This is a genomic window from Nocardia halotolerans (genome assembly GCF_042650145.1).
Classification (GTDB): domain Bacteria; phylum Actinomycetota; class Actinomycetes; order Mycobacteriales; family Mycobacteriaceae; genus Nocardia; species Nocardia halotolerans.
In genome coordinates this window covers 629403-686201 of sequence record NZ_JBHSDL010000025.1, presented here as the reverse complement: position 1 = coordinate 686201, position 56799 = coordinate 629403, and the positions used below count along the sequence as shown (strand labels likewise).

Sequence of the window (56799 nt, the reverse complement as noted above, 5' to 3'; positions counted from 1 at the left end):
ATCGAGCAGGGTCTTCTCGACTTCGGTGTCGGTGGCGCCGGGCGCGAGCTCGGTCGAGAGCAGCGCCACTCCGAGTACTTCGATGGCCGCGGCCGCGCGCAGCATCGACTCCAGGGTCGGGTCCGGCCCGGCCAGCCACTGCCGCAGCTCGCGGGTGGGTTCCATCAGGTCCGGATAGCGGTCGGCGATGGCGTTGACGATGGCAGCGGTGTCGCGCACGCACAGCGCCCCGGCGTCGCGGTGGCGGATCATGCCGCGCAGGTAGGTGCGCAGGACGGCGCGGATGCCCTCGTCGTCGTAGGGCACGGCGTCGATGTCTTCGACGATGTCGCGCATGTGATCGATGATCGGATCGATGATCGCGAGCAGCAGGTCGAGCTTGGAAGCATAGTGGTAATAGAGCGACGCCTTTGTGATTCCCACCATATCGGCGACTTCGCGCAAGCTGGTCTGTTCGAAGCCTTTGGCGGCGAAAAGCTGTACCGCGGCGTCGCGAATCGCCTGCTTGGTGCCTCTACCTGCGGTGACGGTGTCGGCGGTGTCCCGGGGAGCCATTCGGCAATCCTCCCATGATTCGGCGTGACGTTGACGCGGCCTCCGAAAATAGAGGTTGCCTCTCCACTTACTGCGTCGGTAGTCTACCTACCGCACGGTAGGCAGATGAATCGAGATGTGGAGGCGGGGCACGTTGTCCGTATACCTGTACCGATGGGGGAAGTTCGCCTTCCGCCGTAAATGGATAGTCTTGCCCGTCTGGCTACTGCTGCTGGTGCTGCTCGGCACCCTGGGCGGCATGCTCAGCAAGCCGATGAGCAACGACTTCAGCATGCCCGAGCTGCCCTCGGCGCGTGCCAACGAAATCCTCGACAAACACTTCCCCGGCATGTCCGAACAGTTCAAGTTCGACGCCGTCGCCGGGACGTACGTGATCGCCGCGCCGGATGGTCAGCTCCTCACCGACCCGCCCAATCGCGCCGCGGTCGAGGCGTTCATCGCCAAGGTCAGCGAGCTGGACATCGTCGCGGCCGACGAAGCGAACCCGCTGGTCAACCCCATCGCGCTCACCGACAAGATGGGCTGCCTGGACGACCCGGACCCGTTGGTGTGCTCGAGCGCACCGCTCAACGTGCTCAACGAGACCGCGCCGAAGACGGTCGCGACGGTCAATGTGCCGTTCACCATCGCAAACGTCACCGACGTGACCGACGCCGAACGTGACACCGCCTTCGACGTCGGCGCCGAGGCCCGCAACGCGGGGCTGACCGTGGAACTCAGCGGTTCCATCGCGATGAAGCAGGAGCAGCCGAGCGGCAAGTCCGAGCTGATCGGCATGGGCGTGGCGCTGATCGTGATGGTGATCGCCTTCGGTGCGATCGTCGCCGCGGTCGTGCCGATCGTCACCGCCGTCGTCGGCCTCGGCGCCGCGACCTCGCTGATCATGCTCGGCACCTCGGTGATGGAAGTGCCCGGCTTCACCACCTTCCTGGCCTCGATGATCGGTATCGCGCTCTCGATCGACTACGCGCTGTTCATCGTCTCCCGGTACAAACACGAATTGGCCGTGCGCGACTCGGCCGAGGAGGCCGCCGGTACCGCCCTCGGCACCGCCGGATCGGCCGTGGTGTTCGCCGGTCTCACCGTGATCATCGCCCTCGGCGCGCTCGGCATCGTCGGCGTGGAGTTCCTGACCTTCATGGGCCTCGGTGGCGCCATCGCCGCCGCGTTCGCGGTGCTCACCGCCGTCACCCTGATGCCGGCTCTGATGGGCGCCTTCGGCAAGGCGCTGTTCAAGCCGAAGCTGCCGCTGGTGGCCAAGCACGACCCCGAGGACGAGTCCTCGGTCACCAACGGTCAGCGTTTCGCCAAGTTGATCGGCAAGGCGCCGTGGGTGGCGCTGGTCCTGTCGGTGGTCGTGCTCGGTGCGCTGGCCGCGCCCGCCGCCGGCCTGAACCTGGGCCTGCCCGGCGAGGACAGCCTGCCGACGACCTCGACCGTGCGTAAGGCCTACGACCTGCGCACCGAGGGCTTCGGCGAGGGCAGCAACGGTGTACTCATCGTCGTCGCCGACCTGAGCGAGACCCCCGAAGGCGAGCGCGAAGCCGCCGTCGACGCGCTGCGCGCCAAGCTGGACTCCTACGAAGGCATGGACTACGTCACCGCCGCACAGTGGAGCGAAGACAATCAGGGCGTCATGCTCAAGGGCGTGCCGAAGTCGGGCCCGAACAACCAGGCCACCAAGGACCTGGTCGTCGACGCCCGCGGCGCCGAAGCCGAGCTCAACCAGCAGTACGGCATGCAGTACGGCATCACCGGCACCACCGCCATCTACGCCGATGTCGACCACGCGCTGCTCAGCAAGATCGTGCCGTACCTGGCCATCGTGGCCGGTGCCGCGTTCATCCTGCTGATCCTGGTGTTCCGCTCGATCCTGGTGCCGCTCACCGCGGCCCTGGGCTTCCTGCTGTCGATGGCGGCCACCTTCGGTGCGACCGTGCTGATCTTCCAGGAGGGCGCCTTCGGCCTGATCGCGGATCCGCAACCGCTGGTGAGCTTCCTGCCGATCATGTTGATCGGCTTGGTGTTCGGTCTCGCGATGGACTACCAGGTGTTCCTGGTGACCCGGATGCGCGAGGAATTCGTACACGGCCGCTCGCCCAAGGACGCCATGGTCGCCGGTTACCACCACGGTGCCCGCGTGGTCACCTCGGCGGCGATCATCATGATCTCGGTGTTCGGTTCCTTCATCATGGAAACCGACGTCACCGCGAAGTCGTTCGGCTTCGCGCTGGCCGCCGGTGTCGCGATCGACGCGTTCATCGTCCGCATGGTGATCGTGCCCGCGCTGCTGGTGATCATGGGCAAGTGGGCCTGGTGGATGCCCAAGTGGCTCGAGCGCATCGTGCCCGATATCGATGTCGAGGGTGCCAAGCTCGAGCAGCTGCGCACCCAGTCCGCCGAGACGGTGAAACAGCCGGTCCCGGTCGGCTGACCGCACTCGACCCGCGACCCCGCACTCCACCGTGGAGTGCGGGGTCGCTTCGTGTCCGGTGCTTGATATCGCGGTGGCCGGGCGCCAGACTCAGGGACTAGTTCGACCGGCTCTACCTCCGATCCGCGCTCCGCACCGATCACCGAGGAGTAATCCGTGTCCGTCTATCTGTACCGGTGGGGCAAGCTGGCCTTTCGCCGCAAATGGATCGTGCTGCCCATCTGGTTGCTGTGCTTCATGGTGCTCGGCGGCCTCGGCGCCCAGCTGCAGAAACCGATGACCGACGACTTCAGCATGCCGAACCTGCCGTCGGAGCGGGCCACCGAGATCCTCGACAAACACTTCCCCGGCATGTCGGAAGCCTTCGAGTTCGACGCGGTGACCGGCACCTATGTGGTCGGCGCGCCGGCCGGGACGAAGCTCACCGACCCGGCCAACCGCGAAGCGATGGCCGGCCTGCTCAGCAGCCTCGAGCAACTCGACATCGTCGACCACACCGAACCGATCGTGAACCCGATCACGGCGACCGAGGAAATGGGTTGCCTCACCGCGCAACCCGACCCCTCGACCTGCAGCGGCGCACCATTGAACGTGCTCAACGAGACCGCCCCCGAGACCGTCGCCTTCTTCAGTGTGCCGTTCACCATCACCGAATTCGCCGACATCACCGCCGAAGACCGCGAGGCCGCCTACAACGTCGGCGATTCCGCCCGTGAAGCCGGGCTCACGGTGGAGATCAGCGGCACCATCGCGATGGAACAGGAAATGCCGAGCGGCAAATCCGAGCTGATCGGTATGGCCGTGGCGCTGGTGGTGATGGTGGTGGCCTTCGGCGCGATCGTGGCCGCGTTCGTGCCGATCATCACCGCGATCGTCGGTCTGGGCGCGGCGACCTCGCTGATCTTCCTTTCCACCTCGGTGGTCGAGGTACCCAGCTTCACCACCTTCCTGGCCTCGATGATCGGCATCGCGCTCTCGATCGACTACGCGCTGTTCATCGTCTCCCGCTACAAACACGAACTGTCGGTACAGGACTCGGCCGAGGAAGCCGCCGGTACCGCCCTCGGCACCGCCGGATCGGCCGTGGTGTTCGCCGGCCTCACCGTGATCATCGCGCTGGTCGGACTCAGCATCGTCGGGGTCCGGTTCCTGACCTTCATGGGCCTCGGTGGCGCCATCGCCGCCGCGTTCGCCGTGCTCACCGCGATCACGCTGATGCCCGCGCTGCTCGCCGCGTTCGGCAAGGTGCTGTTCAAACCGAAACTGCCACTGGTGGCCAAGCACGACCCCGAAGACGACAGCGTCGTCACCAACGGCACCCGCGTCGCCCGGGTGATCGCCAAGTTCCCCGCGGTGACGATGATCCTGGCCATCGTGGTCCTCGGCCTGCTCGCCGCACCGGCACTGAACCTGAACCTCGGCCTGCCCGGTGAGGACAGCCTGCCCGAGACCACCACGGTCCGTAAGGCATACGACCTGCGCACCGAGGGCTTCGGCGAGGGCAGCAACGGTGTGCTGCAGGTGGCCGTCGACCTGAGCGACACCCCCACCGACCAGCGTCCCGAAGCGCTGAACGCCTTGCGCGACAAGCTCATGTCCTACCCCGACATGGACCTGGTCACCGAAGCGCAGATGAGCCGGGACGGGGCGGGCGCGCTGATCAACGGCATCCCTTCGGCCGGCCCGAACGCCCAGTCGACCAAGGACCTGGTGCAGTCGGCGCGCGATGCCGAGGCCGCGCTGCACGAGCAGTATCAGATGTCCTACGGCATCACCGGCACCACCGCCATCTACGCCGACATCGACCACGTGCTGCTCAGCAAGATCGTTCCCTACATGGCGATCGTGGCAGGCGCGGCGTTCATCCTGCTGATCCTGGTGTTCCGCTCGATCCTGGTCCCGCTCACCGCAGCGCTCGGCTTCCTGCTGTCGATGGCGGCCACCTTCGGTGCGACCGTGCTGATCTTCCAGGAGGGCAAGCTCGGCCTGATCTCCGATCCCCATCCGTTGGTGAGCTTCCTGCCGATCATGTTGATCGGCTTGGTGTTCGGTCTCGCGATGGACTACCAGGTGTTCCTGGTGACCCGCATGCGCGAGGAATACGTGCACGGCGCCGATCCCACCACCGCGGTGGTCAAGGGTTATCACCACGGTGCGCGCGTGGTCACCTCCGCGGCGATCATCATGATCTCGGTGTTCGGTTCGTTCCTGCTCGAAACCGACGTCACCGCCAAGTCGATGGGGTTCGCGCTGGCAGCCGGCGTGGCCTTGGACGCGTTCGTGGTGCGGATGGTGCTCATCCCCGCGCTACTGGTGTTGCTCGGTAAGTGGGCGTGGTGGATGCCGAAGTGGCTCGACAAGATCGTGCCCGACATCGATGTGGAGGGCACCAAGCTGCGCGACATCCAGCAACGTGCGCGCGACGTCGCGGCAGTGAAAGCCTAGGTACGGCAACGACGGCCGGGGACCCGCGGGTTCCCGGCCGTCGCCGTGTTCACTGGCTGGGTTGGGGCACCTGGCACTGGGTGACCCGTGGATTCAACCCGACATAGTTCGTCGGCCCGGCGGCCGCGGTGACCGCGATGGTCGCCCAGTCGGCGCACTCCCTCGGCAGCTTCGCGAAATAGTGTCGCTGACCTGCGGCGAGCAGTCCGACAGCCACCCAGCCCAGCACCACGAGAACCAGAAGCTTGCCCCCGAGCCCGATCCCGGACTTCGCGGGTGGCGGCACTCGCCCGCGCATAATCATCGTTCCTTCCCGGATTCGGTGTAACCCAGTCTATTACGCGACGGAGACACCGCAGGTCGGACGCGGATGAATACCCGACGACAGTTATTTCCGTTCGCCCACGCATTGTGGCTGCCGGTCCGGTGGGTGGGCACCGGCAGGTGGGCGAACGCCGTGCCGGATCGCGTGCGCGGCATGGATTCCGAGGGCGAAGTCCTTGATCTGCTTCCACATGTGTCCATGGTCGGAGTTTCGCCGCGTCAGCAGAAGTGGCGTAGATGACGACTATCGCTAAGATTTGGACATGGGTTCCACAGTCTCGGTCCTCGCCTACGACGGAATGACGGCGTTCGAAACCGGCATCGTCATCGAAGTGTTCGGCCTGGTCTGGCCCGACATCGACCAACCCTGGTACGAGCTGAAGATCTGCACGGAAACACCCGACCCGATCCGCGTGATCGGCGGCGCCACCCTCACCAGCCCTTATGGGCTCACGGAATTCGCGGCGGCCGACACGGTCGTGGTCCCCAGCGTCGCCGACCCCCGCGCGCCCACCTCACCGGAATTGATCGACGCGCTACGCCACGCCCGCGACAACGGCGCCAGAATCGTCTCGATCTGCTCGGGCGCCTTCGCTCTCGCCGCAGCCGGTCTCCTCGACGGCCGCCGCGCCACCACCCACTGGCGTTACGCCGACCTCCTACGCGAGCGCTACCCCTTGATCGAAGTCGACCCCGAACCCCTCTACACCGACGAGGGCGACATCCTCACCAGCGCCGGCTGCGCCGCCGGCCTCGACCTGGCACTGCACCTGGTCCGCACCGACCTGGGCGCCGCCGTCGCCAACGCCATCGCCCGGCGGCTCGTCATCCAGCCCCATCGCACCGGCGGCCAAGCGCAATACATCGAATCCCCCATGCCACCCGAACCCCTCGACGCCCCGGTCGCCCGCAGCCTGTCGTGGGCCATCGAACACCTCGCCGAACCGATCGGAATACCTGATCTGGCCCGCGTGGCCGGGCTGTCCCAGCGCACCTACCTGCGCCACTTCGTCCGATCAACGGGCACCACCCCGAGCAAATGGCTCACCGGCCAGCGCATCCAGGCCGCACTCACCATGCTCGAATCCGGCAACGCCCCCATCGAAGAAATCGCCGTCGCCGCCGGCTTCGCCACCCCGGTCACCTTCCGCCACCACTTCGCCAGAACAATGCACACCTCCCCCTCGGCCTACCGCAGCACGTTCCAGGCCCGACATAGCAAAAACCCCTCACCTGTCGGAACAGGCGAGGGGCTCGCTGGCGGTGGCGGAGGGATTTGAACCCTCGGAGGGGGGTTACCCCTCACACGCTTTCGAGGCGTGCTCCTTAGGCCGCTCGGACACGCCACCGCCGACTACGGTACCGGATGGGGTGCCCGATCGCTAAATCGGCAGGTCAACGCTGGTTTTTGAAGAAATCGTCGAGCAGGGCGACGCAGTCGGGTTCGAGGATGCCGCCGCGGACCTCGGGGCGATGGTTGAGGCGGCGGTCGCGGACCACGTCCCAGAGGGAACCGACAGCGCCGGTCTTGGGCTCCCAGGCGCCGAAGATCACCTTGCCGACCCGGGCCAGCACCAGCGCGCCCGCGCACATGGTGCACGGCTCGAGGGTGACGGCCAAGGTCGCGCCCTCGAGCCGCCAGCCGTCACCGTGCACGGCGGCCGCGCGGCGCAGGGCGAGGACCTCGGCGTGTGCGGTGGGATCGCCGAGCGCCTCCCTGGCGTTGGTGGCCCGCGAGAGTTCACGGCCCTGTGCGTCGAAGACGACGGCGCCGACCGGCACATCGCGCGGGTCGGCGTCGGCAGCGGCCGCTATCGCGGCCCGCAACATGTCTTCATCGGACACAGTTCTGTCGATCACCTGGGCAATTTGTCCAGGACCGCCGCGAATTCGTCGGCGAAGCCGAGCCGCTGGGCGATCATGCCCAGCTGCTCGTCGGGATAGAGGTCGGTTTCGGCGAGGATCACACTGAGAACCGGTTCGGGCAGGCCGAGATCGGCGAGCACGCCGAGGTCGCCCTCCTCCCACGGTTCGATGTCGTCGAGTTCGTCGGGGTCGATGTCGGGGATCTCGACATTGAGCGCGTCGAGGATGTCGGCGGCGATGTCGTAGTCGATCGCGGCGGTCGCGTCGGAGACGAGCAGCCGCGTGCCGCTCGGCGCCGGACGCAGCACCACGAAGAACTCGTCGTCGATGTCGAGCAGCCCGAACACCGCACCCGAGCTGCGCAATGCTTTCAATTCGGTCTCGGCGGCGGAGAGGTCGACGAGGGCTTCGTTGCTGAGCGGACTGCACCGCCACGTGCCTTCTTCGCGGACCACCGCCACGGCGAACCCCTCGACGTCGAAGTCGTCATCCGACGTCGCCCTGTTCGTGCCCGAGCGCTGTGCTGCCATAAACCAAACGGTAGTCTGTCCCGCCCGTATTGATGAACTCGTGTGCCAATCTGTTCCGATGAGCATCGACGAGCGTGGCGCCGTGTGCGTCCTCGGAACCGGCCTGATCGGCGGCTCACTGCTGCGCGCGGCGGTCGCGGCGGGATATCCGGCCTTCGGTTACAACCGTTCCGAAAACGGCGCCGAAGCGGCGAGTCGTGCCGGATTCGACGTCTCCGTCGACCTGAGCGCGGTACTTCGCCGGGCCGCATCGAACGATGCGCTGGTCGTGATCGCGGTGCCGATGCCCGCGGTCGAACCCATCCTGGCCGACATCGCCGCGCTCGCGCCGCAGTGTTGGCTGACCGATGTGGTGAGCGTGAAGGGCCCGGTAGCCGAAGCGGTCGGCAAACACGGTCTCACGGCGAACTACGTGGGCGGGCACCCGATGGCGGGCACCTCGGAATCAGGCTGGGCGGCAACAGATCCCGAACTGTTCCGCGGTGCGGTGTGGGCGGTCGGGGTTGACGAGGGCACTCGGGTCGAGCCGTGGTCGCGCGTGGTCCGGCTGGCACTGGACTGCGGTTCGGTGGTGGTTCCGGTACTGGCCGCCGAGCACGATCAGGCCGTCGCGCGGATCTCGCACCTGCCGCACGTGCTGGCCGAAGCGCTGGCCGCGGCCGGTGCCGGCGGCGGCGAACTGGCGCTCGGTCTGGCCGCGGGCTCGTTCCGCGACGGCACGCGGGTGGCCGGGACCGCGCCCGATCTGGTGCGGGCGATCTGTGAACCGAACGCGGGCGCGCTGGAACGCGTGCTCGACGAGACGATCGACGCTCTGGTCGCCGCGCGGGACTCGCTGCGCGCGGATGGCGGGCTGGGAAAACTTGTCGAGCAGGGTTACCGCGGTCGAGTCGCCTACGACGAACGGGTGGCATGGGAGATCACCGGGGTCACTCCCGGTGCACCCGGATGGCTGGACGAACTTCGACAGGCCGGTCGGCGCGGAGGGGTGTTACGCACGGTGTGATCCTCGCGCCGGGGTTCTGGCTGAGGTGAGGCGACGCGAGGACGCGGCCGTGAGGATCGCGAGGCCACCCACACGTTGGCTGCCCCGCAGGCGTGGCCCGGGAACCAGGCAGGCATGCCAACATGAGCCGGAGAACATGAACCCGGCGACCTCGATGCCTGCGCGTTGCGACCGCTACATCAGGCCCGCTCGGCCAGCCCAGGGTAGTCGAGGACGAATCCCTCCGGATCGACCTTCAGCGTGGCGCTCGAGACCGGGGAGAGCACATTGATGCCGTCGGCCGCGCTCGAGTAGGTGAGCTCGGCTTCCTGCACCAGCAGATCCGGCAACCGCACGTACACAACCGGGACCTGTACGTCGCCCACGGCGTTCTGCAGGCAGAACCGGCGAATCGGCAGCGTGTTGAAGAACGGGCTCAGCACCACGTCGACGTCGAGGGCACCGGCGAAGGTGGAGCGCACGTGGTTGCCGCCCGCGTCGACGAGCCAGTAGTTCTCCTCGTCACGGGAGATGGAGGCGTGGCGTTCACCGGCGGCGGTGGTGGTGCGCAGCGACAACCGCCGCGTCGCGCCCGCCTCGTCGGTGACCAGGTCATAGGAGGCACTGAACGCCGGATGTTCCTCGCTGGCGCTGCCGATCATCCGGCCCGCGGCCCTGATCCGGTTGCCGTTCACCGTCACCCGCACCGATTCCATGCGGCTGTCGTCGTGGGCACGCCAGGTGAGCACCGCGGGCCACCGGGAGGCCGGTCTGTTCTCGGTGGGGCCTGCGGCCGGGCCCGGGGCTGGGATCGTCACCTCTCTACGGTAAGCGACATCGGCGCCGCCGCCCCACAACACGGGCATCACGCCAGCGAATCCCGGCCCGCCGTACCGCCGGGACGCCCGGCTCCGCTCGCACGCTCGTTCGCGGTCGGTTCGTCGGTGTGGGGCCCGATAGAATGCACGACGGGCGAGTCGTGTCCTCGACCCGTGGGTCGATCGGTGGCCGCGAACTCGAGTGCGCCAGCGCTGCAACCAACACAGCATCCGAGTGCGCCAGCGCTCCACGAACACAGGAGGGGTCGTTGACGCGGATGGTCGGGCTGTTCGCCGGGATCGGCGGGCTCGAACTCGGCCTCGGCAAGCACGGCTGGTCCTCGGAGTTGCTGTGCGAGATCGACCCCGGCGCCCAGGGTGTGCTCGCCGCCCGCTTCCCCGACACCGCCCTGCACGGCGACATCACCCGCCTGCGCTCCCTGCCCGCGCGCACCGAACTCGTCGCCGCCGGCTTCCCCTGCCAGGACCTCTCGCAGGCCGGTCGGACCGCGGGCATCACCGGTCGCCGTTCGGGCCTGGTCGATGAGGTGTTCCGGTTGGTGCGCCGTCAGCGCGGGCCGCGCTGGTTGTTGATGGAGAACGTTCCGTTCATGCTCCAGCTGGGCCGCGGAGCGGCGATGCGGCACGTCACCAACGCCTTGGAAGAGCTCGGCTATCTGTGGGCGTACCGGGTGGTCGACGGCCGCGCGTTCGGCCTACCGCAACGCCGCCAGCGCGTCCTGTTGCTGGCTTCGCGCACCGAGGACCCCCGCCAGGTGCTCTTCGGCGACGATGCCGGCCCCCTCGACTACGGCGACCCGGATCGCGATCCCTGCGGTTTCTACTGGACCGAGGGCGTGCGCGGTCTCGGTTGGGTGGTGAACGCGGTGCCCACGCTCAAAGGGGGTTCGGGGTTGGGCATCGCGAGCCCGCCGGCGGTGCGGCTACCGGCCGGTGAGATCGTGACCCCGGGCATCATCGATGGGGAACGATTACAGGGGTTCGACGCGGAGTGGACGGCGCCGGCACTGGACGTGCCCGGTGTGCGGCACGGCCACCGGTGGAAGTTGGTGGGTAACGCGGTGAGTGTGCGAATGGCGGACTGGGTGGGTGCTCGCCTCGCTGCCCCGCTGGCGCCACTCAGCCTGGGTGCGCCGTTGCAGCCGGGTCAGCCGTGGCCGACCGCGGCCTGGGGGCATGCGGGCGTGGTCCACCGCGTCCCGCTCTCGACGTGGCCGGTGCACGAGCCCTACGAGGACTTGAAGAACTTCCTCACCGAGCCCCGGTTGCTGTCCCCCCGCGCCACCGCCGGCTTCCTGCGCCGAACGTCGATGGGTAACTTGCGGTTTCCGCCCGGCTTCCTCGATGACGTGCGCGAGCACCTCGATCGGATGGGCGGCTGGGCGGCATGAGCGCGCGGCGGGCCACCGACCGGGACGAGATCCCCGGCCGCGCACCCGCTCGGGTACCGGCTGCCCGAAAGCTCGTCACCGACCCCGCCACGAGCGCACGCATGTCCAAGCAACGCCGCGCGGGCACCGCGCCGGAACTGGCCCTGCGCCGCGAATTGCACCGCGCCGGACTGCGCTATTTCGTCGATCGTGCCCCGATCAAAGGTCAGCGCCGACGAGCCGACGTGGTTTTCCCCCGCCGCCGCATCGCCGTCTATGTCGACGGCTGCTTCTGGCATCGCTGCCCGGTACACGCGACCGCCCCCAAGAACAACGCCGAGTGGTGGGCCGAGAAATTGGCGGGCAATGTCGCGCGCGACCGCGCGACCGACGCCGCGCTGCGGGAAGCGGGTTGGCAGGTCGTGCGAATCTGGGAACACGAGGATCCCGGTGCCGCCGCCCAGCAGATCGTCGCCTTGTTGCGCGAGTCCTAGTGGCGACGAACCGGATCGCGGACGCAACTGCCGATCACGCGGATGGCCCCGTCCCGTCAGACGCGGGTCGTCCAGGATCGCCATTACCGCAGCGCTGTTGATTCGGTTTTGCGGCGGTCGGAGGGCTGCCAGAACGCCGAGGTCGGCCGACTCCAACGGGGTTGTCGACGTCCCGACCAGACGTCGGCCGCAGACCGCGAACTCAGAATTCGACTCACGAGGCGCGGCCGACCTGACGGGCTCAGCGACCGACGGGGCGCCTGGGTCCGCACGGAACCAGCGGCGCGATGAGCAACTCCGCCAGCTCAGTAGCGGCGCGGCGAACGGTCGGCGCGAACGCGCACCAGTGAACGAGGCGCGTTGGCGGCGGCGAAGCCGGACACCGCCATCGCCAGAATCGTGGCGAAACTTGCCATTGCGATCACGTAGCTCATCTATGACCTTCCGGTTGGATACCTTCTCCACCCTGCCCCGCCAACCTGACAACAACCTGTGCGGGCTGTGATGAAACCGGGTGCGCGCCGATCGACGCGCCCGGACCGACCAGTGCGCGGCCCGGCCGGAACCCGCACACGCCGCACAATGTCCGCTGTGACCCCGTGCGCTCGTCGCTGCGCTGTACCGATCGCCCTCGCGATCGCGGTGGCCGCCCTGTGCTATTCGGCCTGGGTGCTGGAATTCGTGCTCCCGATCGACACCGACCCCGTCGACGGCTTCCTCAGCGAACTCGACGCCGAGGGCAAGCCCTACCGCGCGGTGTTCGCGACCGCCGACAAGCTCACGGGCCTGCTGCTGCTCCCCGCGGCCGTCGCCGGCCTGCTCGTGTTCCCCCGTCGCGGCTTGACCACCCTCGGTTGGTCGGCCCTGTTCTGCTTCGGCGCGGCCACCATCGCCGACACTCTGTTCCCCCTGCGGAAGTGCGCGACCGACTGCGCCGAGGGCGGCCTGTTCCCGCAACTGCACCAACCGCACGCCCTCACCAGCACCCTGGCGGTCACCTCGATCGCCGTTGCAGCCTTCGCCTTCAGCGCCGCCGCCTACCGCTACCGCCGCTGGCGGATCCTGCGTGAACTCGGGCTGGGCGTGCTCGCGATCGGCACCGCGGCGACGATCTGGATGTTGGTCGCCGACAACCTCCCCGGCTCCCACGCCCTCGGCATCGCCCAGCGCATCCAGGTCGGCGCGATGTCGTTGTGGTTGCTGGCCCTGGCTGCCGCGGTGCTGATCGAGTCGCGCGAGCACGCGGCGGCGGATTGCCCCGGCTAGCGCGGCCACCAATTTTGTGAACATTTCTTCCCCCTCCGATTGCGAAGACGTTGTCGGCCGATCGTCGCACCAGTCCGCTCGCCGGCCGCCGCCTCGACCACGAAAATCGCCTAGTTGTCCACAGCCTGAAAGTTATCCACAGGCCAGTTCACACAGCGTCGTCAACGCCCTCGACGGGCAAGACGAGCCGCTACGCTCGACCTCGTGACCACCAGCGATACCGCTACCCCCATCGACCTGCTGACTCAGGTCGCCGCTTCGACCGCGCGCCTTGATGCGTCGATCGGCGCCCTCACCGACACGGCGCTGGCCGAACCGTCCCTGTTACCCGGCTGGACTCGCGGTCATGTCGTCACCCACCTGTCCCGCAATGCCGACAGCATGCTGAACCTGTTGCTGTGGGCCCGCACCGGTATCGAGATCCCGCAGTACGCCAGCGCAGCCGTGCGCGACGCCGACATCGAAGCCGGTGCGCCGCGCCCACTGGATGTCCAGCACGCCGACTTCACCGCCGCGGCCCACCGCATGCGGGCGGTCGCCGATACCATGCCACCCGTCGACTGGCTCGCCGAAGTCCGCAACCGCCAGGGCGGCACCCTGCTCGCCGATCAGATCCCCTGGATGCGCTTGCGCGAGACCGAAATCCATCACGTGGACCTCGACGTCGGCTACACCCCCGTCGACTGGCCGGCCGAATTCGTCGCCCGCCTGCTCCCCGACGCCATCGCCGACCTGTCGGCGAAACTGCTCCCCGAAGCCACCCCCACCTTCGACATCCAATCCACCGACACCGACCTCATCGCCACCGTCGGCCCCGGCCGCCCCCACCACACCGTCCTCGGCCCCTCCCACGCCCTGCTGGCCTGGCTCCTCGGCCGCACCCCCGGTGCCGACCTCACCGGCCCACTCCCCCCACTCCCGGCTTGGAAGTAGGCAAAAGACCCGCTCCGTACCGACTGGTGCGAAGCGGATTGCCATGCGCCCGAGGGGATTCGAATCCCTAATATCTTGGCTGTTCCGTTGCTCTGCGATTGTCCGCTGACGTATTCCCAAACCTGCTGCTACCAGCATGTTTTGCGATCGTCGCTACGTGGCTGCCTGCCGTTGTCTGCCCGAATCGGCGGGGGTTGGTAGTGGTTGAGTCATGTCCGCCGACCCCGGGAGACCGCTCCCGTCATAAGCCGCAGGTTGAACGACTGCGGCTGGGATACGACAGTGAAGTCGCCAGTCGCCTGCAAGTGAAGGTCCACGGAGCAGCGCCAGATCAATCGGATGCAGCCGCCCACCAACCCGGTGGGCGGGTTGCTCACATGACGATCAGCGCAACGTACGCCGCGATAACGATGACGGCGAACACCATGGCGACGTAGCTGAGCACCGCACCGGGCGCGGGCTGACGCTCGGCGGCCAGCGCGCCCTTCATGAAGATCTGCGCCGGCGCGGTGTAGTGCACCTCGGTGGTGTGCCCGGGAAAGACCTGAACTTGGGCGAAGTTGCCGCCGTAGGCCATCCCCCACTGCATCGCGTCGACTGCCACCGTGTGCACACCGGGCGGTCCGGGAACGAAGTTGGCACCCCACTTGGTGTTCGGGATCGGATAGCCGTTGACCGCGACCTTCGTGCCGATACCGAAGGCGATCGGCAGCTTCCAGGTGTGGACGACGATGCCGGTCTCCCCCGGTACCACACGGAACTGTTGCTGCGCCGGAACGGCGGGCCCGGGTACGACACCGGTCACGAGATTCCCCCTCGAGCTGAGCGCCGGGCCTCGGGCCCGGCATTTGCGGAGACGGAAGGGTTTGAACCCCCGATGGTTTTACCCATACTCGCTTTCAAGACGAATAGTGACCGTCCGCGCGGAGTCTACTGACATCCGTACCCGTCTGCCGAGCGCGTGCTCGTCGCCGACGCGCCCGCAAACAACCACTCCGTGAAAGTACCTGGCGTTGGCCAACTCGGGGTGTTCCACGGCTGCGCCAGGACGTGGTCGACGTCGAGCTCCGACCGCACATTCCTCGATGGAGCGATGAAATCAGGGTGCGGTCCGATAGCGCGCCCTGGCAGCATGGCCGGATGTCAGATCTGCGGTGGAACGAGGCCAAGAACTTCTTCGACCCGAATCTGATGGGTACGCTGCCGGATCTCTGGGTGCCCGGCGTCACGGTCGCGGACTGGCAGGTGGTGTTCGACCTGGTCCAGTCCAGCGGGTGGCCATGGGAATACTTGGAAGGTGGCAACGTGCGACCGTTGCCGCCTGCTGCGGATGTGCTGCCGCCCGCTGCGGATGCGGAATACATCAGGCTGCCGGTTTGGCCCGTCCCGGGTGTGCAGGTGACTTTTTGGCCGATGTCGGCCGCAGAGATCGATTTCGACGTCGATCTTCGTGAGCTGCAAGGCCAGGCGGGTGTGGACACCCTGTGCGACTTCGTATGCGCGATCGGTCGTCGACTGGGCAAGCCGGTGTTCATGAGCGCCGAAGGTCAGTACGGTTACCCACTGCTCGGGTTCGATCCGGAAACCGACCGGGTGGTGCTGCTGGCAGATCCGATAGATCACGGATAGGTCAGCTCTCGGTCCGGCTCGAGCACAAGCCCAGTTGTCGCACGCGAAGCTGGATACAACCGAGCGGCACTACCTCGAACGGCGGACTGTCGGCCGGACGCGAGAATGGCCCTCGACCAGTTCGCACAGGGAAAGTAGTGGATCTGGCGAGACTTCCCCAAAACGTAGAACCGCCCCTCACCAGTAGGTCCTGGTGAGGGGCGGTTCTTTGTGCGCCCGAAGGGATTCGAACCCCTAACCTCTTGATCCGTAGTCAAGTGCTCTATCCGTTGAGCTACGGGCGCATGGTCTTGCTTGTTCAGTTGTTAACCCAGCGAGCTGGGTATGGCGGAGGCGAGAGGATTTGAACCTCCGGTCCCCGTGAAGGGACAACTCATTAGCAGTGAGTCCCATTCGGCCGCTCTGGCACGCCTCCTGGAGCCTTCTCTTTCGAGGGCACCGGTCCTTGTCGAACCGCCGGGAATGAAGATTACACGAGCTGTCGTAGTAGTCCAAAACGCCTGGTCAATCAGCGTAAGTTGCTGTCGAACCAGTCGTAGATGCGAGTCTGGGAATCGATCCGAATGGCGGTGGCCGCGTCGTCGTCGGGGTCGGGGCGGTCGGCGCGGTGTGTCAGGCCCGGATAGGTGATGGTGAGACTGGCCACATTGGCTCGTGCGGTCGCCTCGCGGAGCTGGTCGACGGCCGCCGGCGGGGTGGCCGGGTCGTCGGCGCCGAACAGGCCGAGCCACGGCGCCTGCAAGCTGGGTGCGATGTCCACGAGGGGGGCGTCCTGGGCTGCCAGCGGCTCGGTGATGCCCGCGGCCGCCACGCTCACCGCGGCGCCGATGGGCCGGTTGGTGGCCACCAGGAAGGCGGCGGTGCCTGCCGTGTCGAAGCCGAGCACGCCGATGGTGTCGGGGTAGACGCCACGGTTGGTGAGCCAGTCGAAGCCGGCGTCGAAGTCGGCGAACAGCTCCTCGCCGAACACTTCGGTGACGCGATCGTCGGCGATCCGGTCGAACAGGTGGGGCGCGACGACGATCCAGCCTTCGATCGACAACGACCGCATCAATTCCAGCAACTCGGGTGGGAGATCGCGGGACTCGTGCAACACGACGATGCCGCCGCGCGCGGCTCGTTCGGGTTCCACGACGGTGATCGGTACCGCCGTGCGTGGCGCGGACCCGGCCGTATCGGCGCCGCGCGACTCGCCGGTGGGCTCCACCGGCCGGAGTGGGGCGACATCGTTGTAAGTGCCCGGCATAAACCCAGCGTAGGCGGCAGAACTGGTCTTGGGTAGGGCTGTGCGCACGCGCCGCGCATCGGCCGGGTCGATGACCGTAGGCTGGGGGCGTGAGAGCGCACATCCGGCCCGACCTCGCCACCATCCCGGCCTATGTTCCCGGCCGCAACCACCCCGACGCGGTGAAGCTGGCATCGAACGAGACCACTTTCGGTCCGCTGCCCAGCGCCGCCAAGGCGATCGCGGAGGCGGCCGAACAGGCCAACCGGTATCCGGACAATCAGGTCACCGGGCTGCGGATCGCGCTCGCCGGGTTCCTCGGGGTCACCGTGGCGAATGTCGCTGTCGGCTGCGGCAGTGTGGCGCTGTGCCAGGAACTGGTGCAGATCACCTGCGACGCGTCCACCGACGAGGTCGTGTTCGCGTGGCGCTCCTTCGAGGCGTATCCGATCGTCACGCAGGTGGGCAATGCCACCGCCGTGCCGGTGCCGCTGACCGCGGACCAGCTGCACGACCTGGACGCGATGGCCGACGCGGTCACCGAGCGCACCAAGTTGATCTTCGTCTGCAATCCCAACAACCCCACCGGCACCGCGCACGGGCGCGCCGAGCTCGAGCGGTTCCTGGATCGGGTGCCCGCGCACGTGCTCGTGGTGCTCGACGAGGCGTATTACGAGTACATGCGGGTGAGCCCGGCGACCGACGGTGTCGAGATCGCCCGCTCCCGCCCGAATGTGGTGGTACTGCGCACCTTCTCCAAGGCGTACGGCCTGGCCGGGTTGCGGGTCGGCTACGCGGTGGGCGATCCCGAGGTGATCACCGCGCTGCTGAAGGTGCACATCCCGTTCAGCGTGAACCGGGTGGCGCAGGCGGCGGCGATCGCCTCGCTGGAGGCTCGCGGTGAACTCCTCGACCGCACTGAGGTGCTGGTGGAGCAGCGGCACAGGGTCGTCGACGCCCTGGTGACGGCGGGGTACGAGGTGCCGGCGAGCGAGGCCAACTTCGTATGGCTGCCGCTGGGTGCGGGCAGCGTCGAATTCGCCGAAGCCAGTGCCGCCGCGGGCGTGCTGGTCCGTCCGTTCGCGGGCGACGGCGTGCGGGTGACGATCGGCGACCCGCACGAGAACGAGCAGTTCCTCGCCTTCGCGACTGCACCGGAGACCGCCGCGCGCTTCCGCTAGACCCGGACGCGCGTCCGAGTCCAGTACGCCGCGCGCAGATCATCCCCGCGACGTCGGGTTGTTTGGTGAAAAGTCGACCGGGTATTTGCTGCCACGTAGCTGATCCGGCCATCCCCGATCACTGCACCCCGACTAGTCACCCACAACCAAGCGGAGCCGTCATCTCGGACCCGGCGCAGGTCGGGTCGACAGCCTCCGTACCCGGTAGGAGGGATGAACAATGAGCAAGGCAACCTTGGATTCACTGATCGGCGCCACCGCCTATGACGAGCGGGGCGAGAAGATCGGCAAGGTCAAGCAGATCTACATCGACAACAACACCGGTTCGCCCACCTGGGCAGCTGTGTCCACCGGCCTGTTCAGCCAGGATTCGCTGGTGCCGCTGGCCGGCGCCGAGCACCAGGCCGACGAGGACACGTTGCGCCTGCACGTGGACAAGGAACAGGTGAAGTCCGCACCGCATCTCGATGACGGCGGCCGGATCAGCTCGCAGTCCGAGCAGGAACTGTTCCACCACTACCACGTGGACCCGCGGGCAGCGGGCTGGAACACCTATGGCCGCCAGCAGATCCGCCCCGGTGGTGACGAGCCCATGACCCACGGCCACCGCGACACCGGCTCCGATCCGTCGATGGTGCGCTCGGAAGAGCAGCTGCGGGTGGACACCGAGAGCGAAGAGGTGGGCCGGGCCCGGCTGCGCAAGTACGTGGTGAACGAGGAGCAGACCATCACGGTCCCCACGACCCACGAGGAAGTGCACGTGGAACGCGAGCCGATCACCGATCGCACCGGCACCAGGCCCGACATGGGCGACGAGGAGCGCGAGGTGACCCTGCACGCCGATCAGGTACACGTGCAGAAGGAAGCCGTCCCGGTGGAACGGGTCCGCCTGGAAGTCGACGAAGTCCCCGAGGAGCAGACCGTCTCCGACACCGTCCGCAAGGAACGGGTCGACACCGAAGGGATCGACGACGATCGGCGCCGTAACCGCCCGTGACCCGAGCTGATTCGACTCAGGCCCCAGCCACCCGGCTGGGGCCTGATCATGTTGCGGAGACGGAGGGATTTGAACCCCCGGTGGTTTTACCCACGCTCGCTTTCAAGGCGAGTGCATTCGGCCGCTCTGCCACGTCTCCCTGGACTCAGATGGTAGCCGACGCCGATCTCGACGGGACATGGGTGACGATGGAGCCGACACTGACCGCCGAGCGTATCGGCTCGGCCCGATTACGCGGGGAGCGCACATGCACGCGATCGAACTGAACGGCTTCGGCGGGCCCGAGGTGCTGGAGTGGACCGTGACGGTGGACCCGGAGCCCGGTCCCGGTGAGGTGCTGATCGAGGTCGTCGCGGCGGGGGTGAACCGGGCCGATGTGATGCAGCGGCGCGGGCTGTATCCGCCGCCCGCCGACGCCAGTTCGGTGCTCGGACTGGAATGTTCGGGCACCATCGTCGGGTTGGGTCCGGGCGTGGCGGACTGGCAGGTCGGCGACCAGGTGTGCGCGCTGCTCGCCGGGGGCGGGTACGCGCAGTTCGTCGCGGTGCCGGCCACCCAGCTGCTGCCGATTCCGCAGGGGATGGATCCCGTGGCGGCCGCCGGGCTGCCGGAGGTGGCGGCGACGGTGTGGTCGAACCTGGTGATGACCGCCGGCTTGCGATCAGGGCAACTGGTGCTGATCCACGGCGGCGGTGGCGGCATCGGCACGCACGCGATCCAGGTGGCGCGTGGGCTCGGGGCACGGGTGGCGGTGACGGCCGGATCGGACGAGAAGCTGGCCAAATGCGGAGAGCTGGGCGCCGAGATCCTGATCAACTACCGCACCGAGGACTTCGTCGCGGTGCTCGCCGACGCGGGTGGTGCCGACGTGATCCTCGACAACATGGGCGCGAAATACCTGGAACGCAATGTCGAAGCGCTGGCCGCGCACGGGCGGCTGGTGGTGATCGGCATGCAGGGCGGTGTCTCCGGGACACTGAACCTCGCTGCGCTGCTGGGCAAATGGGGCACGGTGCAGGCGACGAACGTGCGCAACCGGCCGCAGCAGGGGCCGGGCAGCAAGGCCGAGATCGTGGCGGCGGTGCGCGCGCAGTTGTGGCCGCGGGTGGCCGCGGGCGAGATCGTTCCGGTGATCTCCGCGGAACTGCCGATCGCCGAGGCCGGGCGCGCGCACGAACTGCTCGACGACTCGCAGACCTTCGGCAAGGTCGTGTTGCGCGTGCGTGACTGAGCCCCGCCGCGCCGGTTGTTCCAGGAGTTGATTATTCGAGGGAGCTGAGTGCCCGGCCGAGCTGGTCGATCTCGTAGCGCGTCGTGTAGGGCGCCAACCCGATGGTGACCGCACCGCCCTCGTCGTTGACGCCCAGCGCGTCGAGCAGCCGGGAACCACCGTGCACACCGCTGACCGTGCCGATCCGGGCGTCGGCCAGCTTGGCGGCCACCTTTTCCGCCTGCATACCGGCCATCGTGAAGCTGACGGTCGGGATGCGGGTGGAGGCGCGTCCGATCACGGTGAGGTTGTCGACCTGCTCGAGCACCTGCATGAGGTGGTCGAAGAGCTGGTCGTGGTAGTCCTGCAGCGAGGTGATCGACATTTCCAGCCGTTCACGGCGGGTGCCGGTGGCACGCTCGTCGAGTCCGGCGAGGAAGTCGATCGACTGGGTGAGCCCGGCCAGCAACGCGTACTGGTGCCCGCCCACCTCTAGCCGTTCGGCGCCCTTGGCGTAGGGGTTGAGCGACATCGAGGGGATGCGGTCCAGGAAGGCGGGGTCACGGAAAACCAGCGCACCCACCTGCGGACCGCCCCATGACGGCGCGCTCAACGCGACCACGTCGGCGTTGAGTTCGTCGATGTCGATCAGGGCGTAGGGCGCGGCGCCGAAGGCGTCGGCCACCAGCAGCCCGCCCACGTCGTGCACCCGGTCGGCGGCCACCCGCACCGCGGGCGCCGAGCCGACGATCGGGGACGCGGCGGTGAGCGCGACCAGGCGCGCGGTGGGGCCGATCAGCTCCTCGAACTGCCACGCGGGCATCTCGCAGGTCTCGATCTCCACCTCGGCCCAGCGAACATGCGCGCCGTACCGGTTCGCGATGCGCAGCCACGGGGCCACGTTGGCTTCGTCGTCGAGGCGGGAGAGCACGATGCCGGTGCCCAGCCCCAGGCGCGAGCTCAGTGATTCGGCCAACCAGGCCAGCAGAACCGCACGATCGGGGCCGAGCACGACGCCGGCCGGATCTCCGCCGACCAGGTCGGCGACCGCCTCCCGGGCGGCGTCGAGAATCGCGCCGCTGCGGTTCGCCGCGCCGTGGCGGCCGATGTGGGAAAAGGAGGAGGTCCGGAAACCCGTTGAGACGGCGCGAGATACCGAATCGGGAACCAGCATCCCCGCCTGCGGGTCGAGATGGATCCAGCCGTCGCCCAGGGACGGTATCAGGCCCCGAACCCTCGCGACGTCATAAGTCATGGTGGTCACTTTAAGGCCAGCGGGCGCCCAGGTGTAACCGCCTGGGGGTTTTAGCGCGAACCCGGCACACACGCAATGATGGGGGTATGACGCACTCGGAGGATGTCCCCGAATCCATCGTCGTGATCGGTCCCGACGGCCGTCCGGTCACCGTGCCCGCCGACTCCGACGCCGCGGCCGCGTTCCCGGCACAGGAGCCGGGCGACGCGGCGAAATCCGACGGCGAGCGCGACGAATCGTCGGAGACGCTGTCGGAAATGGTGGAGCAGCCCGCCAAGGTGATGCGCATCGGCACCATGATCAAACAGTTGCTCGAGGAGGTGCGCGCGGCACCGCTGGACGACGCGAGCCGCACGCGTCTCAAGGAGATCCACAAGTCCTCGGTCCGCGAGCTCGAGCAGGGCCTGGCCCCCGAACTCCGTGAGGAACTCGAACGCCTCACCCTCCCCTTCACCGACGACTCGGTGCCCTCCGATGCCGAACTGCGCATCGCGCAGGCGCAGCTGGTCGGCTGGCTGGAGGGCCTGTTCCACGGGATCCAGACCGCGCTGTTCGCCCAGCAGATGGCGGCCCGCGCCCAGCTCGAGCAGATGCGTCACGCGTTGCCGCCGGGCGCGCATGCCGAGGCGAAGCCGGGTGGTCATGTGGGTGGGGGCCAGTACCTCTGAGGTCGGGTCGGATCACCCCTTCCCGCCCCCCGAACACCCGTGACCCAACCCTGTAAGGTCGGGGACCGTGCCCGCCGCTGCTGCTCGTCCCGAATCGGTCTCCGATCGGAGTGACGCGCGTAACGAAGAGAGCCCCGTGCCTGCCGACCCGACCCCCACCGATGCCGAACTGGCCGAAGCTGCCGACGCCGAGCACACCGCTGACGCGCCGCTGCTGGTGAAAACGCCGATGGTGTCGGATTCGCAGACCTTCGCCCGCGCGTTCAGGGACATGCGCGAAGGTCTGCACCAGCGTGAGCTGTGGTTGTCGCTGGGTTGGCAGGACATCAAACAGCGTTATCGCCGATCGGTGCTCGGTCCGTTCTGGATCACCATCGCCACCGGTTTGCAGGCGCTGGCGATGGGTCTGCTGTATTCGACGCTGCTGGATCAGCCGATCAGTGAGTACCTGCCGTATGTGACGGTGGGCCTGATCGTCTGGAACGTGATCAGCGCGTCGATCCTCGAGGGTTCCGATGTGTTCATCGCCAACGAGGGACTGATCAAACAGTTGCCGTCGGCGTTGAGCGTGCACGTGTATCGCCTGGTCTGGCGGCAGTTCCTGTTCTTCATCCACAATGCGGCCATCTACGCGCTGCTGCTGGTCGGGTTCGCGCTCTGGCGCAATCTCGATTGGTCGCTGCTGCTGGTGTTCCCCGCGATCCTGCTGCTGTTCCTCAATGCCATGTGGGTGACGATCGTCTTCGGCATCTTCGCCACCCGCTACCGCGACATCGCCCCGATCCTGGGTTCGATGACCTTGATGCTGTTCGTGCTCACCCCGGTGATGTGGTCGACGAAGGCACTCGAGGACTCCGTCGGCGGCATGAGTGACCGGGCGAAGCTGATCGAGATCATCCCCACCTTCCACTACCTGGAGATCATCCGCGCGCCCCTGCTGGGTGAGCCGACCGAATGGCATCACTGGGCGATCGTCGGCGCGATCACGCTGGTCGGCTGGATCGTCGCGATCCTGGCGCTCAAGCAGTACCGTGCCCGCGTCCCGTACTGGGTTTAGGAGCAGTCCGCCGATGAGCCGTGTGAGTATCGAAACCCATGACGCATGGGTCGAGTTCCCCATCTTCGACGCCAAATCGCGGTCGCTGAAGAAGGCGTTCCTCGGCAAGGCCGGTGGTGCGATCGGACGCAACAGTTCCGATGTGGTGGTGGTCGAGGCGCTGCGCGAGATCAACCTGTCGCTCAAGGAGGGCGACCGGGTGGGCCTGGTCGGTCACAACGGCGCAGGCAAGTCGACGCTGCTGCGGTTGCTGTCGGGCATCTACGAACCCTCGCGCGGTAGTGCGCGTATCCGCGGTCGGGTCGCGCCCGTGTTCGACCTCGGTGTCGGCATGGACCCGGAGATCTCGGGCTACGAGAACATCATCATCCGGGGGTTGTTCCTCGGGCAGACGCGCAAGCAGATGCTGGCCAAGATCGACGAGATCGCCGACTTCACCGAACTCGGCGAGTACCTGTCGATGCCGTTGCGCACCTATTCCACCGGGATGCGGGTGCGGCTGGCGATGGGCGTGGTCACCTCGATCGACCCGGAGATCCTGCTGCTCGACGAAGGCATCGGCGCGGTCGACGCGGAGTTCATGAAGAAGGCCCGCACCCGGCTGCAGTCGCTGGTCGCGCGCTCGGGCATCCTGGTTTTCGCCAGCCACTCCAACGAATTCCTCGCCCAGCTCTGCGATACCGCGATGTGGATCGACCACGGTCAGATCCGCGAACAGGGCGGAATCGAAGACGTTGTGCGAGCGTATGAAGGGCCCGAAGCGGGTAATCACGTGGCACAGGTGCTGCGCGAGCTGGAAACCGAGGGCGCTGACGGCGCGACGGGCGAGAAGAAGCTGGAGCAGAACAAGGCATGAGGGGTCAACGGCCGGAGGCGGCGGCGCAGCGTAACCACGATGGCCGCCCGGGTATGCCCGGTGGACCAGCATGAGTAGCGGCCGAGGCGATGCGCCGGCGCCCGCCGTCGTTCCGGGCGGATTCAGCATGACCGATCGGCTCGAGGCAGCTGTCCCGGCTCCTGTCGAGCCTTCCGCGGCGGCACGTTCGGCTGCCCCTGCGACTTCGGCTGCCGCCGCGCCTTCCGACGACTCGATGACGCCCGACGACGCAGCGAATCCCGGCGACGAGGCAGCGCCCGACAATTCGGTGACGCCCGGTGATGCGGCAGGCGCGGATGCGGACTCGAATGTGGCAGACGGCGAAGCCTCGCTCCCACCCGGTGCCGAACCGGCCGACCTGAGCACCGATACCGGCCCGAACGCGCGGATCATCGCGGTGGTGGTCACGCACAAGCGTCGTGAACTGCTCGCTGAATCGCTGAAAGTTCTCGCCTCACAGTCACGTTCGATCGACCATCTGATCGTCGTCGACAATGCCAACGAGGACGAGGTGGCCGAGCTGGTCGCTCAGCAACCGATCGAGGCGACCTACCTGGGTTCGCGCCACAACCTCGGCGGCGCGGGCGGTTTCGCGCTCGGCATGCTGCACGCGCTCACCCAGGGCGCGGACTGGGTGTGGCTGGCCGATGACGACGGCCGGCCCGATGGCCCCGAAGTGCTTGCGACACTGATCGATTGCGCACAGAGGCACAACCTGGTCGAGGTGTCGCCGGTGGTCTGTGACATCGACGAACCCGACCGGCTGGCCTTCCCGCTGCGTCGTGGTGTGGTGTGGCGACGCCTGCGTTCGGAGCTCGGTGACGAGGATTTCCTGCCCGGTATCGCGTCGCTGTTCAACGGCGCGCTGATCTCGGCGAAGGCCGTGGACCTGATCGGTGTGCCCGACCTGCGCCTGTTCGTGCGTGGTGACGAGGTGGAGGTGCACCGCCGGCTGGTCCGTTCCGGGCTGCCGTTCGGTACCTGCTTGCAGACCGCCTACCTGCATCCCAATGGCGCCGAGGAATTCAAGCCGATTCTGGGCGGGCGGATGCACACCCAATATCCCGATGACCCGGTGAAGCGATACTTCACCTACCGCAATCGTGGATATCTGATGGCCCAGCCCGGTATGCGCAAACTGTTGCCGCAGGAATGGATTCGTTTCTCCTGGTTCTTCCTGGTGACCCGCCGTGACCCGGCGGGACTGAAGGAATGGTTCCGGCTGCGTTCGCTCGGCCGCAACGAGCATTTCGGCAAACCGGATCAGCCTCCCCAAAAATAGGGCTGGTTAGCGCGCGCGTTTCCCCCTAACATCTGCGAACGTGACCTTCAGAACGAGTATCGCGTCCGCTGCCGCCGCCGTTCTCGCGGGTGGGGCCTTGTGCCTGGCCGCCCCGGGCGCCGCCCATGCCGCCGACCCGTGCCAGCTCAGCCGGTCCAATCAGGGACCGCGCACTTGCGAAATGACAGAAATGCGGACCGGCCCGGTCATGACTCTGGGCAACGGCGCCTGTGTCGGCCTGCTGAATGTGGCGGGCACCGCGTTCGACGGCCCGCTCGCCGAATACACCCCCGCGCCCGGCGCCTTGCACGCGATCTCGCTGCGCATCTCGCAGGGATTCTCCCCGCTGGGCAACTGGGCGCCCACGCTGCTGGCGTGCGATGTGAACATCATCGTCGACTGGAAGAACCTGGACAGTGGCGCTACCGGCTCGGTGACCCGCTTCATCCCGGCGAACAAGACCAGCACCTACCCGGTCCAGGACGTGGTCGCCTACACCGGCCCCGGTCGGGTCGAGATCACCGTCCGCACCGACAAGCCGCATCTGCCCCAGTCCACCGAGGTCTTCGTACCGTAATCGACACCGCACGCTGGACCCGCACGGCGGCGCGAGTTCGCCCACGCGATGGCGGTGACGTCGTGTGCGGAAAATAGATTGCGGGCGCAGCCCGTGGTCGGGCAGAGTTGACGGTGAAACGTTGGAGAGGAGGTGGATGTCCGTGAGTACACACGTGTGGATTGCCGTGGCCGGGCGGCGCGCTTGTGCGCCCGACCTGGTTGCTCCGGACATCACCTCTACTCGCTGAACCCCTTCGTCGGGTTCGGCAACCGACGAAGGATTCTCTCATCGTGGTCGACTACGACCTGCTCGTCCCTTACGGCTGGACCGAAGCCGTAGCTTCTCGATATCTGCCGCTGATCGGTGATCTCGTGCCCGCCCGCGTCGTGCGGATGGACCGCAGCGAATGCGATGTGGTGACACCACGCGGACCCGCCCGAGCTGCCTGCCCGCGTGACATCACCGGGCTGTGCACCGGCGACTGGGTCGGTCTCGATGCCGACGGCACTGTGCGGCAACTACTCCCGCGCGAGTCGGCGATCACGCGATCGTCGGTGTCGGGGCGTTCGGTGGCCCAAGTGCTGGCCGCAAATGTGGACACCGTGCTGATCTGCACCGCCGCCGATGGCGACGTTGATCTGGGACGGATCGAGCGGATGCTCGCGCTGGCCTGGGAAAGCGGTGCTCAGCCGGTGGTCGTGCTGACCAAAGCCGATGCGGCGGACGACCTGCGGCTCGATGCGGTACGTACGGTCGCGCCGGGGGCAACGGTGGTCGCGGTGAGCGCGGCCGCTGGGGCCGGTCTCGAGGATCTCACCGCTGTACTCACCGGCACCGTCGCCTTGATCGGCCCGTCCGGTGCGGGCAAGTCCACCCTCGCCAACGCCCTGCTCGGGGCGGAGGTGTTCGCCACCAACGCGGTGCGCGCGGTCGACGGCAAGGGCCGCCACACGACCGTGCACCGTGAGCTGCGGCCACTCCCGGGCGGCGGCACCCTGATCGACACCCCCGGTCTGCGCGGCGTCGGCCTCTTCGACGCCGCCGAAGGCATCGGCAGGACTTTCAGCGATATCGAGTCCCTCGCCGCCGATTGCCGTTTCGCGGATTGCGGCCACGAGACCGAACCCGGTTGCGCGGTCCGCGCCGCCCTGGCCGAGGGCACCATCACCGAACGCCGGCTCACCAGCTACCGCAAGCTGGCCAGGGAGAACGAGTGGATGGCCGCCCGCTCCGACAAGCGCCTGGCCGCCGAGCGCGAACGCGCCTGGCGCACCATCGCCAAACAACAGCGCAGGCAGTACCGCGAACGCGGCCACCGCTGACCCGCCCGACCACCACGCCACCGCAGCGTAGGCCCCTCCGCCTACGCCACTCCGACGGCGTGGTGGTCGTGGTGCACCCAGTTGGACGTGCGATCACCAGGCAACTGTGTAGACATCGGCCGAGAAGGAAAACCCACCAGAGCCTGATGATCTTGGTTGAGTGGTGGTGGCTAGGTGGGGTCGATGCCGTAGAGGCGGGCCCAGTTTTCTCGGCTGGTGAGTTCGGGGACAGCTGCTCGGTATTCGGATTGCAGGGCGGGGAGTTCTTTGCGGAGTTTGCGCAGGGTGCGGTAGGTGCGGATGAGGAGGGCGCGGGCGCGGGCCTTGTCGCGGCGGCGGACGCGGACGCCGGATTGGGAGGCGTCGGTGACCACGACGTGGTCGAAGAGGCCGACGTGCCACCAGTGCGCGTCCTCGCGGGTGACGCCGATCAGGCCGTGCTGGGTGCGACCGGTCCACTGCATGATCGCGCGCTTGATCAGCACCAGGGTGACCCGGCTCGGCTCGCCACTGGCGCGGCGCACGTGGATCTCGGCCGCGTTCACCGGCGGGGTGCTGGCCGGGTGCTTGATGGTCTCGGGGTAGTCGTTGCGGGAGGCGCGGGCGGCGGCCAGGGCCTCGATGCCGCCGTCGCGCAGCACCTTCGGGCCCTTCATGAAGTCCTCGATGCCCTGCAGGGTGGTGTGCACCAGTCCGTACTGCATGCCGACGAGATGCTCGGCGATGTAGCGGAAGAACTCCCTGGTGATCGCCTTGCCGTCGAGCTCGGTGTGCAAGGTGCTGACGATGAGCGAGTTACGGGTGGAGAAATAGCGCGCCCAGTCGTCGTAGTCCTTCCAGTAGAAGTCGGCGTGCCAGACCGCGGCGTTGGGCAGGGTCACGGTGACGAAGCCGTTCTCGCGGGCCCGCACGCCGTACTCGACGTCGTCCCACTGGAAGAAGATCGGGACCGGCAGGCCGATCTTCTTCACCACCTCGGCCGGGATCAGGCAGGTCCACCAGGCGTTGTAGCCGGCGTCGACGCGCCGCTCCTGGTTCTTCTTGAGCATGGAGGTGTTGCGCAGCGCCTTGGGCACCTTCTGGCCGTGCTTGAGCTCGCCCAGGCGCACATCTTCGGCGCCGACGTTGAGGTAGTCGGGGTTGAGCAGGAACAGCATCTGCGCGCCGACCAGGGTCGGTTCGACCGTGAGGTTGGCGAAAGCCTGCAACCGCAGCACGGTTTCGGGTTCGCAGAGGATGTCGTCGTCCATCAGGATCACGTCGGCGTGCTCGTTGGCCGCCGACACCTCGTAGAGGCCGCGGGTGAAACCGCCCGCACCGCCGAGGTTGGGCTGGCGGATATAGCGCAGTTTGTCACCGAAGTCGGGGCGCACCCGCTGGAACAGCGGGCGGTTCTCGACCAGGTCGGTGCCCTGGTCCACCACGTACACCGCGTCGATGGCGGCCAGCACGGTGGCGTCGGAGGCCAGTGCGGCCACGGTGTGCGCGCAGTCCTCGGCCCGGTTGAAGGTGCAGATCGCGATGGCCACCGGGCGCAGGGTCTCGGGTGCGGCGGCGGTCCAGGCGAGTTCGGTGATGTCGAGTTCGCCGCCGACCGCGTCGAACTCGAGCCAGAGCGCGCCACCGTCGACGTACTGGTCCAGCGGCGCGCTCAGGGTGACGTGCCCGCTGCCGGTGGCCACCGAGGAGGCGACGATGCGCCGGTGTCCGGCGATGTCGGAGGCCACCAGGCGCACGTTGGCTTTGTTGCCCACGGTCAGATTCGCGGTCACCGACACCTCGGTGACGGTGGTCCAGCGCTGCCAGTAGCTGGCGGCGAAGCGGCCGAAATAGGTGTTGGTGTGGGCGGTCGCGCCCTTGGGCAGGTGCAGCGACAGGCGTTCGCGCGCTGCCGCACCCCCCTTGACGACCGCGTAGAGCTCGTCGCTCACCCGGGCCGACGGGCCGGTGAAGATGCCCCTGGCCAGGACCAGCCGTTCGGGGGCCGAGTGTTCACCTCGCAGGGATGCGGGCGCGGCCTCGTTCGATTCGGTCACGGCTTGCGTAGCCGACGTTTCCATGAAGTCCTCGAAATTCTCGGTATCGACTGCGCCGACGCAGGCAGTCACGTAAAGAAAGGGCGTCGCGACGGGCGGGGGTGAGGATATCAATCGTGGGTTACCCGCGCGGTGTCAGTGAGGGGTTACCGCACCCCGCGCGTGTTGCTCGGGCGTAACCGAAGAGCCGGTGAACACGAATTTGTCGTAGGCCCAGTAGCGGAATACGACGGCGAGCGCCTGCCCGATCAAGGTGCCGGAAATGTTGTCCGACAGTGGGGACGACAGGTCGAGCACATAGCGGGAAAAGCCGAGGCAGCCCAGTTGCAGACCGATCGCGACGATGTTGAACAAAAAGTACAGAAGGTATTCGCGCCCTGGTTTGTCGGTTTTCTTGTGTGCGAAGGTCCACCACTTGTTGCCGAAGTAGGTGACCACCGTCGCCACCACGATCGCGATGATCTTGGCCGGTAGCGGGAGGTGGTAGAGGACACCTTCGGCGAAGCCGAAGCCGCCGTCCCAGAACACCAGCAGGTTGTAGGTACCCGCGTCGACCAGGAAGCCGATCGCGCCGACGACGAGAAAAGCCGCGCCCTGGCGCAACCCGGCCACCACCCGGCTCACGAGCGAGGCCGGCGCGGAGATATCGGGCTGTGACACGCTCCGACGGTAGCCCAACCGCACCCCGGCACGGCCGTCGGCCACACCGGGCAAACATCGCAAACCTGATACCGCGCTCCCGGCCGCGCCAACCCGTGAGCGCCAGCGCACCGCGAAACCGCTTCCGGTAACCTCCCGATGACCCATTGCTGCCTACATCGAGGATTTGACCCGGGTGGACTCCACCGAGCTTCGCATTGCCGCCGTGGTCCCCTGCCACAACGAAGAGGCTGCGGTCGCCAAGGTCGTCACCGACCTCAAGGCCGCCGTGCCGGGGATCGTCGTCTACGTCTACGACAACCTGAGCACCGACCGCACCGCCGAATGCGCCCGCGAGGCCGGGGCGATCGTGCGCTACGAGAACACCAAGGGCAAAGGCAATGTGGTTCGCCGCGCCTTCGCCGATATCGAGGCCGACGTCTACTTGATGATCGACGGCGACGACACCTACGAGGCGTCGGCGGCCCCACTGATGATCAAGACGCTGCTCGAGGGCCCCTACGATCACGTGCTCGGCGTGCGCAAGCAGGACGAGGACACCCACGCCTACCGGTCCGGTCACGAGACCGGCAACAAGGTGCTCAACGGCGTGGTCGGCAAGGTCTTCGGCGAGAACGTCGAGGACATGCTGAGTGGCTTCCGGGTGTTCTCGCGCCGGTTCGTCAAGAGTTTCCCCGCGGTCTCGCGCGAGTTCGAGATCGAGACCGAACTGACCGTGCACTCGCTGCACCTGCGGGTGCCGCAGACTTCGGTGGCCGTCGGTTTCCGTGATCGCCCCGCGGGCAGCGAATCCAAGCTGCGCACCTACCGCGACGGCACCAAGATCCTGGCGCTCATCCTCGGGCTGGCCCGGCACGAGCGCCCCGTCGCGTTCTACGGTCTGTTCGGCACCCTGGCCTGGCTGATCTCGATCATCCTCACCGTGCCGATCGTGATCGAGTTCTACAACACCCACGAGGTGGCGCGCTTCCCCACGTTGTTCTTCGCGTTCACGCTGATGCTGCTGGGCAGCCTCGCCTGGACCGCGGGCCTGGTGCTCGACGGCATCCGCCGCTCGCGGCACGAGACGGCGCGACTGGTGTACCTGCGTTACGCGGCCGCCGGGGTGGGTGCCGATATCGCGACCGGAGACCTTCGGTGACCACTTCCACCGAACCCGAAACCACCGTCATCGAGAAGAGTCCGGCTCCCGCACCATCGACCAGTGATCGAGTGCTGGCCCCGGTGCGCGCGCTGACCCGGCGTTTCGGCGCCGCGACGGTCGCGTTCGCGGTGATCGCCACCGTCTTCGGCGCCCTGTTCGCCGTGCTCACCCCGCCGTTCTGGGGCCACGACGAACTCACCCAGTTCGGCCGCGCCTACCAGGTGGCCCACGGCGGAGTGCTTCCACAGCGCATCGACGACGACCGCGGTGTCGCCTTCGGCGGGCAGATCCCGGTGAGCGTCGACGAGCTGATGGGCTACGCCTTCCGCGACTACAACGACAACCCCGAAGAGCCCGGCGCGATGGTGGCCGACCCGGGAGCCTACGACCGGCTCGGTGCCGCCGAGATCTCCTCGACCACCCAGCAGATGTGGTTCACCAACACCGCCGCGTACTCCCCGGTGCCGTATGTGCCCGCGGCGGTGGGTATTCGGCTCGGCGAGGCGCTGGGCCTGAATGTCGGCGGAATGTATCTGCTGACGCGGTTGGCCGGGCTGGTGGCCTACCTCGGTGTGGTCGGGTTCGGGCTCTACGCGCTGCGGGAGCGGCGCAGCCAGTGGTTGGTGTTCACCGTGGCGGTGCTGCCGATCGCACTGTTCCAGGCGGGCACCGTCACCGCCGACACGCTCACCAACGCCCTGGCCATCATGGTGTCGGCGTTGCTGTTGAAGGCGCTGTTCGTCGGCGACCGGTTGCGTCCGGTGGAAACCGGCGCCCTGCTGGCCGCCACGATCGCGCTGCCATTGAGCAAACCGACGTATGTGCTGCTGGCGATGTTGGTGGTGATCGTGCCCGCCGACCGGCTGGGCTTCACCGGGAAACTGAAATGGATCCCGTGGGCTTTCGCGGCCGTGGGTGGCGCACTGTTCCTCACCTGGACCAAGATCGCGTCGGCGACCGGTGACGGCATGAGCTTGATGCGCCCACCGCACCAGTGGGGCCAGGTGCGCCCCGCCGATCAGCTGAAGGGCATCCTCGGCGATCCCGCGCAATTCGTGCACACCTTCGGCGAGAGCATCGCCCTGCGCGATCACCGCTGGTTCAGTCAGTTCTTCGGTGAGCTGGGCTTCGCCTATGTGGACGTGCCCGCCGTCTCGATGCTGGCGTGCCTGATCGCGTTCGCGGTGAGTTTCGGTATCGCCGATCGCATGAGCACCGTGACAGCCACTTTCCGGCGCACCCTGATCGTGGCGCTGACGGTGCTGGCGAGCGTGGCGATGATCTACGTGACGCTGTACATGTCGTTCACGCCGGTCGACTTCTACCTCATCGACGGTGTGCAGGGCCGGTACTTCGTGCCCCTGGCCATCGTGGGTCTGGCGGTGGTGGCGCGCTGGGTGCCGTTGCGGCTCACCGATGCCGAAGGCGTGATCCCCACACGTGGCACGGCGATCACCGTCACCTGTGCGTCGCTGTTCGCGTTGATCGCGGCGGCCGCGACGTACTACACCGTCGTCTGGGGATGATTCAGAGTTTCTGTTCGCCCGCGGCCGCGTAGGCGCGTTCGGTGGCGGCCTTCTTCGGCCGCCACCAGTCCTCGTTCTCGCGGTACCAGGTGACCGTGTCGGCCAGGCCGGCGCGGAAGTCCGCGTACCGCGGTGACCAGCCCAGTTCTGCTTTCAGCAGGCTCGCGTCGATGGCGTAGCGCTGGTCGTGGCCGGGGCGGTCGGTGACGTGGTCGAAGTCGGTGGGGTCGCGGTCGAAGGCTTGCAGGATCAGCCGCACCACGCTCAGGTTGTCGAGTTCGCCGTCGGCGCCGATCAGATAGGTCTGTCCGATCCGGCCGCGCTCGAGCACGTCCCAGACCGCGCGATTGTGGTCGTCGACGTGGATCCAGTCGCGCACCTGGTGGCCCGCACCGTAGAGACGTGGGCGCACCCCGTCGATCAGATTGGTGATCTGGCGGGGGATGAACTTCTCCACGTGCTGGTACGGGCCGTAGTTGTTGGAGCAGTTCGACAAGGTGGCGCGCACGCCGAACGAACGGGTCCAGGCGCGCACCAGCAGGTCGCTGCCGGCCTTCGTCGCCGAGTAGGGGCTCGACGGGTTGTAGGCGGTGGTCTCGGTGAACGCGGGGTCGGTGGCGGTCAGGTCGCCGTAGACCTCGTCGGTGGAGACGTGGTGGTAGCGCACGTCGTGGCGGCGCACGGCCTGCAGCAGTGAGTAGGTGCCGACGATATTGGTCTGCACGAACGGCCACGGCTCGGCCAGGGAGTTGTCGTTGTGCGATTCGGCGGCGAAGTGCACCACCGCGTCGACCCCGCTCACCAGGTTGTCGACCAGGTCGAGGTCGGCGATGTCGCCGTGCACGAAGTCGATCCGGTCGGCCACCGGATCCAGCGACGCGCGGCTACCCGCGTAGGTGAGCGCGTCGAGCACGGTCACCCCGACATCCGGGCGGGTGGCCACGGTCTGGTGGACGAAATTCGCACCGATGAACCCGGCCCCGCCGGTAACGAGCACTCGCACGGCGTCAACGATACGTGCTCGGTGCTCGCCCCGGCCGGTGCATTGTCAACAAACCAGCCGTCTGGCGTCAGTCCGGGCCACCCCCGCTCGAGCGTTCCGCGTGCAGGCACGCCGCGGCCCAGGCAAGCCCATGTCCAGGCGTGACGCGTCCAGGCGTGACGCGTCCAGCCGTGACGGGCTCAGGCAGTTCGTGCGCGCTCGGCCGGCGCCAGTGCTGTGCGGACGAACTTCGACACCCGTCCGAGCGCCGAGCGGCTTTCGGGCATGCTCGGCAGGATGCTCATGAACGCGTGCACCTGGCCGCGCCACAGCTCGAGGGTGTTGGGGACACCGGCGGCGGTGAGGCGGTGGGCCATGAGTTCGCAGTCGTAGCGCAGCAGTTCGTCTTCGGCGGCGATGAGCAGCACCGGTGGCAGGCCGGCCAGGTCGGCGTTGACCGGTGACAGCGCCGGATCCAGCGGACCCGCGTGTTCGGCGCCCAGATGCACCACGGCCTCGAGCCCGGCCAGTGGGATGTAGGCGTCGCGGCTGACGTTCACGTAGTCCTGCTTGGCCCGGTAGTCCAGATCGAGCAGCGGGCTCAGACCGATGAGGCCGGCGGGCAGTGGCAGGCCGATCTCACGCGCGCGCAGTGCGGTGGCGAAGGTGAGGAAGCCGCCCGCCGAGTCACCGGCGAACACGATGCGAGCCGGGTCGGCGCCGTGACGCAGCAGCCAGCGGTAGGCCAGCACACAGTCGTCGATCGAGGCGTCGATCGAGCCGGGGAGCTGCCGGTATTCGACATTGAGCACCGGTAGCCCGGTCCGCCTGGCCAGGCCGGCCACGATCGCGCGGTGCGTACGCAGCCCGCAGACCGCGAAGCCGCCGCCGTGCAGGTACAGCATGGCGCCGTGGCGCAGGGCGCGGGAACCGCCGGCCGGCCGCACGATTTCCATCTTGAAGCCGTCGAGCTGGATCTGTTCGCGCTCGATGCCTTGTGGTTCGGGTCGCAGCCGGGCGAGCAGGTCGACCGCGGCGGCGCCGACCGGGATGGTGGTCCGGTTGATGGGGACGGTGCGCAGCAGTGGCCCGACGAGTCCGAGGCAGGCGCCCATCAGGACTCGTGAGGAAGTACTGCCGCGCCCGGAGTTGACGATGATGCCCTGGGCGACCTTGTCCGCGGCCGGTGCCGGGGCGGCGGGCAGAATCCCGCCGATCGCACCGGGCCTGCCGATCTTCGTGACTACCATCGCGCACCTACCTCAGAGCTGGCGCGTCGACCCCTCCCCAGGCAATCCCCGGATCGGATGTCGGCGCTGACATCTAACACAGTGATGTTTCACACATCGAGGCTCACATAATCAGATGCACGCCCCGTCTGTACCAGGAATCGCCCGACACGCCCGGTCCCGAAACCTCCGTGACCAATTCGTCTACGTGTCGGAACCTCCCCGTCTTCGACAAGCGCGGAACTGGCAGACTTGCCACCTATGCGCGGAATCATCTTGGCGGGCGGCACCGGATCGCGGTTGCACCCGATCACGCGCGGGGTGAGCAAGCAGCTCGTCCCGGTCTACGACAAACCGATGATCTACTACCCGTTGTCCACCCTCATGCTGGCAGGCATCGACGACATTCTCGTGATCACCACGCCGGAAGATGCCGCCGCATTCACCCGCCTGCTCGGTGACGGCAGCCAGTTCGGCGTGGCCATCAGCTATGTGGTCCAACCCGAACCCGACGGCCTGGCCAGCGCTTTCGTCCTCGGCGCCGACCACATCGGCACCGAACCCGCGGCCCTGGTACTCGGCGACAACATCTTCCACGGCCCCGGCCTCGGCACCAGCCTGCACCGCTTCCACGACATCGACGGCGGCGCGGTGTTCGCCTACTGGGTCGGCGATCCGACCGCCTACGGCGTGGTGGAATTCGCGCACGGCCGCGCGGTGTCCATCGAGGAAAAGCCCAAGGTGCCGCGCTCGAACTACGCCATCCCCGGCCTGTACTTCTACGACAACGACGTAGTGGAGATCGCGCGTTCGCTGCGCCCGTCGGCGCGCGGCGAGTACGAGATCACCGACATCAACCGCGCCTACCTCGAGCAGGACAGGCTCAGCGTCGACGTGCTCGCCCGCGGCACCGCCTGGCTCGACACCGGTACCTTCGACTCACTGCTCGACGCCGCCAACTACGTACGCACCATCGAGGAACGCCAGGGCCTCAAGATCGGCGTGCCCGAAGAGGTGGCCTGGCGGCGCGGGCTGATCTCCGACGAACAGCTGTGCGAGCTGGCCGAGCCGATGGTGCGCTCCGGCTACGGCCGCTACCTGCTGGACCTGATCGACCGCGGAAAAGACTGGTAAGCATGGAATTTCGTGAAATGACGATCCCCGGCGCGTGGGTCGTCACCCCCCGCCTGCTCGGTGACGACCGCGGCATGTTCTGCGAGACGTTCAAGGCCTCGGAGTTCGAGAAGGCCACCGGGCGCCCCTTCGGCTTGCAGCAGGTGAACACCTCGGTCTCGGCCGCCGGTGTGCTGCGCGGCATCCACTACACCGAAGACCCGCCCGGACAGGCCAAGTATGTGACCTGCGTACGCGGTGCGTTCCTGGACGTGGTGGTCGACCTACGCCCCGGCTCACCCACCTACGGCACCTGGGACAGCGTGCTGCTCGACGACGTGGACCGGCGCTCGGTGTTCCTGTCCGAGGGCCTCGGCCACGCGATCCTGTCCCTGGAGAACCGTTCGACCGTGAACTACCTGTGCTCGCTCGAGTACTCCCCCGAATTCGACCGCGACCTCGACGCTTTCGACCCCCAGCTGGCCATCGACTGGCCCACCGAGGGACGCGACGGCCGCCCACTCACCTACATCCGCTCCGCGAAAGACCAAGCCGCCAAGGGGCTGTGACATGGGCGGCTGGCGCCGCGGGTTTTTCGGCCCTGGTTGCCTCGCATCCGAGGGGCGATACTTCGGCTTCGCCGTTACGTATCGCCCCTCGGATGCGAGGCGGCCGAAAAACCTTGGTGGGACAGCTTTGCGAACGCCGAATGGCACCACTCCTGTGAAAGGTGGTGCCATTCGGGTATTTACGATCAGCCGACCGGCTCGAGTACCTTCTCTTCGATCACCGCAGTGGGAGTGACTCGCTTGCGCGGCCAGAAGACGGTGAGTGCTACCAGGGCGCCGACGATGGTGACGCCTGCGGCGAACTCCAGGCCCGGGCGGTAGGTGTCGAGCATCTGCTGCGGTGAGGTGCTCGTGTGGGTGCCGGAGGTGACGATCGCGGTGGTCACCGCGAGCACCACGGCCGCGCCGACCTGCATCGAGGTCTGCAAGACGCCGGCCGCCAGGCCCTGCTCTTCGTCCTCGATACCGCTGGTGGCCTGCACGTTGATGGCCGGGAAGCCCACCCAGCCGACGCCGATCAGCAAGACGGCGGGCAGCAGCACGGTCAGGTAGTCGGGCGCGGTGTCGATGCGCAGGAACATCAGGTAGCCGATGGCCATCACCGACAGCGTCACCGCGATCACCGGTCCGGTGCCGAAGCGGTCGATCAGCTTGTCGGAGAAGAAGGCCGAACCCACGACCAGCACACCTACCGGGAGCAACGCCATCGCCAGCTTCAGCGGCGACCAGCCGAGGGTGTCCTGCAGGTACAGGGTGACGATGAACTGCCAGCTGAAGTAGGAGCCGGCCAGCGCGACGATGGCCAGTCCGGCCCGCACCAGCGACACCTTGCGCAGGATGCCCAGCCGGATCAGCGGGTGACGCACCCGCTGTTCGGTGACGACGAACGCGGTGAACAGGGCGATCACGGCGAGGAACGAGCCGAGTGTGCGTGCCGAGGCCCAGCCGACTTCGGGCGCGGTGACCACGGTGTAGACCAGCAGCAGCATGCCCCCGGTGGACAGCAGCGCGCCGAGTAGGTCGTGCCCGCCTTCTTCGGCCTTGCCGTCCTTGGGCAGCAGCAAGAACGCGGCGACCAGCGCGGCGAGGGCGATCGGGACGGGCAGCAGGAAGGTCCAGCGCCAGCCGATGCCGGTCATCAGGCCGCCGAACAGCAGGCCCATGGAGTAGCCGCCCGCACCGAAGACGGTGTAGATCGACAGCGCCTTGTTGCGCGCTTTTCCTTCGGCGAAGGTGGTGGTGATGATCGACAGGCCGGTGGGGGCGGTGAACGCCGCGGCCAGACCCTTGATGAAGCGGGTGACGATCAGCAGCGTCGGGTCACTGACCAGGCCGCCGATCAGCGAGGCCACGGCGAAGACGGCCAGCGCGACGAGGAAGACCTTGCGGCGGCCGAGCAGGTCGGCGGTGCGGCCGCCCAGCAGCAGCAGGCCACCGTAGCCGAGCACGTAACCGCCGACGAGCCACTGCAGGGTGGAGGTGGACATGTCGAGTTCGGCGCCGATGGACGGCAGGGCCACGCCGATCATCGAAACGTCGAGCCCGTCGAGGAACAGCACGATGCACAGAGTGATCAGCATGGCCCACAGCCGGGTGGGCCATCTGGTCGGATCGGCCGCCTGGTCTGTGGCCGAGAGCGAAGCTGGCGAAGTCATGCGGCAGACGTTACATGCACACGCATTAATTGCCAACACATAAATTGCGTTTGCATAGGCATGGGGCGACCACTAGGATGGGGCCATGTCGAACCCGGCCATCCACGCAGCTCGGCGCAACGAAGCGCCCACCGAGCTGGTCGGACAGTGGCGCGAACTGCTCGATCGGCATGCCGCCGTGAGCTGCGCGCTGGAGAAGGCGCTGCAAAACGAACACCGGATCGGGCTCAGCGAATTCGAGACCCTCGATCGGCTGGTCGACGCGGCCTGCCAGAAATACCGCATGACCGAACTGGCCAACGACATCTACCTGAGCCAGAGCGCCCTCTCCCGCGCCGTGGCCCGGCTCGAACGCGACGGGCTGGTGGAACGCACCATGTGCGAAGCCGACCGTCGCGCCATCTTCGTCCGGTTGACCGACAAGGGCAGGGCGGTCTACGACCAGGCCCTGCCCACGCACCGTTCGGTTCTCACCGACTCCTGGTAGCTACACCGACCCGGAGGCGGCCGCGCAGATGTCGGTGAACGCGCCGCGATAGCGGTCGTGTTCGTTCGGCTTGTCGAGATAGGCCGTCCCGGCGAAGGTCTCCACATAGACCACCGGGGGCTCCGGCTTGTCACCCGAGCCGTCGAATTCCAGGATGGTGAACCGGCCCGACTCCAGCCCCGAGTGATACCCCGTGTCAGCGGGCACCACCTGGATTCGCACGGTGTCGCGGTCGGCGAGCTCCCGCAACCACGCACGCTGGCCCGCCAGCACCCGATCGTCACCGATGCGGCGGGTGAGCACCGCTTCGGCCAGCACCACGTGCAACCGCAGCGGCGACTCGGGCCGGACCAGCAGCGCCTGCCTGGCCGCGCGCACCCGCAACCTGCGATCCAACTCGGCGTCGGTCAGATCCGGCTGAGCCTGTTCCAGTAGCGCCCTGGTGTAGTCCTCGGTCTGCAACAGCGCCGGGACCAGACCGTTCTCATAGATCGACAGCGCGCTGGCGGCCTCCTCGAGGCCGATATAGACGTCGAAGCCCTCCGGAATCACATCGTTGTAGCTCGTCCACCAGCCCCGTGCCTTGGTTTCGCGAGCCAGCGCGGCCAGCGGCTCGACCAGATCATCCGGTGCGCCATAGACCTTGCACATCGCTTCGACGTCGAGGCTGCGCAACGACGTCTGCCCCGTTTCGATCCGCCAGATCTTCGCTTCCGACCATTCGAGTTGCGTCGCCGCGGTCCTGGTGGTCATGCGCGCGCGATTGCGCAGGTCACGTAAGTGCCTGCCCAGCTGCCTGCGCGGCATGGTCGAACCGGTGACACCCTGCGGTGAAGCCATACTTCCCCCCTGTTTCCAAAATCCGGCCTCCCCCTTGGCTTCCGGAGACCGTCCTACGCAGCTGACGCATCATCAGATCTGCGGACGAATTGTTTCACAATGAATACGACACCGCGCAACACCTACTTCTTCTTTCTGAAGCGCCAGAACTGCACCGCCCGAACGTCTTCGGAGAGCTGGTTCACCGGCTCGGCGACGTCGGAAAGCGCCTGGAACAGCCCGTCGGCCAACTCACTGATGTGCTCGACACGACCGGCCAACCTGGCGGCGTTGTCGGCGAATTCGAGCATCAGGCGCACCGAGGCCGCGATGGTGAGCCCGAGCGGCACCGCGATCAGCGCGGCCAGCACCCCGAGCAGCACCGAAGCCCGCCACATCAGCACCGTGAGCGCCAGCGGCAGCCCGATCCCGAACGAGACCACCCCGAGTATGTAGGCCAACGGCAGCAAAGTCCTGGTCGCGGGCCTGCGAAACTGCACGTCGAGCAGTGAGCGCAGAGCTTCGGCGCCCCACTCGGTGGCCGAACGAGTGCTGCGGAACGGTTCGACGAAGCCCGCGTCGCGCGCCGGCTCGGCCGCATCGGCATCCTCGTCGGCGTGTTCGGGCCGCTGCCCCGTACGCTTCACATCGGCCTCTTTCCAAGAGAGCCAGCGTGATTCGGCTTCGAACTCCTCGGCGACGTCTTCGGTCGACCCAGCGGTGTTCGGCACGTCGGTCATGGGCCGAATCCTGCCCGCTTTCGGCCGACACGCCAACATCCGACCGCCCGGACCTCCGATAGCGGAGGTCAACCGAATGAGACGAAGCAGACACTCGCGGATATTTTTCGAAAACGGCGTAACAAGTGACATGCCCGTCGCCGATACGCCCATGAACGCAGGAACAGAGCTCTTCGGGGAATGGAGAACACAGTGCGCACGACGTTTCCGACCACCACCACGGCCGCCGACAAGGGTGCCGCCGCGCAGGAGTACACCGCGCGGGGATGGACGGTCGCCGAAACAGCCAACGGTCTGTGCCTGGTCACCGATGCCGAGGTGTCGGCCATCGAGATCACCGGCGAGATGGCCGGCGAGGTCCGCCGCTTTCTGCGCGCCAACAACCTGTCCGGCCCCGTCATCGAGATCCCGGGCCAGGAGCGTCGTGAGATCCACCTGGTGACCGGCGTCAACAAGGCCGCCATGGCGATCGAGGCGATGCGCGAGGTCGGTGTCATCGTGCACACCGACGGCGCGAGCGTCCCGCTGCCGCCGACCCAGCTGGCCGCCGGCTCCGCCGCGTGGGGCGTCGCCCCGGCCGAGGCTCGCTGGCTCCCGCCGGTGGTCGCCCTCGGTGCCGCCGTGCGCGCCGCCACCACCCGCAAGCGTGCCGCGCTGACGGTGGCCTGCTAGGCCAGATCTTTCCCGAACCCGCGAGGGCGACGCCTCCCCGACGTCGCCCTCGCGGGTTTTTCGGCGTTTTCGGACATCGCCCGCCCCGGTGGGCGTAAGGATGGGGCATGGCTCCGCGTTCGTTGCTGCGTACCTGTCCGCTGTGTGAGGCCGTCTGCGGGCTCACCCTCACCCTCGACGACACCGACCGGGTGCTTTCGGTACGCGGTGACCGCGACGACCCCTTCAGCAAAGGTTTCCTCTGCCCCAAGGGCGCCAGCTTCGGCAAGCTCGACGAAGACCCCGACCTGGTGACCACCCCGCTCATCCGCGACGGCGACGGATTCGCCGAGGCGAGCTGGGACGAGGCCTTCGACCTGATCGCGGCCCGCTTCGCCGAGGTCGTCGCCGCGCACGGCAGCGGCTCGACCGCGGTGTACCTGGGCAATCCCAATGCGCACACGGTGGCGGGCGCGTTGTATCTGCCCGCCCTCATCCGCGCGCTGAGCACCCGCCACATCTACACGGCCAGCACCGCCGACCAGATGCCCAAACAGGTCGCCGCCGGCCTGATGTTCGGCGACCCGCTCACGGTCCCGGTACCCGACCTGGACCGCACCGACCTGCTGCTGATGCTCGGTGCCAATCCACTGGAATCCAACGGTTCGCTGTGCACCGCGCCGGACTTCCCCGGCCGCCTCAAAGCGCTGGCCGCGCGTGGCGGCAAGCTGGTGGTGGTGGACCCGCGCGCCACCCGCACCGCGGCGACAGCCGACGAACACCTGTTCATCCGGCCCGGCACCGACGCCTACCTGCTGTTCGCGGTGGTGCACACGCTCTTCGCCGAGGACCTCGTCGACGTGCGCGTCGACGTGGCGGGGCTCGACGAACTGCGCGCGGCGGCCCAGGAATTCACCCCCGAAGCGGTAGCGGCACGCACCGGCATCGACGCGGGCACCGTGCGCCGCCTCGCCCGCGAACTCGCCACCAGCCCGACCGCCGCGGTCTACGCCCGCATCGGCACCTGCACCGCCGAGTTCGGCACCCTCACCCAATGGCTGGTCGACGCGATCAACACCCTCACCGGCAACCTCGACTCCCCCGGTGGCGCCATGTTCGCCGCCGCGGCGGCCGGTGGCGTCGCGCGCAGCAAACCGTTCCGGACGGGGCGCTGGACCAGCCGGGTGCGCGAGCTGCCCGAGGCGATGGGTGAGCTGCCGGTGGCGACCCTGGCCGACGAGATCGACACTCCAGGACCGGGCCAGATCAGGGCACTGGTGACGGTGGCGGGCAACCCGGTGCTGTCGGCGCCGAGCGGGGCCCGGCTGGACCGGGGACTGGCCGGGCTCGACTTCATGGTGAGCGTGGACCGCTACGTCAACGAGACGACCCGCCATGCCGACGTCATCCTGCCGCCGCCGCGTTCGGTGCAGTCACCGCACTACGACTTCGCCCTGCTGCAGTTCGCGGTGCGCAACTACGCGCGTTACTCGCCGCCACTGGTCCCCCTCGACGGGCGCCCGTCGGAGTCCGAGGTCGTGGTCCGCCTCGCCGCCGCCGTGAGCGGGCAACCGCACGCGGGCACCGGCACGGCCGCCCCACTGGCGATGTTCGACGAGCTGGTCATCGCCGCCACTCTACACAAGGCGGGCCTCAGTGACCGGCGCGACGAGCTGACCGGCGCCGACACCACCGAACAACGGCTCGATCTGATGCTGAAGCTCGGCCCCTACGGCGCCTGGAACGGCGGTGAGCTGAGCCTGCGCACCCTGCTCGAGCACCCACACGGCATCGATCTGGGCCCGCTGCGCCCACGGCTGCCCGACGTGCTGCGCACCGCGTCGGGCCGGGTGGAGCTCGCGCCGCCGCAACTGCTGGCCGACGTGGCCCGCCTGCGCGCCGGGCTCGGCACCAGCGCGCCACCGATGGTGCTGATCGGCCGCAGGCAGCTGCGCTCCAACAACAGCTGGATGCACAACATCGCCGGGCTGGTCGGCGGCTCCAACCGCTGCACACTGCAGGTCCATCCCGACGACGCGCACCGGCTCGGCCTCGGCGAGCAGGCCGAGGTGACCTCAGCGGCAGGGGCATTGACGGTGCCGGTCGAGCAGACCGCGACGATCATGCCCGGCGTGGTGAGCCTGCCGCACGGCTGGGGCCACGGCGCAAGCACCACCCAGTCGGTGGCGCGAGCCAACGCCGGGGTGAATGCCAATGTGCTGACCGATGATTCGGTGGTCGACGCGGTCACCGGCACCGCCGTGTTCAACGGGGTCCCGGTGACGGTGAAACCGGCCTGATCAGTCCTGACCTGGAAACCCTTGCGCAAACCCCGCTTTCATCGCATTCGCAACAATGGACACGCCACGGGAAGGGCCGGCGTCCCCTAGACTGGATGAGATTGCGGTCACAGCGGGGGTTTCGGCGCGAGACCCGCATCACCCGGTACGGCTAGCAGAGGGGCCCCGATGCCTGGAAAACACATCGGCAGCGATGGAGAGCACGAGCTACAGCACACGTTGGGCACCGTGGACCGGGCCGAACGCTTCTACGATGACCAGGTCATCGACTACCTGAACCCCACGATGATGGAATTCGTCGCGCGGATGGACATGGCCTTCATCTCCACCGCCGACGCACACGGCGAATGCGACGCCAGCTTCCGGGCCGGTACTCCCGGCTTTCTGCACGTGATCGACGATCGCACGATTGCGTACCCCGAGTACCGGGGTAACGGGGTGATGGCCAGCCTGGGCAACATCACCGAGAACCCGCACGTCGGGATCCTGATGATCGACTTCGTGCGCGACCTGATCGGGCTGCACATCAACGGAAGCGCGCGCATGGTCGCCGACAGCGAACTGCGCGACACCGTCACCGATCTGCCGCCGGCCGAACGGGGCAAGCTCTCGCAGGTGTGGGTGGTCGTCGATGTCGAAGAGGCCTATATCCACTGCCGCAAGCACATTCCACAGATGGTGCCCATCGCCCGCGACAGCCGGGAATGGGGCACCGACAACGTCCGCGCCAAGGGCGGCGACTACTTCGGCGTCAAGGCCGCCCGGCACCAGATCGACGCCAAAGCCGGCTAGCTAGGAGATCTTGAAGATCACCGCACGCTGCACCACGAAATTGATCACCGTCGCCGTGCCCTGCGCCACGACGAACGCCAGCGGCTGACGCCACCACTCGTCGGCCAGCGCGAAGTACAGCAGCGCGTAGATCCCCACCTGCACCGCGAAGGTCACCGCGTACAGCGCCACCACCGCGATGAACCGCGCCCGGCTCGGCTCCGCCCGGAACGTCCAGCGCCGGTTGATCAGATACGCGGTGGTCGTGCCCGCGATGAAGCTGAGCGCCTTGGCCAGGATCTCGGGCACCCCGAGCACATTCGACAGCAGCGTGAGCAGCCCGAAGTCCACCACCGCGGAAAAACCGCCGGTCAGCGTGAACCGCACGATCTGCGTCTTCAGGTCGACGTCGGTCCCACCGGGCTCGTCGACCAGGGGAATCTCAGCGGGAAGCGGCAGATGCGGTTGGTCTTGCACGTGAGGAACACTACGAGACAGGTCGAGTGCCGCGCCATGCATGTAGCCTCTTAGCCGATGTCTGAGAACATTTCGACCACCAACGATGGGCCGTTTGCGCTTCCTACGCGCACGCGCAAGCTCACCGGTTGGGGTCGCACCGCACCCACCTCCGCCGAAGTGCTCTCGACCAGCGATCCCGAGTTGATCGCCAAGGCCGTGCGCATGGTCGCCGAGGACAACGATTCCAAGCCCGCGCACCTGCGTCGTGGTGTGATCGCCCGTGGCCTCGGCCGCTCCTACGGCGACAACGCCCAGAACGCGGGCGGCCTGGTCATCGACATGCCGTCGCTGAATCGGATCCACAGCATCGACGCGTCGACCCGCCTGGTCGATGTCGACGGTGGTGTGAATCTGGATCAGCTGATGAAGGCTGCCCTACCGTTCGGCCTATGGGTTCCGGTGCTACCGGGCACCCGCCAGGTCACCATCGGTGGTGCCATCGGCTCCGATATCCATGGCAAGAACCATCACAGCGCGGGCAGCTTCGGCAATCACGTGCGGTCGATGGATCTGCTCACCGCCGATGGTGTGGTCCGGCACATCACCGCCGAGTCCGATCCGGAGCTGTTCTGGGCGACCATCGGTGGCAGCGGCCTCACCGGAATCATCCTGCGCGCGACGGTCGAGATGACACCGACCGAAACCGCGTACTTCATCGCCGACGGCGATGTCACCGCCACCCTCGACGAGACCATCGCCTTCCACAGCGACGGTTCCGAGGACCGCTACGAGTACAGCTCGGCCTGGTTCGATGCCATCAGCCCGCTGCCCAAGCTCGGCCGCGCCGCCATTTCCCGCGGCAACCTGGCCAAGCTCGATCAGCTGCCGAAGAAGCTGCAGAAGGACCCGCTGCGGTTCAATGGCAAAACCTTCTTCACGCTGCCCGACGCCTTCCCGAACGGGCTGGCCAACAAGTACACCTTCACGCCGATCGGTGAGCTCTGGTACCGCAAGTCCGGCACCTACCGCGACAAGCCGCAGAGTCTGACGGCGTTCTACCACCCGCTCGACATGATGGGTGAATGGAACCGTGGCTACGGCTCCAACGGCTTCTTGCAGTACCAGTTCGTGGTGCCGCCGGAGTCGGTAGAGGAGTTCAAGCGGATCATCATCGACATCCAGAGCTCGGGCTTCTACTCGTTCCTGAACGTGTTCAAGCTGTTCGGGCCGGGCAACCAGGCGCCGCTGAGTTTCCCGATGGCCGGCTGGAACATCTGCGTCGATTTCCCGATCTCGCCCGGGCTGAACGAGTTCGTCACTGACCTCGACCGGCGTGTGCTGGAGTTCGGCGGTCGCCTCTACACCGCGAAGGATTCGCGCACCTCAGCCGAGACCTTCCACAAGATGTACCCCCGGATCGACGAGTGGATCAAGGTCCGCCGCAGTGTCGACCCGAACGGCGTGTTCATGTCCGATATGGCCAGGAGGCTGGAGCTCCAGTGATCAACGCAGTTGGCAACCCGCAGACCATCCTGTTGTTCGGCGGCACCTCCGAGATCGGTCTCGCGATCTGCGCCGAGTACCTGCGCAAGGGCCCGGCCCGGATCGTCCTGGCGAACCTGCCCGGTGATCCGCTGCTCGACGGCGCGGTCGCGAAGCTGAAGGCCGCGGGCGCGAGCGCGGTCGAGGTCCTCGATTTCGACGCGCTCGACACCGACTCGCACCCGAAGGTAGTCGACGCGGCGTTCGCCGCGGGTGACGTGGATGTCGCGATCGTCGCGTTCGGCGTGCTCGGTGACGCCGAGGAATTGTGGCAGGACCAGCGCAAGGCGGTCATGACCGTCGGCATCAACTACACCGCCGGTGTGTCGGTGGGTGTGCTGGTCGGCGACAAGTTCAAGGCGCAGGGGCACGGCCGGTTCATCGTGATGTCGTCGGTGGCCGGTGAGCGTGTGCGCCGCTCCAACTTCGTCTACGGCTCCACCAAGGCCGGCCTCGACGGCTTCTACCTCGGTCTGGGTGAGGCGCTGCGCCCGCACGGTGCGCGTGTGACGGTGGTGCGTCCGATGCAGGTGCGCACCTCGGCGACCAAGGCGCACTGGGAGGCCACCGGTTCCAAGGAGGCTCCGCTCACGGTCGACCCGGAAGATGTTGCCCGGTTGGCGGTCGCGGCGTCGGAGAAGGGCACCGAGATCGTGTGGACCCCGAACGAGGCCCGCTTCGTGATGTCGGCCCTGCGCCACGTTCCCCGCCCGATCTTCCGCAAGCTCCCCATCTAGGCGGGGTACCGCTTCGAATAACTGCCGCACCGTTGTTAACGGTGCGGCAGTTTCGTTTAACGGAGGGGTGTGGATGTACAATTCTGAGACGATAGTCGGCCCGAATATGTACAGGAGTGCTGACATGTCACTGACGCATATCGATATCGATGATGAGGCGCTGGAAACCGCCAAGCGCCTGGGCAAGCACCGCACGAAGACCGCAGCGGTCGCCGCGGCGCTCGAGGAGTACAACCAGCGACTCACCCTCGACGCCGCTTACGACAACTTCTTCGAACTGGCCAAGAGCATGGACTTGGAGGGCGCTGAGGCTGCGCGCCGGGCCGACCGAGCGGCGCGTAGAGGGTGACGGGCTACCTGATCGACTCATCGGCATTGTGGCGCATTCTCCGGTCTGACGAACTCCGCGAGACTTGGCGCACGACGACTACAGACAGGATGATCCGTTCCTGTTACCCCCAGCGGACCGAGTTCTTGAGCTCGTCACGCAACGTCGCGGAGTTTTCCACCCTCGCCATGCGGTTCGAGCAGCTCTACCGCGAGATCTCGGTGCCGAAGTCAGCGGGCTCGTGGATCGGAACCTTCCAGCATCGCGCGGCCCAAGGCGGCTGTATCAATGCGTTCTCGGCAGTAGACCTTCAGATATGCGCGACGGCCGGATACCACGACCTCATCATCGTCCACGACGACAAAGACTTCGTCACCGCGACGAGATTCGCCACGGAACTGCGAGAAGTCAATGTCCACGACGGGCCACTGGAACTCACCTTCTGAATGCCCGGCACTGCCGGCGAGCCCAACGCTCGTCAGCGGTTGTCGTTCGCCGAATCCTGCGAAGCCGACCCTGACTTCGCATGAGCTTATTTGCCGCGAACTCAGCGAGGCCGAGCGGTCGCCGGTGCGGCCGGGCGCGTGAGTCGGCTCCACTAGGCTGGCTCGGACCGTGCAGCTGAGTGGAGCCGGAGGACGCGCCCCGATGACGACCAACGATGACGTGCGGGTGGGGCGCAAGATCGCGACCGGGGTAGCCGAGGGGCTTGCGGCCGCGTTGGTGGCGCTGGTGGTGGCGGCGGTCGGGCTGTTCGTGTTCTCGGCGGTGCAGTGGCCGGCGTTCAACTCCTCCAACGTGACCCGGGCGTTGACCACCGTCGGTCAGGTCTGCTCGATTGCCCTGCTCGCGGTCTCGGTGCTGCTGATCCGGTTGCACAAGTGGCCGGTGGTCGCGAAACTCGCTTCCTGGGTGGGTATTTCGAGCTTCGTCACGGTCACGCTCGGGATGCCGCTGGCGGCGACCAAGTTGTATCTGTTCGGCGTCTCGGTGGATCAGGAGTTCCGCACCCAGTATCTGACGCGGCTCACCGACAGCGCCGCACTGCGCGACATGAATTATGTGGATCTGCCGCCGTTCTACCCGGCCGGATGGTTCTGGGTCGGCGGCCGGGTCGGCGATGTGCTGGGCCTGGACGGCTGGGAAGTGTTCAAGCCGTATTCGATCGGGATGCTCGCGGTGGCTGCCGCGGTGGCGCTGGTGTTGTGGACGCAGTTGGTGCGCGCGGACATGGCGGTGGGCGCGGCGGCCGCGGTGACGGCGATGACGGTGGCCTACGCCTCGCCCGAGGCGTACGGCGCGGTGCTCGTGGTCTTCATTCCCCCGGTGCTGGTGCTGGCTTGGGGGGCGTTGTACCGCCGGTCCGGCGGCTGGGGCGCGGCGGTGGGCACGGGGTTGTTCCTCGGGGTCGCGGCCTGCTTCTACACGCTGTACCTGGCGATCGCGGCGTTCACCGTGGTGCTGATGGCGGTGATCGCGGCGGGTAGCGCGGTGTACACCCGGCGGGCGGTGGCCCGGCGGCGCACGATCGGGGCTCGAAAGGTCGGCCAGGGGTCCACCGGCGATGGTTCGACGGTCGCCGCGCGGCCGGCGTGGCGCGCCGCGATCGCACCGCTGACCCGATTGGCGGTGATCGGAACCATCGCCGTCGTCGTGGCGCTGGTGGTGTGGACGCCGTATCTGCTCGAGCTGCTGGCGGGCGCGAAGATGCCCTCGGGCAACGCTTTCCACTATCTGCCGCAGTCGGGAGCGCAACTGGCGTTCCCGATGCTGGAGTTCTCGCTGCGTGGCGGGTTGTGCCTGCTCGGTGTGCTGTGGCTGGTGGTGCGTGCCGGTTCGTCGCGGCGGGCGCAGGCCCTGGGGATCGGTGTCGTGGCGATCTACCTGTGGACGCTGTTGTCGATGGCGGCGACCGCGGCGGGCACCACCCTGCTGTCGTTCCGCCTCGAGCCGGTGCTGCTCGCTGTGCTCGCTGCCGCAGGCGTTTTCGGCTTCGTCGAGGGCGCCAAGGCCGTCTACCTGGCGCTGAACGAACCCGCCCGGCTGCGCACCGCGGCCGCGACGATCGCGGTCCTGGGCGCCCTCGCCTTCGCCCAGACGATCCCCACCGTGCTCACCCATGAGATCGACACCGCCTACACCGACACCGTGCCCACCGAAACGGTCGACGAATACGGCACCCACGGCGAACGCGGCGACAAACGTCCGCCCTCGGCCGTCGCCTACTACCACGCCGTGGACGAGGCGCTGCTGGCCCAGACCGGCCGGCCCCGTGACGAATCGGTGGTCCTCACCGCCGACACCAGCTTCCTGTCCTTCTACCCCTACTTCGGTTTCCAGGCGCTCACCTCGCACTACGCGAACCCCCTCGCCCAGTTCAAAGCCCGCGCCGACACCATCGCCGCCTGGAGCGAACTCGACTCCTCGGCCGCCCTGCTCGACGCCATGTCGCGGGCCCCGTGGCGAGCTCCCGACGCGTTCCTGTTCCGTAGCGACGGCGACAACTACACCCTGCGGCTGGCCGAGGATGTCTACCCCAACGATCCCAACGTCAAGCGCTACACCGTCGCCTTCCCCAAGTCGCTGTTCACCGATCCGGCCTTCACCACCACCGAAATCGGCCCCTTCACCCTGGTCACCGTGCGCCGCTGAGGTGGGGCGATACGTGTTTTCGCAACCCTGTCTACCGGCGGCCGAACCGCACTAGACTGACGGTGCGGCACGGTCGACGTCGGCGGATCGTCTCCGGCGACGGATGGCGTTGGAATCAGACTCTGCACGTCACGGGTCCCGGCGACCCGCTATCGGAGGAGGACGTATGTCCGATCCGTTGCACACGAGGGTGTGCCTCACCGGCATGAATTGCATCTGCCCCAGCATCAGTGTGTTCGTGGTGCCGGAACCGCTGGTGAGCGGTGGGCAGATGCTGCATCTGCTCGAGCAGACACCGGTCGAGGGCCCAGCACCCGCCCCCGACACCGACCTCATCGATCTCATCGAGGCGACCCGCATTCCACTCGACACCCGCGGCCTGGCCCGCGTGCAGCGGGTTGCGTTCACCGGGCCGCGCCACGATCCGCCCACCGCCAGGGCGGTGCTGCACGACCACCTCATCGAGGACGAGCCGTGGGGCCTGGACGTGGATGATCCGGCTGAACTCACCCGGTTGGCGATGCTGCCCGAGCGCCGCATCGGCCCCCGCCGCATCGACGATTTCCAGGCGCATTCGGTGCGGCAGGCGATGGCCGCGGTCTACCGGCATTTCGGCATCGACCAGCGCGTTCCGTTGATCTATCACGGCTTCGCCGACCCGCGCGATGGCTGGTTCGCGTTGCGGGCGTCCGCGGCCTGAGAGCGGGCTGTGTTGATGGACACCCGGTTGCTACTGGTGTGCGGACCGGGGTAGATGACAATATGTGCCGACGTGGCGAAAAGGCCGCGTAGCCCATCCAGCGGGGCGAGTACGCTGCGAAATGTTGAAAAGTTCGGCCGACCGAAATCAGTTTTGGTAGTGCTGATCGGTACGGATGCAGAGGTATAGCTATGACGCTCAGCAGGCCGGAGCGGATCGATCTCCTGTTGCCACGCGAACATCGCCAGGGCAGCGCGGAATCGGCTCCCCGGGAACAGTTGGAATCGCTCGGCGATATCGAGCGGGTCGTCATCGATGCCGCGATCGCCATGCTCTCGCCGGGTCAGAAGTTCGCGCTGCTGTGGTCGCTTCAGGTCGGCCAGGTCGCGGTGGCCGGGGTGCAGATCAAGGAGCGCGACGGGACGGTCACCAATCTGGTGCCGCCGCTGGAGGTGCTCGAGTACCTCGCCGATCACAAGCGTTTGTCGTACAACCCCGACACCGGTGCCTGGCTCAGTGCCGAGATCTTCATCGCCGGGCCCACCCGCTACAAGGCGACCTACTCCCCCGGCACTGTCGCGGACTGGATGCCGGAGGTCTCGGTGGAGGATCTGCGCGCCGAGTTCGCCGCCTTCCCCCGCCCCGACACCGAGGTCCCCGACTGGGCCCGGTCCCAGCTCGACTGGTCCGACCGGATGACCGGATAACGCCACACAGGACGCGGCGCCGTGTCGCGCACAGGTTCGATGGTTAGCATCAGTCCCCGTGCGACCGGACAGATCTGAACGAGCGTTCACCCGATACCGCCTGATTGCCCTGCTCTGTGGGCTACTCGGGTTCCTGCTCGCCCTGCTCACACCGCTGTTACCGGTGCGCCAGGATCGCGCGAGCCTGGACTGGCCGCAGGCGGGTGCGACGAGCGTGCAGGCACCGCTGGTGTCGTATGTGCCCCAGCGGGTCGAGGCGCAGTTGCCGTGCACGATGCTGCGCGGGCTGCCCGAGGGCGAGACCACGCTGCTCACCACGATCCCCGTCGAATCCGGTCAGCTCGCCAAGGGCTTGAGCGTCATCGCGCGCGAGGGTGTGCTCACCGTACAGGCCCGCGACGTGCCGATGCTGTCGGCGCCGATCGACGAGATCGCCGGCTGCGAGCACATCACCATCGATTCGGCCGTCGCCGCCACCACCGTCGAGTTCGACGGTGTGACCCGCGCGGACGGCAACCCGTTCCGCAACACCGTCACCGTCGACAAGCGGCCGCAGATCGTCGGCGTGTACACCGACCTCGGCGCCGAGGCGCTGACGGGCGCGCGCCTGCACGCCGATATCGACTCCCGGTTCACCTCCACCCCGACCCCGCTGAAACTGGCGGCGATGATCGGCGCCGCGGTGGCCACCCTCGCCGCGCTGCTGGCCCTGCACCTGCTCGACACCGCCGACGGCCGCCGCGCCCGCCATTTCCTGCCGCGGCACTGGTGGCGGATCACGCCCACCGATGTGGTGGTGGTCGTGACCCTGCTCGGCTGGCATGTGATCGGCGCCAACACCTCCGATGACGGTTACATCCTCAACATGGCCCGCGCCTCGGGACCGTCGGGGTACATGGCCAACTACTACCGCTGGTTCGGGGTGCCGGAGGCCCCGTTCGGCTGGTCCTACGAACTGCTGGCCTGGATGACGAAGATCTCCGATGCCAGCCCCTGGATGCGCCTGCCCGCCCTGCTCGCGGGGCTGCTGTGCTGGGCGGTGATCAGCCGTGAAGTGCTCCCGCGCCTGGGCGCACGAGTGCGCCGCGACAAGGTGGCGCTGTGGACGGCGGGCCTGGTGTTCCTGGCCTTCTGGCTGCCCTACAACAACGGGCTGCGCCCCGAACCGCTGATCGCGGCGGGCGCGCTGCTCACCTGGTGCGCGATCGAACGCGCCATCGCCACCGCCCGCCTGCTGCCCGCGGCCCTGGCGATTCTGATCGCCGCGTTCTCCCTCGCCGCCGGGCCCACCGGTCTGATCTGTATCGCCGCACTGATCGCCGGGACGCGACCGGTCATGCAGATCATCGTCAAACGGGCCCAGGGTGTCCGGCCGCGCCGGATCGCCGCCGATCAGGACGGTCTCGATGCCACCGTGCCGACCGAGACCACCGCAGGGCCGCGCCTCTCGGTGGGCGCCACGATCTTCCGCTACGCCGCCCTGCTCGCTCCCGGTATCGCGGCGGGCACCCTGGTCCTGATCATCGTCTTCGCCGACCAGACTCTGTCCACGGTCCTGGAAGCCACCCGGGTGCGCACCCTGGTCGGCCCGAATGTCGCCTGGTTCGACGAGCGCACCCGCTGGGATTCGCTGTTCATGCTCTCCCCCGACGGGTCGCTGGCGCGGCGCTTCGGTGTGCTGGTGCTGCTGCTGTGCCTGCTCGTGTGCATCCTGCAGGTCCTGCGCAAGACCCGCATCCCGGGCACCGCGCGGGGCCCGTCGGTGCGCATTCTCGGCATCGTCTTCGGCGCCCTGCTGTTGATGATGTGGACGCCCACCAAGTGGACCCATCACTTCGGGGTGTACGCGGGACTGGCCGGGTCGCTGGCCGCGTTGGCCGCGGTGGCGGTGGGCGTCAACGGTATCCGCGCCCCACGTAACCGGGCGCTGTTCGCCGCGGCGGTGTTGTTCCTGCTCGCGCTGACCTTCACCGGTTCCAACGGCTGGTGGTACGTGTCGAGCTACGGCGTCCCGTTCTGGGACAAGGCGCCGATGGTGGCGGGCAAGGGTGTCTCGACCCTGTTCCTGGGGCTGAGCGTGCTCGCGCTGCTGGTGGCACTGTTCTTCCACCTGCGAGCTCCCTATCGCGGCCCGGCCCGCCCGGCCCGTTTCGACCGGTTCGCCACCATGCCGCTGACCATCGCCGCGGCGCTGCTCGTGCTGTTCGAGGTCGCGTCGATGGTGAAGGGCGCGGTCACCCAGTACCCGGCGTACTCGATCGCGAAGTCGAATATCGAGTCGTTGCGGGGTGACACCTGTGCCCTGGCCAACGACGTGCTGGTGGAGACGAACACCGCCGATTCGCTGCTCACCCCGTATACCGGCGCCCCCGCCGATGGCCTGGACGCCGAATCGGTGGGCTTCACCCCCGACGGTGTGGCCACCGATCTCACCGCCGATGCCGACGAGACCGTGGTCGGCGGCGCCAACTCGGTCGACACCGACGCGGCCAACAAGACCACCGACACCACCCGCGCGGGCACCGGCGGCGGCACCACCGACGAGGCCGGCCTCAACGGCAGCACCGTCGCGCTGCCGTTCGGTCTCGACCCGGCCCGCACCCCCGTTCTCGGTTCCTACCAGGAGGGTGTGCAGCAGCAGGCGCGGCTGACCTCGCAGTGGTACCGCGCCGATCTCGACACCGTGCGCGAGGATCCCGCCTATCAGGCGCTGGTGGTCACCGCGGCCGGGCGGATCCGCTACGTCGACAACGACGGCGTGGTGCACTACGGGCAGGAGCTGCGCCTGGAATACGGCGTCCACACCGCCGACGGCGAGGTGGAGGTCACCGGGTCGGTGGCGCCGATGGATATCGGTCCCGCGCCGTCGTGGCGCAATCTGCGCGTGCCGCTCGATCAGTTGCCCGCGGGGGTGAACGCGGTGCGCCTGGTCGCCACCGACAACGACATCACCGGGCAGCAGTGGCTCGCGGTGACCCCGCCGCGGCTGCCGCGACTGGCCACCCTGGACTCGGTGGTCGGCCACACCGATCCGGTGCTGCTGGACTGGCACGTCGGCCTGGCGTTCCCGTGCCAGCGCCCGTTCGAGCACCACGACGGTGTCGCCGAGGCGCCGAAGTGGCGGATCCTGCCCGACCGGGTGGGCTCGGACGCTTCCAACGCCTGGCAGGACAATATCGGCGGCGGCCCGCTGGGCTGGACCGAGCTGCTGCTGCGGGCCGAGTCGGTGCCCACGTATCTCGATCAGGATCTGGGCCGCGATTGGGGTTCGCTCGAGCGGTACTTCCCGTACGAGTCCGCGCCGCCGGCCGAGGTGTCGGTGCGGGTGGTGGACCGATCAGGCTGGGCGGAGGAGCCGCCGATCCGGGCGCAGGGGTGACAGTGCCGGTGTAAGGGCAGTGGGCGGGCAGTTGCGCATGCACAGTACGAAAACTTTTGCGCCCGTTGGGATTTCGATACGGTTAAACCGGCGGACCCGACGCCGTAAAGTCTGCCCAACTATGGGTTTGAGCACGTACCCTGGTGGGTATGACGACACGAGCCATCGATGACATGGATCTCCGAGACCTCGTCGACCTGCTCAGCGACGACGAGAAAAAAGAACTACGACCTGCCGTGATGCGGGTACTGGAAAGGCTGCCTTCGCAAGAGGTGTTACGGCGCGACCTCAACCGTCGCCTGCTCAACGTCTGATCCCAGTCGCCCTACCGGCAATGACCACCGCCCGACCCGAACACAGAAGGCGCGGACCACCGAAGTGGTCCGCGCCTTCTCGGTTCTACCGGTCAGAACACCCGCAGCGGCCCGGGGCTCCACAGCCCGTCGCGGGTGGCGGTACCGGTCTCGAGCTGTGCGGGCACGGCATCGAAGTGCTGGTCATAGCGTTCCAGCGAACCCCAGTCCCGCGCCCAGTCGTCACGCAGGTAGGTCGAGATGGTGACCCGGCTCGCCAGCATCTGCGTGAAGCCGAGCGGGCCGCCGAACTCCTGAGCCTGCCAGGTGTCGGTCGAGGAGATCGCCAGCGGACGGTCCGGCAGGATCCGGTAGTTCGGCACCTCGGCCACCCCGTTCTCGTGCGCGAACGGCCGCTGACACGGGAACTGCAGGCCCACGGCCCAGTCCAGCAGCACCGGCTGGGTGCGGCCGATGTAGGTGTCGAGCGTTTGCAGCTTCGGCACCCGCGGCGGCGTGAACGCCAGCCACTGATCGCCGATCAGGATCGGGTCGTTGGCCAGAATGCGCACCGCGTCCGCCTCGGGGGCGAGCTCGGCCAGCGGCACCCGCAGATTGCGCCACGACGGGAACGGGCCGATATCGCGCGGCAGGTAGGTGCCGAGCGGAGTGACGCTGCCGTCGGGATTGCGCGTGCCGTATTCGACGAGCAGCGACTGACCGTAGTTGTCGGCGCCGGTGTCGTCCTTGGAGGCGATGCGACCCGCCGCGCTGATCACGACCAGCGGCGACTCCTCGGACCGGGCGGGCAGCCCGTACCAGGACGACTCCAGGCGAGCCGGCTGCTGCACACCCTCCTGATAGGAGCCCAGGACCGGTGTCACCGCCGGGTCCAGCCCGAACGGCAGCGCCGCGGTCGACCCGTTGACGCCGCGCGCGCCCTCACCACCACCGGTGCCCGCGCTCTCGCCCTCGGCGAAGGCCGCACCGACCGACTGGTTGCTGGTGTTGCCGGTGCCCGGCTTCACCTCCACCGCGTCGGCGGACAGATCGCTCGGCACACCGTTGGGGCTGAAGCCCACCGAACCGGTACCCGCGAGCGGGTCGTTCGGGTCGGTGAGCGGGCGCGCCGGGTTGACGATCGGCTCGAGCCGCCCGGCGTTCGGGTCGGGTTCCACGAGCACGTCGTTGGCCAGGCCGCAGGCGTTGCCGCCGATCGCGTCGATGTTGGAGCGGGCCAGCGAGTACGCCGGGTACTGCTGGGTGGCGCCCTTCACCAGCGAGAGCACTTCGAACACCACCATCAGCCCGGCCACCACGGTCAGCGGGATGGCGGCGAACTTGCGGATCCGCCTGCCGCGTTTCGTCTTGGCCGATGGCTGCGGCTGCACATAGTCCTCACGCAGCGCGTACCAGCCCACCAGCGCCAGGGCCACCGCGAACAGGATCAGCATCACCGTGTTCGAGTTCACCCCGCCGAGGGACACGGTCTTGTCGAACCACGGCACACCGTAGCTCGACACATACCAGTAGCCGTTGATCCCCGAGAACGACAACGCCAGTACGAACAGCAATCCGGCCAGGAATATCGCCCGGTTCTTACGCGAGCGCAGGGCACTCTGCGAAACCGCCACCGCCGTCACCGCCGCCAGCGAACCGGCGATGCCCGCGTACGCGCCGAAGTGGTGGGTCCACTTCGTCGGGTTGAACATCATGAAGAAGATCGTGCCGAACACGATCCCCATCAACCGCCAGGTCGGACCCGATGCGATACCGGGCACCTGACGGCGGCGCAGCAACACCAGCAGTGTGGTGAACAGGCACAGCAGCATCACCAGGAACGCGAAGCGCCGCGCCAGCGAACCGTCGACGGTCTCGACGAACAGGTAGTAGTAGCGCAGGTAGTCCTCGTACCAGGCCAGGTTCGGCCCGGTGGCCTGGCGCACCCGGTTGGCTTCCTGGATGCCGGCGAAGGTCTGGTCGCCGTAGACCACGATGAGCACGAGCAGACCCGCCG

At 67.5% G+C, this 56799-nt stretch carries 53 protein-coding genes and 4 tRNA genes (2 of these 57 running past the window's edge); 35 read left to right on the top strand and 22 right to left on the bottom strand.

Going from position 1 to position 56799, the window contains the following annotated elements:
- A protein-coding gene (locus tag ACFO5K_RS21705) for a TetR/AcrR family transcriptional regulator (RefSeq protein WP_378565933.1) crosses the window boundary here: on the bottom strand, positions 1–555 show its 5' portion. The gene continues 39 nt to the left of window position 1, outside the view; 555 of the gene's 594 nt are visible here — the first part of the coding sequence; it begins with the start codon at positions 553–555; the stop codon falls past the left edge of the window.
- Between the two features lie 133 nt (positions 556–688).
- Between ACFO5K_RS21705 and ACFO5K_RS21700 the strand changes: the two genes are divergently transcribed.
- Together ACFO5K_RS21700 and ACFO5K_RS21695 are read left to right on the top strand one after the other, a co-directional pair.
- A complete protein-coding gene (locus tag ACFO5K_RS21700) occupies positions 689–2989 on the top strand; it encodes an MMPL family transporter (protein WP_378565930.1) in 2301 nt (766 codons plus the stop codon).
- A 156-nt stretch (positions 2990–3145) separates the two neighbouring features.
- Positions 3146–5434 (top strand): MMPL family transporter, encoded by a 2289-nt coding sequence (locus tag ACFO5K_RS21695; RefSeq protein WP_378565927.1) that lies wholly within the window; start codon positions 3146–3148, stop codon positions 5432–5434.
- Between the two features lie 49 nt (positions 5435–5483).
- Here the strand turns inward: ACFO5K_RS21695 and ACFO5K_RS21690 are convergent, their stop codons facing one another.
- Complete coding sequence (locus ACFO5K_RS21690) at positions 5484–5732, bottom strand: hypothetical protein (protein WP_378565924.1); 249 nt, start codon at positions 5730–5732, stop codon at positions 5484–5486.
- 289 nt (positions 5733–6021) lie between these two features.
- Between ACFO5K_RS21690 and ACFO5K_RS21685 the strand changes: the two genes are divergently transcribed.
- Positions 6022–7038: a GlxA family transcriptional regulator gene (locus ACFO5K_RS21685; RefSeq protein ID WP_378565921.1), complete on the top strand. Its 1017-nt coding sequence runs from the start codon at positions 6022–6024 to the stop codon at positions 7036–7038.
- On the opposite strand, the gene ACFO5K_RS21680 is transcribed toward ACFO5K_RS21685, so the two are convergent.
- From ACFO5K_RS21680 to ACFO5K_RS21670, 3 genes are all read right to left on the bottom strand, one after another.
- Positions 7017–7107: transfer RNA gene (locus ACFO5K_RS21680), tRNA-Ser, on the bottom strand. The two genes, ACFO5K_RS21685 and ACFO5K_RS21680, sit on opposite strands and share 22 nt — an antisense overlap.
- A 46-nt stretch (positions 7108–7153) precedes the next feature.
- Entirely contained in the window at positions 7154–7588 is a 435-nt protein-coding gene (locus ACFO5K_RS21675) for a nucleoside deaminase (RefSeq protein ID WP_378566259.1), read from the bottom strand.
- A gap of 26 nt (positions 7589–7614) precedes the next feature.
- Positions 7615–8154: a tRNA adenosine deaminase-associated protein gene (locus ACFO5K_RS21670; protein WP_378565918.1), complete on the bottom strand. Its 540-nt coding sequence runs from the start codon at positions 8152–8154 to the stop codon at positions 7615–7617.
- A 58-nt stretch (positions 8155–8212) separates the two neighbouring features.
- Here ACFO5K_RS21670 and ACFO5K_RS21665 point away from each other — a divergent pair, with 58 nt between their 5' ends.
- Positions 8213–9160: a prephenate dehydrogenase gene (locus ACFO5K_RS21665; protein WP_378565915.1), complete on the top strand. Its 948-nt coding sequence runs from the start codon at positions 8213–8215 to the stop codon at positions 9158–9160.
- 179 nt (positions 9161–9339) lie between these two features.
- On the opposite strand, the gene ACFO5K_RS21660 is transcribed toward ACFO5K_RS21665, so the two are convergent.
- Positions 9340–9957 carry a putative glycolipid-binding domain-containing protein gene (locus tag ACFO5K_RS21660; RefSeq protein ID WP_378565913.1) on the bottom strand — a complete coding sequence of 206 codons (618 nt, stop codon included), beginning with the start codon at positions 9955–9957 and terminating at the stop codon, positions 9340–9342.
- A 278-nt stretch (positions 9958–10235) separates the two neighbouring features.
- Here ACFO5K_RS21660 and ACFO5K_RS21655 point away from each other — a divergent pair, with 278 nt between their 5' ends.
- Both ACFO5K_RS21655 and ACFO5K_RS21650 read left to right on the top strand, forming a co-directional pair.
- Positions 10236–11369 carry a DNA cytosine methyltransferase gene (locus tag ACFO5K_RS21655; protein ID WP_378566256.1) on the top strand — a complete coding sequence of 378 codons (1134 nt, stop codon included), beginning with the start codon at positions 10236–10238 and terminating at the stop codon, positions 11367–11369.
- A 101-nt stretch (positions 11370–11470) separates the two neighbouring features.
- Positions 11471–11842 (top strand): very short patch repair endonuclease, encoded by a 372-nt coding sequence (locus tag ACFO5K_RS21650; RefSeq protein WP_378566253.1) that lies wholly within the window; start codon positions 11471–11473, stop codon positions 11840–11842.
- A 305-nt stretch (positions 11843–12147) separates the two neighbouring features.
- Here the strand turns inward: ACFO5K_RS21650 and ACFO5K_RS21645 are convergent, their stop codons facing one another.
- Positions 12148–12276 carry a hypothetical protein gene (locus tag ACFO5K_RS21645; protein WP_378565911.1) on the bottom strand — a complete coding sequence of 43 codons (129 nt, stop codon included), beginning with the start codon at positions 12274–12276 and terminating at the stop codon, positions 12148–12150.
- Positions 12277–12424: 148 nt separating this feature from the next.
- Here ACFO5K_RS21645 and ACFO5K_RS21640 point away from each other — a divergent pair, with 148 nt between their 5' ends.
- Positions 12425–13108: a DUF998 domain-containing protein gene (locus tag ACFO5K_RS21640; protein ID WP_378565908.1), complete on the top strand. Its 684-nt coding sequence runs from the start codon at positions 12425–12427 to the stop codon at positions 13106–13108.
- Between the two features lie 204 nt (positions 13109–13312).
- Positions 13313–14041: a maleylpyruvate isomerase family mycothiol-dependent enzyme gene (locus ACFO5K_RS21635; RefSeq protein ID WP_378565905.1), complete on the top strand. Its 729-nt coding sequence runs from the start codon at positions 13313–13315 to the stop codon at positions 14039–14041.
- Positions 14042–14414: 373 nt separating this feature from the next.
- Here the strand turns inward: ACFO5K_RS21635 and ACFO5K_RS21630 are convergent, their stop codons facing one another.
- Positions 14415–14846 carry a hypothetical protein gene (locus tag ACFO5K_RS21630; RefSeq protein WP_378565902.1) on the bottom strand — a complete coding sequence of 144 codons (432 nt, stop codon included), beginning with the start codon at positions 14844–14846 and terminating at the stop codon, positions 14415–14417.
- Positions 14847–15091: 245 nt separating this feature from the next.
- Between ACFO5K_RS21630 and ACFO5K_RS21625 the strand changes: the two genes are divergently transcribed.
- Entirely contained in the window at positions 15092–15670 is a 579-nt protein-coding gene (locus ACFO5K_RS21625; RefSeq protein WP_378565899.1) for a hypothetical protein, read from the top strand.
- A gap of 211 nt (positions 15671–15881) precedes the next feature.
- On the opposite strand, the gene ACFO5K_RS21620 is transcribed toward ACFO5K_RS21625, so the two are convergent.
- The 3 genes from ACFO5K_RS21620 to ACFO5K_RS21610 all read right to left on the bottom strand — a co-directional run bounded on the left by ACFO5K_RS21620 (position 15882) and on the right by ACFO5K_RS21610 (position 16916).
- A tRNA-Arg gene (locus ACFO5K_RS21620) sits at positions 15882–15954 on the bottom strand.
- A 41-nt stretch (positions 15955–15995) separates the two neighbouring features.
- Positions 15996–16085: transfer RNA gene (locus ACFO5K_RS21615), tRNA-Ser, on the bottom strand.
- A gap of 93 nt (positions 16086–16178) precedes the next feature.
- Complete coding sequence (locus ACFO5K_RS21610) at positions 16179–16916, bottom strand: dienelactone hydrolase family protein (RefSeq protein ID WP_378565896.1); 738 nt, start codon at positions 16914–16916, stop codon at positions 16179–16181.
- 89 nt (positions 16917–17005) lie between these two features.
- Between ACFO5K_RS21610 and hisC the strand changes: the two genes are divergently transcribed.
- Together hisC and ACFO5K_RS21600 are read left to right on the top strand one after the other, a co-directional pair.
- On the top strand, positions 17006–18076 hold the full coding sequence (gene hisC / locus ACFO5K_RS21605; RefSeq protein WP_378565893.1) for a histidinol-phosphate transaminase: 1071 nt from the start codon (positions 17006–17008) through the stop codon (positions 18074–18076).
- A gap of 220 nt (positions 18077–18296) precedes the next feature.
- On the top strand, positions 18297–19073 hold the full coding sequence (locus ACFO5K_RS21600) for a DUF2382 domain-containing protein (protein ID WP_378565890.1): 777 nt from the start codon (positions 18297–18299) through the stop codon (positions 19071–19073).
- Positions 19074–19127: 54 nt separating this feature from the next.
- Here the strand turns inward: ACFO5K_RS21600 and ACFO5K_RS21595 are convergent.
- A tRNA-Ser gene (locus ACFO5K_RS21595) sits at positions 19128–19212 on the bottom strand.
- A gap of 108 nt (positions 19213–19320) precedes the next feature.
- Between ACFO5K_RS21595 and ACFO5K_RS21590 the strand changes: the two genes are divergently transcribed.
- Complete coding sequence (locus ACFO5K_RS21590; RefSeq protein ID WP_378565887.1) at positions 19321–20304, top strand: NAD(P)H-quinone oxidoreductase; 984 nt, start codon at positions 19321–19323, stop codon at positions 20302–20304.
- 31 nt (positions 20305–20335) lie between these two features.
- On the opposite strand, the gene ACFO5K_RS21585 is transcribed toward ACFO5K_RS21590, so the two are convergent.
- Positions 20336–21538 carry a cysteine desulfurase-like protein gene (locus ACFO5K_RS21585; protein ID WP_378565884.1) on the bottom strand — a complete coding sequence of 401 codons (1203 nt, stop codon included), beginning with the start codon at positions 21536–21538 and terminating at the stop codon, positions 20336–20338.
- 86 nt (positions 21539–21624) lie between these two features.
- Here ACFO5K_RS21585 and ACFO5K_RS21580 point away from each other — a divergent pair, with 86 nt between their 5' ends.
- The 6 genes from ACFO5K_RS21580 (at position 21625) to rsgA (ending at position 27303) form a co-directional block, all read left to right on the top strand.
- Positions 21625–22206, top strand: a complete 582-nt coding sequence (locus ACFO5K_RS21580; RefSeq protein ID WP_378565881.1) for a bacterial proteasome activator family protein — start codon at positions 21625–21627, stop codon at positions 22204–22206.
- Positions 22207–22375: 169 nt separating this feature from the next.
- A complete protein-coding gene (gene wzm / locus ACFO5K_RS21575) occupies positions 22376–23263 on the top strand; it encodes a galactan export ABC transporter permease subunit Wzm/RfbD (protein WP_378566250.1) in 888 nt (295 codons plus the stop codon).
- Positions 23264–23276: 13 nt separating this feature from the next.
- Positions 23277–24119, top strand: coding sequence for a galactan export ABC transporter ATP-binding subunit Wzt/RfbE (gene wzt, locus ACFO5K_RS21570; RefSeq protein ID WP_378565878.1), 843 nt, complete (start codon positions 23277–23279; stop codon positions 24117–24119).
- A 235-nt stretch (positions 24120–24354) separates the two neighbouring features.
- The gene (glfT1, locus tag ACFO5K_RS21565; protein ID WP_378566247.1) at positions 24355–25422 is read left to right on the top strand and encodes a galactofuranosyltransferase GlfT1; all 1068 of its coding nucleotides are present in this window, start codon (positions 24355–24357) and stop codon (positions 25420–25422) included.
- 181 nt (positions 25423–25603) lie between these two features.
- Positions 25604–25999: a hypothetical protein gene (locus tag ACFO5K_RS21560; protein WP_378565875.1), complete on the top strand. Its 396-nt coding sequence runs from the start codon at positions 25604–25606 to the stop codon at positions 25997–25999.
- 272 nt (positions 26000–26271) lie between these two features.
- A complete protein-coding gene (gene rsgA / locus ACFO5K_RS21555) occupies positions 26272–27303 on the top strand; it encodes a ribosome small subunit-dependent GTPase A (protein WP_378565872.1) in 1032 nt (343 codons plus the stop codon).
- 170 nt (positions 27304–27473) lie between these two features.
- Here rsgA and ACFO5K_RS21550 read toward each other — a convergent pair whose 3' ends face one another.
- Both ACFO5K_RS21550 and ACFO5K_RS21545 read right to left on the bottom strand, forming a co-directional pair.
- Positions 27474–29363 (bottom strand): glycosyltransferase, encoded by a 1890-nt coding sequence (locus tag ACFO5K_RS21550; RefSeq protein WP_378565869.1) that lies wholly within the window; start codon positions 29361–29363, stop codon positions 27474–27476.
- A gap of 111 nt (positions 29364–29474) precedes the next feature.
- Entirely contained in the window at positions 29475–29999 is a 525-nt protein-coding gene (locus ACFO5K_RS21545) for a GtrA family protein (RefSeq protein WP_378565866.1), read from the bottom strand.
- Between the two features lie 175 nt (positions 30000–30174).
- On the opposite strand from ACFO5K_RS21545, the gene ACFO5K_RS21540 reads away from it, so the two are divergent.
- Positions 30175–31140, top strand: a complete 966-nt coding sequence (locus ACFO5K_RS21540; RefSeq protein ID WP_378565863.1) for a glycosyltransferase — start codon at positions 30175–30177, stop codon at positions 31138–31140.
- Positions 31137–32669, top strand: a complete 1533-nt coding sequence (locus ACFO5K_RS21535; protein WP_378565860.1) for a DUF2142 domain-containing protein — start codon at positions 31137–31139, stop codon at positions 32667–32669. The genes ACFO5K_RS21540 and ACFO5K_RS21535 overlap by 4 nt, the downstream gene beginning before the upstream one ends.
- A gap of 1 nt (position 32670) precedes the next feature.
- Here ACFO5K_RS21535 and rfbB read toward each other — a convergent pair whose 3' ends face one another.
- Positions 32671–33672 (bottom strand): dTDP-glucose 4,6-dehydratase, encoded by a 1002-nt coding sequence (gene rfbB / locus ACFO5K_RS21530; protein ID WP_378565857.1) that lies wholly within the window; start codon positions 33670–33672, stop codon positions 32671–32673.
- Positions 33673–33851: 179 nt separating this feature from the next.
- Positions 33852–34901: an alpha/beta hydrolase gene (locus ACFO5K_RS21525; RefSeq protein WP_378565854.1), complete on the bottom strand. Its 1050-nt coding sequence runs from the start codon at positions 34899–34901 to the stop codon at positions 33852–33854.
- 240 nt (positions 34902–35141) lie between these two features.
- Here ACFO5K_RS21525 and rfbA point away from each other — a divergent pair, with 240 nt between their 5' ends.
- Positions 35142–36014 (top strand): glucose-1-phosphate thymidylyltransferase RfbA, encoded by an 873-nt coding sequence (gene rfbA / locus ACFO5K_RS21520; protein ID WP_378565851.1) that lies wholly within the window; start codon positions 35142–35144, stop codon positions 36012–36014.
- 2 nt (positions 36015–36016) lie between these two features.
- Positions 36017–36562, top strand: a complete 546-nt coding sequence (locus ACFO5K_RS21515; protein WP_378565848.1) for a dTDP-4-dehydrorhamnose 3,5-epimerase family protein — start codon at positions 36017–36019, stop codon at positions 36560–36562.
- Positions 36563–36747: 185 nt separating this feature from the next.
- Here ACFO5K_RS21515 and ACFO5K_RS21510 read toward each other — a convergent pair whose 3' ends face one another.
- Positions 36748–38217, bottom strand: a complete 1470-nt coding sequence (locus ACFO5K_RS21510; protein WP_378565845.1) for an MFS transporter — start codon at positions 38215–38217, stop codon at positions 36748–36750.
- 85 nt (positions 38218–38302) lie between these two features.
- On the opposite strand from ACFO5K_RS21510, the gene ACFO5K_RS21505 reads away from it, so the two are divergent.
- On the top strand, positions 38303–38704 hold the full coding sequence (locus ACFO5K_RS21505) for a MarR family winged helix-turn-helix transcriptional regulator (protein WP_378565842.1): 402 nt from the start codon (positions 38303–38305) through the stop codon (positions 38702–38704).
- Here ACFO5K_RS21505 and ACFO5K_RS21500 read toward each other — a convergent pair whose 3' ends face one another.
- Together ACFO5K_RS21500 and ACFO5K_RS21495 are read right to left on the bottom strand one after the other, a co-directional pair.
- A complete protein-coding gene (locus tag ACFO5K_RS21500; protein ID WP_378565839.1) occupies positions 38705–39544 on the bottom strand; it encodes a helix-turn-helix domain-containing protein in 840 nt (279 codons plus the stop codon).
- A gap of 122 nt (positions 39545–39666) precedes the next feature.
- Entirely contained in the window at positions 39667–40263 is a 597-nt protein-coding gene (locus ACFO5K_RS21495; RefSeq protein ID WP_378565836.1) for a DUF4282 domain-containing protein, read from the bottom strand.
- 192 nt (positions 40264–40455) lie between these two features.
- On the opposite strand from ACFO5K_RS21495, the gene ACFO5K_RS21490 reads away from it, so the two are divergent.
- The 3 genes from ACFO5K_RS21490 (at position 40456) to ACFO5K_RS21480 (ending at position 44006) form a co-directional block, all read left to right on the top strand.
- Positions 40456–40935 carry a hypothetical protein gene (locus tag ACFO5K_RS21490; protein WP_378565833.1) on the top strand — a complete coding sequence of 160 codons (480 nt, stop codon included), beginning with the start codon at positions 40456–40458 and terminating at the stop codon, positions 40933–40935.
- Between the two features lie 107 nt (positions 40936–41042).
- Complete coding sequence (locus tag ACFO5K_RS21485; RefSeq protein ID WP_378565830.1) at positions 41043–43214, top strand: molybdopterin-dependent oxidoreductase; 2172 nt, start codon at positions 41043–41045, stop codon at positions 43212–43214.
- A 168-nt stretch (positions 43215–43382) separates the two neighbouring features.
- On the top strand, positions 43383–44006 hold the full coding sequence (locus ACFO5K_RS21480; RefSeq protein ID WP_378565827.1) for a pyridoxamine 5'-phosphate oxidase family protein: 624 nt from the start codon (positions 43383–43385) through the stop codon (positions 44004–44006).
- Here the strand turns inward: ACFO5K_RS21480 and ACFO5K_RS21475 are convergent, their stop codons facing one another.
- Positions 44007–44504, bottom strand: coding sequence for a GtrA family protein (locus ACFO5K_RS21475; protein WP_378565824.1), 498 nt, complete (start codon positions 44502–44504; stop codon positions 44007–44009).
- Positions 44505–44519: 15 nt separating this feature from the next.
- On the opposite strand from ACFO5K_RS21475, the gene ACFO5K_RS21470 reads away from it, so the two are divergent.
- The 9 genes from ACFO5K_RS21470 to ACFO5K_RS21430 all read left to right on the top strand — a co-directional run bounded on the left by ACFO5K_RS21470 (position 44520) and on the right by ACFO5K_RS21430 (position 54803).
- Entirely contained in the window at positions 44520–45947 is a 1428-nt protein-coding gene (locus tag ACFO5K_RS21470) for an FAD-binding protein (RefSeq protein WP_378565821.1), read from the top strand.
- On the top strand, positions 45944–46723 hold the full coding sequence (locus ACFO5K_RS21465; protein WP_378565818.1) for a decaprenylphospho-beta-D-erythro-pentofuranosid-2-ulose 2-reductase: 780 nt from the start codon (positions 45944–45946) through the stop codon (positions 46721–46723). The genes ACFO5K_RS21470 and ACFO5K_RS21465 overlap by 4 nt, the downstream gene beginning before the upstream one ends.
- Positions 46724–46847: 124 nt before the next feature.
- A complete protein-coding gene (locus tag ACFO5K_RS21460) occupies positions 46848–47072 on the top strand; it encodes a type II toxin-antitoxin system VapB family antitoxin (protein ID WP_378565814.1) in 225 nt (74 codons plus the stop codon).
- Positions 47069–47497 (top strand): VapC toxin family PIN domain ribonuclease, encoded by a 429-nt coding sequence (locus tag ACFO5K_RS21455; protein WP_378565811.1) that lies wholly within the window; start codon positions 47069–47071, stop codon positions 47495–47497. The genes ACFO5K_RS21460 and ACFO5K_RS21455 overlap by 4 nt, the downstream gene beginning before the upstream one ends.
- 202 nt (positions 47498–47699) lie before the next feature.
- Entirely contained in the window at positions 47700–49703 is a 2004-nt protein-coding gene (locus tag ACFO5K_RS21450) for a galactan 5-O-arabinofuranosyltransferase (protein ID WP_378565808.1), read from the top strand.
- A gap of 166 nt (positions 49704–49869) precedes the next feature.
- Positions 49870–50403 carry a hypothetical protein gene (locus ACFO5K_RS21445; protein ID WP_378565805.1) on the top strand — a complete coding sequence of 178 codons (534 nt, stop codon included), beginning with the start codon at positions 49870–49872 and terminating at the stop codon, positions 50401–50403.
- 191 nt (positions 50404–50594) lie between these two features.
- Complete coding sequence (locus ACFO5K_RS21440) at positions 50595–51110, top strand: hypothetical protein (protein ID WP_378565802.1); 516 nt, start codon at positions 50595–50597, stop codon at positions 51108–51110.
- 58 nt (positions 51111–51168) lie between these two features.
- A complete protein-coding gene (locus ACFO5K_RS21435; RefSeq protein WP_378565799.1) occupies positions 51169–54489 on the top strand; it encodes an arabinosyltransferase domain-containing protein in 3321 nt (1106 codons plus the stop codon).
- A gap of 149 nt (positions 54490–54638) precedes the next feature.
- Positions 54639–54803, top strand: coding sequence for a hypothetical protein (locus ACFO5K_RS21430; protein WP_378565797.1), 165 nt, complete (start codon positions 54639–54641; stop codon positions 54801–54803).
- Positions 54804–54895: 92 nt separating this feature from the next.
- On the opposite strand, the gene ACFO5K_RS21425 is transcribed toward ACFO5K_RS21430, so the two are convergent.
- Positions 54896–56799, bottom strand: partial view of an arabinosyltransferase domain-containing protein gene (locus tag ACFO5K_RS21425; RefSeq protein WP_378565795.1) — the 3' portion only. Its footprint extends 1429 nt past the window's final position; only the last 1904 of its 3333 coding nucleotides appear in the window; the start codon falls outside the window, past its right edge; its stop codon occupies positions 54896–54898.

Bases quoted from the DNA above. Each gene is read 5' to 3' on its own strand.
- ACFO5K_RS21645 (WP_378565911.1), bottom strand. From the start codon at position 12,276: ATGAGCTACGTGATCGCAATGGCAAGTTTCGCCACGATTCTGGCGATG.
- ACFO5K_RS21640 (WP_378565908.1), top strand. From the start codon at position 12,425: ATGTCCGCTGTGACCCCGTGCGCTCGTCGCTGCGCTGTACCGATCGCC.
- rfbA (WP_378565851.1), top strand. From the start codon at position 35,142: ATGCGCGGAATCATCTTGGCGGGCGGCACCGGATCGCGGTTGCACCCG.
- ACFO5K_RS21590 (WP_378565887.1), top strand. From the start codon at position 19,321: ATGCACGCGATCGAACTGAACGGCTTCGGCGGGCCCGAGGTGCTGGAG.
- ACFO5K_RS21550 (WP_378565869.1), bottom strand. From the start codon at position 29,363: ATGGAAACGTCGGCTACGCAAGCCGTGACCGAATCGAACGAGGCCGCG.
- ACFO5K_RS21600 (WP_378565890.1), top strand. From the start codon at position 18,297: ATGAGCAAGGCAACCTTGGATTCACTGATCGGCGCCACCGCCTATGAC.
- ACFO5K_RS21690 (WP_378565924.1), bottom strand. From the start codon at position 5,732: ATGCGCGGGCGAGTGCCGCCACCCGCGAAGTCCGGGATCGGGCTCGGG.
- ACFO5K_RS21670 (WP_378565918.1), bottom strand. From the start codon at position 8,154: ATGGCAGCACAGCGCTCGGGCACGAACAGGGCGACGTCGGATGACGAC.
- ACFO5K_RS21450 (WP_378565808.1), top strand. From the start codon at position 47,700: ATGACGACCAACGATGACGTGCGGGTGGGGCGCAAGATCGCGACCGGG.
- ACFO5K_RS21675 (WP_378566259.1), bottom strand. From the start codon at position 7,588: ATGTTGCGGGCCGCGATAGCGGCCGCTGCCGACGCCGACCCGCGCGAT.
- wzt (WP_378565878.1), top strand. From the start codon at position 23,277: ATGAGCCGTGTGAGTATCGAAACCCATGACGCATGGGTCGAGTTCCCC.
- ACFO5K_RS21500 (WP_378565839.1), bottom strand. From the start codon at position 39,544: ATGGCTTCACCGCAGGGTGTCACCGGTTCGACCATGCCGCGCAGGCAG.
- ACFO5K_RS21470 (WP_378565821.1), top strand. From the start codon at position 44,520: ATGTCTGAGAACATTTCGACCACCAACGATGGGCCGTTTGCGCTTCCT.
- ACFO5K_RS21510 (WP_378565845.1), bottom strand. From the start codon at position 38,217: ATGACTTCGCCAGCTTCGCTCTCGGCCACAGACCAGGCGGCCGATCCG.
- ACFO5K_RS21430 (WP_378565797.1), top strand. From the start codon at position 54,639: ATGACGACACGAGCCATCGATGACATGGATCTCCGAGACCTCGTCGAC.
- ACFO5K_RS21525 (WP_378565854.1), bottom strand. From the start codon at position 34,901: ATGGTAGTCACGAAGATCGGCAGGCCCGGTGCGATCGGCGGGATTCTG.
- ACFO5K_RS21580 (WP_378565881.1), top strand. From the start codon at position 21,625: ATGACGCACTCGGAGGATGTCCCCGAATCCATCGTCGTGATCGGTCCC.
- ACFO5K_RS21505 (WP_378565842.1), top strand. From the start codon at position 38,303: ATGTCGAACCCGGCCATCCACGCAGCTCGGCGCAACGAAGCGCCCACC.
- ACFO5K_RS21685 (WP_378565921.1), top strand. From the start codon at position 6,022: ATGGGTTCCACAGTCTCGGTCCTCGCCTACGACGGAATGACGGCGTTC.
- ACFO5K_RS21445 (WP_378565805.1), top strand. From the start codon at position 49,870: ATGTCCGATCCGTTGCACACGAGGGTGTGCCTCACCGGCATGAATTGC.
- ACFO5K_RS21485 (WP_378565830.1), top strand. From the start codon at position 41,043: ATGGCTCCGCGTTCGTTGCTGCGTACCTGTCCGCTGTGTGAGGCCGTC.
- ACFO5K_RS21475 (WP_378565824.1), bottom strand. From the start codon at position 44,504: ATGCATGGCGCGGCACTCGACCTGTCTCGTAGTGTTCCTCACGTGCAA.
- ACFO5K_RS21440 (WP_378565802.1), top strand. From the start codon at position 50,595: ATGACGCTCAGCAGGCCGGAGCGGATCGATCTCCTGTTGCCACGCGAA.
- ACFO5K_RS21460 (WP_378565814.1), top strand. From the start codon at position 46,848: ATGTCACTGACGCATATCGATATCGATGATGAGGCGCTGGAAACCGCC.
- ACFO5K_RS21665 (WP_378565915.1), top strand. From the start codon at position 8,213: ATGAGCATCGACGAGCGTGGCGCCGTGTGCGTCCTCGGAACCGGCCTG.
- ACFO5K_RS21515 (WP_378565848.1), top strand. From the start codon at position 36,017: ATGGAATTTCGTGAAATGACGATCCCCGGCGCGTGGGTCGTCACCCCC.
- ACFO5K_RS21650 (WP_378566253.1), top strand. From the start codon at position 11,471: ATGTCCAAGCAACGCCGCGCGGGCACCGCGCCGGAACTGGCCCTGCGC.
- ACFO5K_RS21480 (WP_378565827.1), top strand. From the start codon at position 43,383: ATGCCTGGAAAACACATCGGCAGCGATGGAGAGCACGAGCTACAGCAC.
- ACFO5K_RS21655 (WP_378566256.1), top strand. From the start codon at position 10,236: ATGGTCGGGCTGTTCGCCGGGATCGGCGGGCTCGAACTCGGCCTCGGC.
- ACFO5K_RS21560 (WP_378565875.1), top strand. From the start codon at position 25,604: ATGACAGAAATGCGGACCGGCCCGGTCATGACTCTGGGCAACGGCGCC.
- glfT1 (WP_378566247.1), top strand. From the start codon at position 24,355: ATGACGCCCGACGACGCAGCGAATCCCGGCGACGAGGCAGCGCCCGAC.
- ACFO5K_RS21585 (WP_378565884.1), bottom strand. From the start codon at position 21,538: ATGACTTATGACGTCGCGAGGGTTCGGGGCCTGATACCGTCCCTGGGC.
- ACFO5K_RS21610 (WP_378565896.1), bottom strand. From the start codon at position 16,916: ATGCCGGGCACTTACAACGATGTCGCCCCACTCCGGCCGGTGGAGCCC.
- ACFO5K_RS21495 (WP_378565836.1), bottom strand. From the start codon at position 40,263: ATGACCGACGTGCCGAACACCGCTGGGTCGACCGAAGACGTCGCCGAG.